This window comes from Streptomyces pseudovenezuelae (assembly GCF_001513955.1).
Lineage (GTDB): Bacteria > Actinomycetota > Actinomycetes > Streptomycetales > Streptomycetaceae > Streptomyces > Streptomyces pseudovenezuelae.
This window is the reverse complement of record NZ_KQ948145.1, coordinates 152,212-206,431: the sequence shown is the minus strand read 5'-3', so window position 1 is coordinate 206,431 and position 54,220 is coordinate 152,212. Positions and strand designations below refer to the sequence as shown.

Below are 54,220 nucleotides of genomic sequence, written 5' to 3'. Positions count from 1 at the left end.
GATCTGCATCGGGTGGTCGACGAGATCGTCGCCGAACGCCGGGCATCCGGTCAAAAGCCGGACGATTTGCTGACGGCATTGCTGGAGGCGAAGGATGCGAATGGCGACCCCATCGGGGAACAGGAGATCCACGACCAGGTGGTCGCGATACTCACCCCCGGCGGCGAAACCGTCGCGTCCACGATCATGTGGCTGCTTCAGGTGCTCGCGGAACACCCGGACCACGCGGACAAGGTGTGCGCGGAAGTCGAATCGGTCACCGGTGGCCGTCCTGTGGCATTCGAGGACGTACGGTCGCTCAGCTACACGAACTATGTAGTGGTCGAGACCATGCGTTTGTGGCCCGCGGTATGGATATTGACGCGTCGGGCGGTACGGGACACCGAACTCGGTGGCTATCGCATTCCGGCCGGAGCCGACATCGTCTACAGTCCGTACGCGATCCAGCGCGACGCGAAGTCCTTCGACGACAGCGCGGTGTTCGACCCGCTGCGCTGGAGTCCGGAGCGGGCCAAAGCGGTTCCGAAACACGCCATGAGCCCGTTCAGCACCGGCAACCGGAAGTGCCCGAGCGACCACTTCTCGATGGCCCAGCTGACGCTGCTCACGGCGGCGCTGGCCCGGAAGTACCGCTTCGAGCAGGTGACCGGTTCCGACGACACCCCCCGGCCGGGCATCACCCTGCGGCCGAACCGGCTGCTGGTCAGGCCCGTGCCCAGGTGACGGGTCAGGCGGCCGCCTCCGGGCCCTGGAAGGTGCGCCGGTAGGCGTTCGGAGTGGTACCCACCGCGCGCAGGAACTGGTGGCGCAGCGCGGCCGCGGTGCCGAACCCCGCCCGGCCCGCGATCGCGTCCACCGTCTCGTCCGTCGCCTCCAGCAGCCGCTGGGCCAGCAGCACGCGCTGGCGCAGGATCCAGCGATAGGGAGTCGTCCCCGTCTCCTGCTGGAAGCGGCGGGCGAAGGTGCGCGGGGACATGTGCGCGCGCTCGGCGAGCTGCTCGACGGTCACCTCCTCGTCGAGGTGCCGCTCCATCCACACGAGCACCTCGCCGACGGTGTCGCACTTCGACGCGGGCAGCGGCCGCTCGATGTACTGGGCCTGGCCGCCGTCCCGGTGCGGCGGTACGACCATGCGCCGGGCGATCTTGTTGGCGACCTCGGTGCCCTGCTCCTTGCGCACGATGTGCAGACAGGCGTCGATGCCGGCGGCGGTGCCCGCGGAGGTGATCACCGGGTCCTCGTCGACGTACAGCACGTCCGGTTCGACCGTCAGCCGCGGATACGCCCGCGCCAACTCCTCCGCGTGGTGCCAGTGCACGGTGCAGCGCCGGCCGTCGAGCAGTCCGGCGGCGGCGAGCACGAAGACGCCGGAACACACGCTGAGCACCCGGGCGCCGCGGCCGACCGCGCTGCGCAGGGCCTCCAGCAGCTCGGGCGGGAAGTCCCGCGTCTCGTAGCCGGCGCAGGCCGGCACGGTGATCAGGTCGGCCGACTCCAGCCGCTCCAGGCCGTGTTCGACGTGCAGGGCGAAGCCCGACCGTGAGGTCAGCCGGGGCCCCTCGGCCGAGGCGACCGCGAAGTCGTAGACGGGCAGTCCGTCGTCGCTGCGGTCGGTTCCGAAGACCTCGCAGACGACTCCGAGCTCGAAGGGGTTCACACCGTCCAGGACGACTGCGGCCACGTTCTTCAGCATGCTGCCAGTGTGCCTCAGGGATGGCAGTAAATCGAGGGTGTGCGGCAGTCCTGCCACTGTTGGTCAGGAGTCATCGGCGCGACAGTAGTGACATGACTTCAGCGCAGACACAAGGACTGATCGCCATGCTGACTGTTTTCGCCATCTTCGTCCTCCTGATCCTCCCGTCGGTGATCGGGATCGTGCACGACAAGCGGGTCGACCGTCAGATCAGGAAGGCGCGCGAGTACCGGACCGCACACGGGGTCACCCGGACGGTCTAATCTCTCCTGGATCAACAGGGGAGGAACATGAGACACAGACTGTGGGCCGTGGCAGGCGGGGCGGCAGCCCTGGCCCTGCTCACGGCCACCGGAGCCCATGCCGAGGGCGAGGGCGACGTCAGGGTCACCAAGACCGTGGTGAACAAGGGCGGCAACGTCATCGTCGGCACGGCGAAGACCATCAGGTACCCGATCGCGGTCACCGTCAAGGACGACTCGGGCGTCAAGAAGATCACGCATCTCAGCACGTTCAACAAGTCCAACGGCTACGGGTTCATCACCTGGGACGGCGACTCGTCCTGCGTGAGGAAGAGTGCGACGACCTCGGTGTGCACGGGCACGATGACGGTCGACCCCGGCTGGATCGCCGACAGCGACGACATCGACAGCAACAGGGTCGCCGGTGTCTGGCAGGTCAACGCCACCGTCAAGGCGAACGACGGCGACTACTGGATCTCGGACCACATCGCCGAGTACAAGGTCAAGCGCGCCGCACAGCTCACCACGGACGCGACCCCCGAACCCGTCGCCCGGGGTGCCCAGCTCACCGTCAAGGGCAAGCTCTCCCGGGCCAACTGGGAGGACCTGAAGTACCACGGCTATCCCGGTCAGTCGGTCAGGCTCCAGTTCCGCGCGACCGGCGCCGCCCACTACAGCACGGTCAAGACCGTGAAGACGGACAACCTGGGCCGGCTCAGCACCAAGGTGACCGCCTCGGCGGCGGGCAGCTGGCGCTGGTACTTCCCCGGCACCACGACGACCTCGCTGAAGGTGTCGGCCGGGGACACGGTCGCGCTCAGGTGACCACCACGGTGATCCGCCACTCCTGAATGCCCTTGCAGGAGACCTTGCCGGTCTCGGTGGCGCACAGCGGTCGTGAGGAACTCAGCCGCACCGTGCCCGCCGAGACCGCCTTGTACGCGGCGCTCGCGTCACCGGGCAGCAGCACTACGCCGCTGTTGGCGGCCTCCAGCCCCCTGCCCTTGACGTCGACGGGCTGCCACGGGCGGTCCTTGTTCCCGTCCAGGGAGACCCGGACCGTCGCTCCGACGGCCAGGCACACGGTGTCGCCGCTGTCGGTGGCGTCGAGGTCGCCCGTGAGCGTCGTACAACCGGACGACGCGGACGGGGGCGGCGACGGCGACGCGGAGTCGCTGCCGCCGCCCCCCTCGTCTCCGGCCTCGGTCCCGCACCCCGCGAGCAGCAGGGTCAGTGCCGCGAGGGCGAGGGCGGTGCGGTGGATCGTAGGGCGCATGGGGTGGCCTCCTCGTCGGTGAGACGTTCCGCACGCCTACCCGGATCCACCGACTTTTGACGGAGGTCCGTCAGAATGGGGGGCTCGGTCAGAAGTCCTCGTCCAGGTCGACCGTGCCCTCCACCGCCACCTGGTACGCGGACGGACGCCGCTCGAAGAAGTTGGTCAGCTCCTGGACCCCCTGCAGCTCCATGAAGGAGAACGGGTTCTCCGAGCCGTACACCGGCGCGAAGCCGAGGCGGGTCAGGCGCTGGTCGGCGACACACTCCAGGTACTGGCGCATCGACTCGGTGTTCATCCCGGGCAGCCCGTCCCCGCACAGGTCGCGCGCGAACTGCAGCTCCGCCTCCACGGCCTCCGCCAGCATGTCGGTGACCTGCTGCTGGAGCTGCTCGTCGAAGAGCTCCGGCTCCTCCTTGCGGACGGTGTCGACCACGTCGAAGGCGAAGGACATGTGCATGGTCTCGTCGCGGAACACCCAGTTGGTGCCGGTGGCGAGGCCGTGCAGCAGACCCCGGCTGCGGAACCAGTAGACGTACGCGAAGGCGCCGTAGAAGAACAGGCCCTCGATGCATGCGGCGAAGCAGATCAGGTTGAGCAGGAAGCGGCGGCGGTCGGCCTGGGACTCCAGGCGGTCCAGCTTCTCCACCTCGTTGATCCACCGGAAGCAGAACTCGGCCTTCTCGCGGATGGAGGGGATGCTCTCGACGGCGTCGAAGGCCGCCGCCCGGTCCTCCGGGTCGGGGAGGTAGGTGTCCAGGAGCGTCAGATAGAACTGGACGTGGACGGCCTCCTCGAAGAGCTGCCTGCTCAGGTACAGGCGCGCCTCGGGGGAGTTGATGTGCTTGTAGAGGGTCAGCACCAGGTTGTTCGCCACGATCGAGTCGCCCGTCGCGAAGAACGCGACCAGCCGGCCGATCAGGTGCTGCTCGGCGGGGCTGAGCTTCGCGAGGTCGGCGACGTCCGAGTGGAGGTCGACCTCCTCGACGGTCCAGGTGTTCTTGATGGCGTCCCGGTAGCGCTCGTAGAAGTCCGGGTAGCGCATCGGGCGGAGCGTCAGCTCGAAGCCGGGGTCGAGCAGGTTCTGGTTGCTGGGCATTACTGGCAGGCCTCGCAGGACTCGGGGTTTTCCAGGGAGCAGGCGACCGCGTCTTCGGGGGCCGGCTGCTGGACGGGGACCGTCGCCTGCGCGGCGCGGGCGATACGGGTCGCCGGGCGCGAGCGCAGGTAGTACGTCGTCTTCAGCCCGGACTTCCAGGCGTACGCGTACATCGAGGAGAGCTTGCCGATCGTCGGCGTCTCCAGGAAGAGGTTCAGGGACTGGGACTGGTCGAGGAACGGGGTCCGGGCCGCGGCCATGTCGATCAGGCCGCGCTGCGGGATCTCCCACGCCGTCCGGTACAGCGCCCGTACGTCCTCGGGGATCCACGCGAAGTCCTGCACCGAGCCGTTCGCGTCCCGCAGCGCCTCACGGGTGCGGGCGTCCCAGACGCCGAGCTTCTTCAACTCGGCCACCAGGTAGGAGTTGACCTGGAGGAACTCGCCCGACAGCGTCTCGCGCTTGAACAGGTTGGAGACCTGCGGCTCGATGCACTCGTACACACCGGCGATCGAGGCGATCGTGGCCGTCGGCGCGATGGCCAGCAGCAGGGAGTTGCGCAGTCCGGTGGTGGCGATACGGCCGCGCAGGGCCGCCCACCGCTCGGGCCAGGTGAGTTCGACACCCGGGAAGTGGTCGGGGTGCAGCACGCCCTGTGCCGTACGGGTCTTCTCCCAGGCCGGCAGCGGGCCGCTGCGCTCGGCGAGGTCGGCGGAGGCCTCGTAGGCGGCGAGCATGATGCGCTCGGCGATCCGGGTGGACAGTGCCGTGGCCTCGGGGGAGTCGAAGGGCAGGCGCAGCTTGAAGAAGACGTCCTGCAGGCCCATCGCGCCGAGGCCGACGGGACGCCACTTGGCGTTGGACCGTCCGGCCTGCTCGGTCGGATAGAAGTTGATGTCGACGACCCGGTCGAGGAAGGTCACGGCGGTGCGGACGGTGGCGTCCAGCCGCTCCCAGTCGAGGTCGCCGGTCGTGGTGTCGACGAACGCGCCGAGGTTCACGGAACCCAGATTGCAGACCGCGGTCTCCCCGTCGTCCGTGACCTCCAGGATCTCCGTGCAGAGGTTGGAGGAGTGGACGGTGTGGCCGGGCAGCGCCGTCTGGTTGGCCGTGCGGTTGGCGGCGTCCTTGAAGGTCATCCAGCCGTTGCCGGTCTGCGCGAGGGTGCGCATCATGCGGCCGTAGAGGTCACGGGCCGGGATGGTCCTGCGCGCGAGCCCCTCGGCCTCCGCCTTGCGGTACGCCGCGTCGAACTCCGCGCCCCACAGGTCGACCAGCTCGGGCACGTCGGCGGGCGAGAAGAGCGACCACTGGGCGTCCGCGTTCACCCGGCGCATGAACTCGTCCGGCACCCAGTGCGCGAGGTTCAGGTTGTGCGTACGGCGGGCGTCCTCACCGGTGTTGTCCCTGAGCTCCAGGAACTCCTCGATGTCGGAGTGCCAGGTCTCCAGGTAGACCGCGGCCGCGCCCTTGCGCCGGCCGCCCTGGTTCACGGCGGCGACGGAGGCGTCGAGGGTCTTCAGGAACGGGACGATGCCGTTGGAGTGCCCGTTGGTGCCGCGGATCAGCGAACCGCGGGAGCGGATACGGGAGTACGAGATGCCGATGCCGCCGGCGTGCTTGGAGAGGTTGGCGACCTGGTGGTAGCGGTCGTAGATGGAGTCCAGCTCGTCCTTCGGGGAGTCGAGGAGGTAGCAGGACGACATCTGGGGGTGCCGGGTGCCGGAGTTGAAGAGGGTGGGGGAGGACGGGAGGTAGTCGAGGCGGCTCATCAGGCGGTAGAGCGCGGCGACTTCGTCCAGGGCGTGGACCGTGTCGTCCTCGGCGAGGCCGGACGCCACCCGGAGCATGAAGTGCTGGGGCGTCTCGATGACCTTGCGGGTGATCGGGTGCCGCAGCAGGTAGCGGCTGTACAGGGTGCGCAGGCCGAAGTAGCCGAAGCGGTCGTCGGCCCCGGTGTCGACCAGCGCGTCGAGCCGCTCGGCGTGCACCCGCACGAACTCGGCGGTCCGGTCGGCGATGAGGCCCTCGCGGTGGCCGACGGCGACCGACCCGGTGAAGGAGGTGACGCCCTGTGAGGCGGCCTCGGCGGCGATGGAGACGGTCAGCAGCCGGGCGGCCAGCCTGCTGTAGGCGGGGTCCTCGGAGATGAGGCCGGCCGCCGCCTCGGTGGCCAGCTCGCGCAACTCCGCGATCATCTCCGCGGAGGCCCCCCGCGCGGACCGGCCGCGCAGCGCGGCGGCGGCGACCCGGCCGGGGTCGGCGTCGGGGAGGTCGGCGGTCAGCGCGGTCAGGGTCCGCAGCAACGCGGTCCCGGGACCGTCCTCGTCCACCGGGGTGGTCGCTGAAGCCGGGTCGGCTGGCGCGATGGTCACTGGGGGCTCTCCCTCGCTGGGCACGGGGGCCTTGCGGAGGGCAGGGGGCAGCACACGAGCGCGCACGGCGTCGCGTCCACCGGCCCATTCCACGAGGCCCGGACGTCATGACACCCGGGCCGGTATGGCACGGGCGTGCTGTCGACAGGTCCTCGGACTGACTCTCATGTGTGCTTATGCACGCATGAGTACACCGTTGCGGGACAGTTCCGGATTCCCACCGGATTCCCCTGCGGCGACAGCGAGCACGAGCATACATCTTGTGTCGGGTTGCGGTGACGCCCCCAGATGTTGTGTCGCGCTGGTTTCAGAGCGTCAACTGATAGGTGAGGAGAGTGAAGTCGGGGGAGTCCGGAACGGGGTGCCAGTCGCGTTCCGGGGCGCGGGTGAAGCCGAGGCGTTCGTAGATGCGGTGGGCCGTGTGCATGGTGGGCTGGGTGCACAGCACGAGGTCGGTGCCCGCGGCTGCCGCGCGGTCGATGCAGGCCTTTACGAGGGCCTGTCCGACGCCCTTGCCGCGGGCCTCGTGGGACACCGCGAGCATCCGGATCTCCGCCTCTCCGGGGCGGGCGAGCTCGGCCAACGGGCCGCCGGAGGGGACGTAGGTGACTCCGCCGAGGAGGTGGTCGTTCTCCGTGGCCACGAGGACCTCCGCCGTTTTCGCCCGCTTGGCCACGTCCTTGAGTTCGGTGAGATACCAGTCGTCCTCGTCGCCGAAGGCGAGGAGGCCGTCCTCCAGGTAGGCCCGTGCCGTGATGTCACCGAGGCGTTCGTAGTCGGCGGGTTCGGCGGGGCGGATCAGTATGTTCATGGCGGTGAGTGTGCACGAAAGGAGCGGGCCGCCGAGGGTCTTGCTCCCGGCGGCCCGCTGCGGGTTCGTCGTGGCTGGTCGCGCCCAGGCGGCGGAGCCGCATGTCGATGCAGCCCCACGCCCCCGAAAGCGCTCAGTGCGAGGTGCCTGCTGTCGCCGGCGGGAGTTCCACCTCCACCCCCGGGTCGCCCGCGTCCGCCGTGTAGTCCTCCGGGCTGGTCTCGTCCACGCCGTCGGGGGCCTTCAGCGCCTTCAGCAGGAAGGTCAGGACCACCGTGAACACGACGTTGAGCACGAACGCGGTGAGGCCGATGTAGCCGATCTCGCCGATGCCCGGGATCTCCTTCGCCGAGCCGCCGAAGTGCTTCTGGGTCGGGGAGGCCACGCCGTACGCGGCGACCGTGCCGTAGATCATGCCGACCGCCCAGCCGGCGAGCAGGGCCCAGCGGTGGAACCAGCGGGTGAAGAGGCCGCCGACCAGGGCCGGGAAGGTCTGCAGGATCCAGATGCCGCCCAGCAGCTGGAAGTTGATGGCGACCGTCTTGTCCATGGTGAGGACGAAGACCAGGGCGCCGACCTTCACCAGCAGCGAGACCAGCTTGGAGACCTTGGTCTCCTGTGCCGGTGTGGCGTCCGGCTTGATGAAGTCCTTGTAGATGTTGCGGGTGAACAGGTTCGCGGCCGCGATGGACATGATGGCCGCCGGCACGAGCGCGCCGATGCCGATCGCCGCGAAGGCCACGCCCGCGAACCAGTCCGGGAACATGTCCTCGAAGAGCTGCGGGATCGCCAACTGCGGGTTGGTGACCTTCACTCCGGCCGCGATCGCCATGAAGCCGAGCAGCGCGAGCAGGCCCAGCATCAGGGAGTACAGCGGCAGGATCGTGGTGTTGCGGCGGATCACCTCACGGCTGCGGGAGGAGAGCGTCGCGGTGATCGAGTGCGGGTACATGAACAGCGCGAGCGCGGAGCCCAGCGCCAGCGTGGCGTACGTCCACTGGCCCGCCTCCGGGGGGACCAGCCCGCCCGCCTTGGCCGCCGTGTACTTCTCGCTCGCCGCGCCGAAGACGTCGTCGAAGCCGCCCAGTTTGATCGGGATGTAGATGATCGCCACCGCGATGACGATGTAGATCAGCGTGTCCTTCACGAACGCGATCAGGGCGGGGGCCCGCAGGCCGGAGGAGTACGTGTACGCCGCGAGGACACCGAACGCGATCAGCAGCGGCAGGTCCTTCACGAACCAGTTGGTGTTCTCGCCGCCGCCGACGCCCATGACGTCCAGGACCGCCTGGATGCCGACCAGTTGGAGCGCGATGTACGGCATGGTCGCGAGGATGCCGGTGACCGCCACCGCCAGCGACAGCCCCTTCGAGCCGAAGCGGCCGCGCACGAAGTCCGAGGTCGTCACGTACCCGTGCTTGTGGGAGACCGACCACAGGCGGGGCAGGAACGTGAAGATCAGCGGGTAGACCAGGATGGTGTACGGCACCGCGAAGAAGCCGGCCGCGCCCGCCGCGTAGATCGCCGCGGGCACCGCGACGAAGGTGTACGCCGTGTACAGGTCGCCGCCCAGCAGGAACCAGGTGACCCAGGTGCCGAACGACCGGCCGCCCAGGCCCCATTCGTCGAGGCTGTGCTCGTTCTCGGCCTTGCGCCAGCGTGCGGCCAGGAAGCCCATGACCGTGACGGCCAGGAAGAAGAGGATGAAGACGGTGAGAGCCACACCGTTGACGCCGCCGTTCACTTGGTACCTCCACGACGGGCGCGCTGGTCACGCTGCCAGAGCTGGTACGCGGTCATCGTCAGCGCGGTGGAGATCAGCACCCACAGCATCTGGTACCAGTAGAAGAACGGGATGCCGATGAACGTGGGGTCGGTCTTGGCGTACGAGCCCACCCACAGCATCGCCACGAACGGGGCGAGCAGGCAGATGGCGATCACCACCCGCACCGGTGTCACCACCGGTCTCACTTCAGGTGCATCCGACATGTCGCGTCTCCTACCCCTCACTGATCAGCGTTGATCACCTGTAACGCGCAGGCAATCTAGGCGCTGGTGTCGCGACAGCGGAAGACCTCGTCCGCATATCGGTATGTCGATTCTGTGAAGCCGCCACCGGAACAGCCTTCGGCAGCAGCGGAATCCCTGCACCGGAGCCCTCGGGTGACTCGCCCCGGGCGAGCGCGAGCACGGACCGGCCGGCGGCGCCGACCAGGACGACGAGGTCCTCCCGTCCAGACGGAGTCGGGAGGACCGTAGAGCAGGATGCGGCAGTGCGCTACACCGTGTGCGTGTCCGGGGTGCGTGGTGCGTGGTGCGTCTGCGGCGCCGTCGTGGCTTGTCGCGCCCACGCGTTGGAGCCGCAGATCGATACAGCCCCGCGCCCTGGGCGGGTTCTAGTCCACCGGCCTCTTCAGCCGGGCCACGAACTTGTACCGGTCGCCCCGGTACACCGAGCGCACCCACTCCACCGGCTCGCCCTTCTTGTCGAAGGAGTGGCGGGACAGCATCAGCATCGGCAGGCCCACGTCGGTGCCGAGCAGGCCGGCCTCGCGCGGGGTGGCCAGGGAGGTCTCGATGGTCTCCTCGGCCTCGGCGAGATGGACGTCGTAGACCTCGGCGAGCGCGGTGTAGAGGGACGTGTACTTGACCAGTGACCTGCGCAGGGCCGGGAAGCGCTTGGCGGAGAGGTGGGTCGTCTCGATGGCCATCGGCTCGGCGTTCGCCATGCGCAGGCGCTCGATGCGCAGCACCCGGCCGCCGGCGGTGATGTCGAGGAGCTCGGCGAGACGGTCGTCGGCGGTGATGTAGCCGATGTCGAGCAGCTGCGAGGTGGGTTCGAGGCCCTGGGCTCGCATGTCCTCCGTGTAGGAGGTGAGTTGCAGCGCCTGGGAGACCTTCGGCTTGGCCACGAAGGTGCCCTTGCCCTGGATGCGCTCCAGACGCCCCTCGACCACCAGCTCCTGCAGGGCCTGGCGCACGGTGGTGCGGGAGGTGTCGAACTCGGCGGCGAGCGTGCGCTCGGGCGGTACCGGCGTACCGGGCGACTGCGTCTCCGTCATGTCGAGCAGGTGCTTCTTCAGGCGGTAGTACTTGGGCACGCGCGCGGTACGGACGCCTGCCCCGCCCTCGGTCTCCGCACTGCTGACGTCGCTGCTCATGGTCTGCCTTCCCGGCTCCGGATGCGGGTCACATCGTGATCCCTTCTGTATACCGTCGCCACCTCTTTTGGTCTAGTCCACAGAGATGAGTGGTCTAGCGGACGACAGTACTCCGGCGCGGCTGTTTTCGCTGGCTTCTTTACTAATGGTTCCTGCATATGTAGGTCGCATAACGGCTGGTCAGGGCGTTTTCGAACACCCTTGACAGGGTTCCTGGTCTGGTCCAAGCTCCCCCTACTGGTCTACACCATTGGTCCAGGTCCCGGCCTGTGGGCGGGAGGTGTGGGCATCCCTGAGGAGGGTGGCGTGAAGCGCAAGCTGATAGCCGCGATCGGTATCGCGGGCATGGTGGTCACCGTCGCGGCGTGTGGGGGCAGCGACAGCGGAAGTTCGGACAACAGCGGCGCGGACGCCAAGGAGCTGACCGTCTGGCTCACCGTCGACGCCCAGAACAACTGGCCCGAGCTGGTGAAGGCCGCGGACGCGGCGGTCCAGAAGAAGCACCCCGGCATCAAGATCAACCACGAGTACTACGGCTGGCCCGACAAGAACACCAAGCTCGACGCGGTCCTCGCCACCGACAAGGCCCCCGACGTGGTCGAGATGGGCAACACCGAGATGCTGGGCTACATGGTCAAGGGCGCCTTCGCGCCCCTGGACACCTCGAAGTTCACCAACTCGTCCGCCTGGCTCGACGGCCTCAAGGCCTCGGTGACCTACGACGGCAAGACCTACGGCGTCCCGTACTACGCGGGCGGCCGGGTCGGCAACTGGCGCAAGGACGTCTTCGCCTCCGTCGGCGTCAAGTCCACCCCGAAGACCTACGCGGAGCTCACCGCCGCCCTGGACAAGGTCCAGAAGAAGGAGGGCGACAAGTTCTCCGCCTGGTACCAGCCCACCCGTGACTGGTACGCGGCCATGTCCTTCGTCTACGACGCCGGCGGCTCCATCGCGGTCGAGTCCGGCGGTCAGTGGAAGGCCAACCTCTCCTCGCCCGAGTCGGTCAAGGGCCTCACCGAGTTCAAGAACGTCGTCGACAAGTACATGCACGGCGACAAGACCAAGGACGAGTCCGACCGCTACATCGTCTACGGCCAGGGCAAGTCCGGCATGATCTTCGGCGCGGCCTGGGAGGGCGCGACCTCCGCCGACCCGAAGAACGACAAGACCGGCAAGCTCAAGGACAACCTCCAGAACTTCGTGATGCCCGGCCCGTCCGGCAAGAACATGCCGGTGTTCCTGGGCGGTTCGGACCTCGCCGTGCCGGTGAAGTCGAAGGCGCAGGCCGTCGCCGCCGAGTGGATCAACGCGTTCACCGGTCCCTCCGGCCAGAAGGGCCTGATGGCCAAGGGCAACCTGCCCAACAACAAGACCGACCTCGCCACCCTGAAGAACGACCCGGCGACCGCGGTCCCGGCCACCGCGGCCGAGTCCAACTGGTTCGTGCCGATGGCTCCCGGCTGGGGCCAGGTCGAGAAGGCGCAGGTCCTGCAGACCATGCTCCAGAACATCGGCACCGGCAAGAAGTCGGTCGAGGCCGCCGCGAAGGACGCGGACACCGCGATCGACAAGGTCATCAACACCAAGTGACCGCAGGCAGGGCCCCGTTGAGACCGGCGGGGCCCTGCTTCCCGTACCGCCGTACGGGTTTCTGCTTCCCGTGCCGCCGTGCGGGCTTCGCTTTCGTACGGCGTACGGGCTTCGCTTTCGTACGACCAGAGGGACCGCTGAGGAGCGCGCCATGAGTGCCGCAGACACGACCACCCCCACCGAGGTGCCACCGCCGATGTCGGTACCGCCGCCGTCCAGGCCGGCCCCGTCGAGCAGAAAGCGGACCTTCAGCGCCACCCCGTGGCTGCTGCTCGCCCCCTGCCTGCTGATCCTGGTGCTGGTCCTCGGCTATCCGCTGGTCCGTCTGGTCGGCCTGTCCTTCCAGAAGTTCGGGCAGTCCCAGCTGTGGGGCTTCCAGCCGGCCGAGTGGGTCGGCTTCGACAATTTCACGGGCGTGCTGGGCGACAGCGAGTTCTGGGCGGTCGTCGTCCGGACCGTCGTCTTCGCGGCCGGCTGCGTCATCTTCACCATGGTCGCGGGCATGCTGATCGCCCTGCTGCTCCAACGGGTCTCCGGCTGGGTGAAGACCCTCGTCAACATCGCCCTGGTGGCCAGCTGGGGCATGCCGATCATCGTCGCCACCACGGTCTTCAAGTGGCTGTTCGACGCGGACTACGGCATCCTCAACGCGCTGCTCAGCAAGCTGCCCGGCGTCGAGATGATCGGCCACAACTGGTTCGCCAGCGGCCCCCAGGGCCTGGCCGTGATCATGCTGCTCGTGGTGTGGGGCGCGGTGCCCTTCGTCGTCATCACGCTCAGCGCCGGCCTCACCCAGGTCCCGGCGGAACTGGAAGAGGCGGCCCGGCTGGACGGAGCGAGCGCCTGGGGAGTCTTCCGGTACGTCACCGTGCCCGTCCTCAAGCCGATCATCGTGATGCTCACGACCCTGTCGGTGATCTGGGACATGGGCGTCTTCCCGCAGGTGTTCGTGATGCGCAACGGCCACCCCGAGGAGGAGTTCCAGCTCCTGACCACCTACTCCTACGACCGTGCCTTCGTGGTCAACGACTACGCGCAGGGCTCGGCGATCGCCCTGCTCACCGTGCTCCTGCTGCTCGGGGTCGTCGCCGTCTACATGCGTCAGATGCTGAAGATCGGAGAGGTCGAATGAGCGCGCTCGCCCAGGCCGGCGGCCGTCGCCGCGGGAAGTCCAAGGCCGGCTGGAACCTTCTCGGCCTCCTCGTCTTCGTGACGGCCGGCTTCCCCGTCTACTGGATGCTCAACACGGCGTTCAAACCGGCGAAGGACGCGATCGACCCGGACCCGAGCCTGCTGCCCACCGGCATCACCTTCTCCAACTTCAGCCGCGCGCTGGACATCGCCGACTTCTGGGGCCCGGTCGGCCGCAGCCTGATCGTCTCCCTGGCGGTCGTCGCGATCGGCATCGTCGTCGGCACGCTCGGCGCCCTCGCCATCTCCCGCTTCTCCTTCCGCGGCCGGAAGATCGTGATCGTGGGCATCCTCGCGGTCCAGATGATCCCGCTGGTCGCGATGATCATCCCGGTCTTCCTGCTCCTGAACGACCTCGACCAGTACGACAAGCTGTCGGGGCTGATCATCACCTACCTGACCTTCATCCTCCCCTTCACGGTGTGGACGCTGCGCGGCTTCATCGTCAACATCCCGAAGGAACTGGAGGAGGCGGCGATGGTCGACGGCTGTTCCCCCACCGGCGCCTTCCTGCGGGTGGTCTTCCCGCTGCTGGCCCCCGGCATGGTCGCCACCTCGGTCTACGGCTTCATCCAGGCCTGGAACGAATACCTCTACGCCCTCATGCTGCTCAGCCAGAAGAACCAGACCGCGACCGTCTGGCTCGGCAACTTCACCACCAAACACGGCACCGAATACGCCCCGATGATGGCCGGTTCCACCATGATGGCCGTGCCGATCGTGGTCCTCTTCCTCCTCGTCCAGCGCAAGATGGCCGCGGGTCTCACCGCGGGCGCCGTGAAGGGATAACGCCCCCGATGACGACATTCGCCAGCGGCACAGACACACTGACGCGGGACGCCCTCACCGTCCTCCAGCCCGGCTTCACCGGCACCACCGCCCCCGACTGGCTGCTGCGCCGCCTCGGCGAGGGCCTCGCCTCGGTCGGCCTGTTCGGCCGCAACATCGCCTCCCCGGAACAACTGGCTTCCCTGACCGCCCAGTTGCGCGCCGAACGCGACGACGTCCTGGTCGCCATCGACGAGGAGGGCGGTGACGTCACCCGCCTGGAGGTGCGCACCGGCTCGTCCTTCCCCGGCAACCACGCCCTCGGCGCGGTGGACGACCTGGAACTGACGAGGAAGGTGGCCGCCGAGCTCGGCCGCCGCCTCGCCGCCTGCGGGGTCAACCTCAACTGGGCCCCGTCGGCCGACGTGAACTCCAACCCCTCCAACCCGGTGATCGGCGTCCGCTCCTTCGGCGCCTCCTCCGAACTGGCCGCCCGGCACACGGCGGCCTATGTCACCGGCCTGCAGTCGGCGGGCGTCGCGGCCTGCACCAAGCACTTCCCGGGCCACGGCGACACCGCGACCGACTCCCACCACGCCCTGCCGCGCATCGACGCGGACGAGTCGGTACTGCTGGAACGGGAACTGCGGCCCTTCCGCGCGGCCATCGCCGCCGGAACCCGCGCGGTGATGACCGCCCACATCCTGGTCCCCGCCCTGGACCCGGACCTCCCGGCCACCCTGTCCCACAGGGTGCTGACCGACCTGCTGCGCGGCGAACTCGGCTACACCGGCCTCATCGTCACCGACGGCATGGAGATGCAGGCCATCGCCGGCACCTACGGCATCGAGCGCGGCAGCGTCCTGGCGGTCGCCGCCGGCGCCGACGCGATCTGCGTGGGCGGCGGCCTGGCCGACGACGAGACGGTACGGCGCCTGCGCGACGCCCTGGTCTCGGCGGTCCGCTCGGGCGAACTCCCCGAGGAGCGGCTCGCGCAAGCGGCGGAACGCGTCCGCACCCTGGCCCACTGGACGGCCGCCGGCGCCGCCGACGCCCAGTTGCCGGCCGACGAGGAGGTGGGACTGCGCGCGGCCCGAAGGGCGCTGCGCATCACCGGCGCGGACGGCTTCACCCCCCTCACCGAGGCGCCCTACGTCGCCGCCTTCACCCCGGTCGCCAATGTGGCCGTGGGCGACGAGACGCCCTGGGGCGTGGCCGCCGAACTCGCCCGTCTGCTCCCCGGCACGGAAACGGGCAGCTTCGCCGGCGAGGACGCGGGCCTCGCCACCCTGGCCGCGGCCGGCCCCCGCCGCATCGTGGCCGTGGTCCGCGACGAACACCGCCACCCCTGGATGGGGGCCGCCCTGGGCACCGTCCTCCGCACCCGCCCCGACACCGTCGTGATCGAAATGGGCCTGCCCCAGGCCCCGGCCCGAGGAGCCCTGCACATCGCGACCCACGGCGCGGCAAGGGTGTGCGGCAGGGCTGCGGCGGAGGTCATCGCGGGGGAGTAGGCCCCACGACAGGACAGGTGCCGGTTCCCTTCGAGGGGACCGGCACCTGTCTTCGCCCGGGGAGCGGGAGCCCGCCCTAGATCCCCTGCCAGTCAGGCTTGTTGACGAACGTGTGCCGGAAGTAGTCCGCCAGCTTCAACTTCGAGGCGGCCCCCTCGTCCACGACCACCGTCGCATGCGGATGCAGCTGCAGCGCCGACGCGGGACACACCGCGGCGACCGGTCCCTCCACCGTCGCCGCCACCGCGTCCGCCTTGCCCTCACCCGTCGCGAGCAGCACCAGATGCCGCGCCTCGAGAATCGTCCCGATCCCCTGAGTGATCACATGGTGCGGCACCTGCGAGATGTCCCCCTCGAAGAACCGCGCGTTGTCCACCCGTGTCTGCTCGGTCAGCGTCTTGATCCGGGTCCGCGAGGCCAGCGAGGAACACGGCTCGTTGAAGCCGATGTGCCCGTCCGTCCCGATCCCGAGCAGCTGCAGATCCACGCCCCCGGCATCGGCCAGCGCCGCGTCGTAGGCCTGGCAGGCACCGGTGATGTCCTGGGCCGTCCCGTCCGGCCCCATGAAGGAGGCCATCGGAATCCCCAGCGGCTCCAGCACCTCGCGCCGCAGCACCGAACGGTAGGACTCCGGATGCTCGGCCGGCAGCCCCACGTACTCGTCGAGCTGGGCTATCCGGCCCCGCGAGGTGTCCACGGCACCGGACCGCACCTTGGCCGCCAGGGCCTCGTAGATGGGCAGCGGGGTGGAGCCGGTGGCCACGCCGAGCAGGGCGTCGGGCTTGCGCCGGAGCAACTGGGCCATGGCCTCGGCGATGAGCTCGCCACCCGCCTTGGCGTCCGGAACGATGACAACTTCCACGCTGGGCCTGCCGATCTGAGGAAAGGGTCTGATCTGTAGCAACGGTCTGAACAGAGCGGGCTCGACCGGACCCCGGTACGGCCCATGTGGTTTAGACCAATCTAACAGAATCGGGTTCCGCGGCCCAGGTCCCCGAAGGCCGTCCCCACGCCATCTCAAGGACGGCCGCCGTTGCGCGCGAGGCAGCCCGACGAGGAGTGCAATAGGGCCATGACCCCTCTCACGACACCCGCCCCCCAGAGCGAACTCCCCGGCCGGATCATGGCCCGCGAGATGGCCGAACAGCCCGCCGTCCTGCGCCGCATCCTGGACGAGGGCGCCCCGGCGATCCGCAAGGTCGCCCAGGAGATCGCCGCCCGCGCGCCCCGCTTCGTCCTGCTCACCGCCCGCGGCACCTCCGACCATGCGGCCCTCTACGCCAAGTACCTCCTCGAAGTCCGCCTCGGCCTGCCCTGCGGTCTGACCTCCATGTCCACCACCACCGCCTACGGCGCCCGCCCCGACCTCACCGATGTCCTCGTCGTCACCGTCAGCCAGTCCGGCGGCTCCCCGGACCTGGTGGCCTCGACCCGGGCCGCCCGCGAGGCCGGCGCCCTCACCCTCGCGGTGACCAACAACCCGGACTCCCCGCTGGCCGGCGTCTCCGAGTACCACGTCGACATCATGGCCGGACCGGAGAAGGCCCTCCCCGCGACCAAGACCTATACCGCCTCCCTCCTCGCGCTCTATCTCCTCGTCGAAGGCCTGCGCGGCGGCGACGGGGCACCCGCCCAGGTGCTGCCGGACCTGGCCGCCGGACTGCTCGCCCGGCAGGACGAGGTCCGCGCCCTCGCCGCCCGCTACCGCTTCGCCGAGCGCATGGTGATCACCTCCCGCGGCTACGGCTATCCCACCGCCAAGGAAGCCGCCCTCAAGCTCATGGAGACCAGCTACATCCCCGCCCTCGCCTACTCCGGTGCCGATCTGCTCCACGGTCCCCTCGCCATGGTCGACAACGTCTCGCCGGTCATCGCGGTCGTCACCGACGGCAAGGGCGGCGAGGCCCTGCAGCCCGTCCTCGACCGACTGCGCGGCCGGGGTGCGGACCTGGTGGTGGTCGGCCCCCGGAGCCAGGTCGAGCAGGCGTCGGCCGGCTTCGTCCTGCCCACCGACGGGGTGGCCGAGGAGGTCCAGCCCGTCCTGGAGATCATTCCCCTCCAGCTGCTGGCCTACGAGGTGACCATCGCCCGCGGCCAGGACCCGGACGCGCCGCGCGCCCTGGCGAAGGTGACGCAGACGCACTGAGCCCTGCCGGACGGCTCACGGCATCGAGCCCCCCGTGGCGTCCACCCAGCTCCCGGTCACCCACCGCCCCTGGTCCGAGGCGAGGAACGCCACCACGTCCGCGACCTCGGCCGGGGTCCCCACCCGGCCGAGCGCCGAGTAGGCCTCCGCCCGCGCCCAGCCGTCCTCGCTGCCGTGCAGGAACGCGGCGGTGTTGTCGGTGTCGACCAGGCCGGGTGCCACCGAGTTCACCCTGATGCCCCGGGCGCCCAGGATCTTGGACAGATCCCGGGAGAACACGTCCAGTGCGCCCTTGGTCATGGCGTAGGCCATGTTGTGCGGCATGGCGGCCGTGCGGGCGAGTCCCGAGGAGATGTTGATGACGCGGCCGCCGTCCCGCAGGCGTATCGCCCCCTGCTTGACCAGGAAGAACGGCGCTTTCACGTTGACCGTGAAGAGCCGGTCGTACTCCCTCTCGTCGATCTCCTCGATCGGGCGTGAGGATCCGATTCCCGCGTTGTTCACCAGGATGTCCAGCCCGTCCGCGTGCCGGTCGAACTCTTCCCAGAGAGCGTCGACGGCTCCGGGTGCCCCCAGGTCGGCCCCGATGGTGAAGGCGGAGCCGCCGGTCGCCTCGATCGCGGCGACCGTCTCCTTCGCCGCCGCCTCACTCCTGCCGTAGTGCACCGCCACCCGCGCACCGTCCCGCCCGAGGCGCTCGGCGATGCCCCGCCCGATGCCCCTGCTCGCCCCCGTCACCAGAGCCGTCCTGCCCGTGAGCACGCTCATGCCGTCGCCCCTCTTTTCTCTAGCGGTCGCTACAAAAAAACCGTACAGCGCCTCCATGTCCTTTCTCTAGTACCCGCTATACAATTCACTCCATGGTGGGCGGCGAACAGACGAAAGAGCAGGTCGAGGCCGGGGTCAGGAAGGCGAAGCCCCGCGGGCGCCCGCGGTCCTTCGATCGCGCGACCGCCCTGGAGAAGGCGATCCTGGCCTTCTGGGAGCACGGATACGAGGCCACCTCCGTCTCCGACCTCACCCGCGTCATGGACATCGGGGCCCCCAGCCTCTACGCGGCCTTCGGCGACAAGCGCTCGCTGTTCGAGGAGGTCGTCAAGGAGTACGGCGTCCGGTACGGCTCCTTCAGTGACCGCGCGCTCGTCGAGGAGCCCACCGCCCGGGCCGCCATGGAGCGAATGCTGCGGGAGGCGGCCGTCGCGTACACGGCCCCCGGTCATCCGCACGGCTGCCTCGTCGTCCACGCCGCCACCAACTGCTCCACCCCGGAGGTCGAGGAGTCGCTGCGCGGGCGGCGCAACGCCAACATCGCCGCCCTCGAGAGCCGTATCAGGGCGGACATCGCGGCGGGGGAGCTGCCGGCCGGTACCGACGCCGCCACACTGGCCCGGTACACCGGGGCGGTGATCCAGGGCATGTCCCAGCAGGCGCGCGACGGCGCGAGCCGGGAGGAGCTGGAGGCCGTCGCGGAAATTGCCATGGCCATCTGGCCCCGCACATGAACCCACACGCGTTAGGCTGCGTGGTGGTTGTTAGGGCGTCCGACTAGTTGACTCCCGTGAGGGAAAGCTCCAACAACAAACACGCTCCACCGCATGGACACACCTAGTGGTCTAGTCCACAATGGAAAATGCGACTTCCGTCTTCCCCGCACAGGAAGGCGGACCGAGGAACCGGAGCTCTCTGCCCTGACTGCCCCGGGTCCTCATCCTCGGCCGACCGGGACCGCACACCCCACGGCCGATATTGCTCCGGGCTGCGGTGCCGGGAAGGTTGAGGGTCCTTCCCAGGCGCCGCGGCCCGCGGGTGTTTCCGGGCACGGTTGTTCCCGGCCCGGTGTTTTTAGGTCACTCACATACCCCCAGGTACGCTCGCACCCGTGCCCTCCATGAACGAACTGGTCCGCCAGCACACCGCGCTCGACGACTCCGACCTCGAGTGGCTGCATCTGCTGGTCTCGGAGTGGCAGCTGCTCTCCGACCTCTCCTTCGCCGACCTCGTCCTGTGGGTCCCCACTCTCGACGGCACCAGATACGTCTCCGTCGCCCAGATGCGGCCCAACACCGGTCCCACCTCCTACCAGGACGACATGGTCGGCCACCTCGTCCCCCGCGGCCGCCGCCCGCTGCTGGACGTGGCGCACGACGAGGGCCGGATCGTGCGCGAGGGCGACCCGGAGTGGCGCGAGGAGGTCCCGGTCCGCGTCGAGTCGATCCCGGTACGACGGGAGGGGCGCGTCCTCGGTGTCATCGCCCGCAACACCAACCTGCTGACGGTCCGCACCCCGAGCCGGCTCGAACTGACCTATCTGCAGAGCGCGTCCGACCTGGCCCAGATGATCGCGGCCGGCTCCTTCCCGTTCCCCAACCAGCAGATGGACATGGACGCGGCCCCGCGCGTCGGCGACGGCCTGATCCGCCTCGACGCGGACGGCATCGTCCAGTACGCCTCCCCGAACGCCCTGTCCGCCTACCACCGCATGGGCCTCGCCTCCGACCTCGTCGGCCAGCACCTCGGCCGGACCACCGCCGAACTCGCCCCGACCCGGGGCCCCGTGGACGAGGCGCTCGCCAAGGTGGCCAGCGGCTGGGCACCGCGCGAGTTCGAGATCGAGGCGCACGACGGGGTCATCCAGTTCCGGGCGATTCCCCTCAAGCCCAAGGGCACCCGCATCGGTTCACTGGTCCTGCTACGGGACGTGACCGAACTGCGCCGCCGCGAGCGCGAGTTGATCACCAAGGACGCGACCATCCGGGAGATCCACCACCGGGTGAAGAACAACCTCCAGACGGTGGCGGCCCTGCTCCGCCTCCAGGCCCGGCGCATCGAGTCCGACCGCGGCCGGGAGGCCCTCGAAGAGGCGGTACGGCGGGTCGGCTCGATCGCGATCGTGCACGAGACGCTGTCTCAGAACCTGGACGAGCGCGTGGAGTTCGACGAGATCGCCGACCGGGTGCTCGCCATGGTCGCCGAGATCTCCCCGGGCAAGGTCACCGGCCGGCGCAGCGGACGCTTCGGCATCCTGGATGCCGAGGTCGCCACCCCCCTGTCGATGGTCCTCACGGAAATCCTCCAGAACGCCCTGGAGCACGGCTTCCGCGAGGGCGAGACCGGCACGGTCGAGGTGTCGGCCGTCCGCGGCGGCACCACCAAGGAGGCCCGCCTTCTCGTGACCGTCCAGGACGACGGCGTCGGTCTGCCCGAGGGCTTCGACCCGCACACCGGGGGCAACCTGGGCCTGCAGATCGTACGGACGCTGGTGGAAGGCGAGTTGGGCGGCACGTTCGACATGGTCCCGGTGCCGGAGGGCGGCACCCGGGTGATCCTGGATGTGCCGGTGCAGGCGCACAAGTAGGGCCGCACACGGTCCGGGCGCAGCAAAAAGCCCCGGACCGTTCAGGGGTCCGGGGCTCAAATGCTCGTTGCCAGCGTGTGCTGCGCATCGGGGGTACTGCGCGCTGCGGCTCGGGGGCGGGAGAAGCGTACGCGGTGTACGCGCCGCCAAGCTCAGGCTGTTTTGTGGGGCGGGTGTGTCAGGCGGAGGCCTGACGGGCCCGGTTGCGGGCGGCACGGCGCTTCATGGCGCGACGCTCGTCCTCGCTGAGACCACCCCAGACGCCGGAGTCCTGACCGGACTCGAGCGCCCACTGCAGACACTGATCCATAACGGGGCAGCGACGGCAGACGGCCTTGGCTTCCTCGATCTGCAGCAGCGCAGGACCGGTGTTGCCGATGGGGAAGAAGAGCTCGGGGTCTTCCTCGCGGCAAACGGCGTTGTGACGCCAGTCCATGGCTGCTACCTCTCCTTGGTATTACGTGCAAGTTGCTTGTGAATGTGAACGCTTTCACGAATCCCTCAACAAGTGAAGGGCCGATCGCCGAGTCTTCCCCGGCGTGGTCCTGTGGATTGAAGAGGGGTTCCGGTGGCCTGTGGACGCTGGTGTTGCGGGCTGTCCCGACCGCCACGTAGAGACTCGCAAACCTCAGCGGCGGATACAACCCCTTCCGGAAAGTTTTTTTTGATTCCTCGGTGTCGACTAGGTCACAGCCGTACTTCCATGGGGTGGACCCTGGCCTAAACGTTCGAGTGAAAGGACTTTAGCCCCTTCTGCTCACACAATCACACGCAGTGCACGGCGTACGCCTGTGAACGTCACGCTCGTACGCAGCCCGAGGTGGTCGCCGTCCATCTGGAGGGGCAGGGGCACCTTCGAATGCAAGGTGAAGCGGTCCAGGTCGTGCAGGGACACGGCGTGCTTGCCATGGGGGCCGCGTTCGGGGGACGAAGTGAGCAACTGGGTGCCATATCGGGCCATCGCGGGCGTCGTCATACGGCTGAGACCGAGCACGTCGAGCCCTTTATCGAACGAGGCCTTAGGCGACGCGTACATAGGGTGATTGCCCAGGAAGGTCCACGGAGAGGTGTTCGAGACTATGGAAAGGACCAGATCGGTCACCGGCTCCGCATCCGGACGCTCCACGGTGATCGTGCCGTGCCGGCGGTGCGCCTCGCCGAAGAACTGGCGCAGGGCCTGGCGGACGTAGAGAGCGTGTGTGGATTTCCTGCCGCGCTCCCGCTGCTGCTCGACCCGGCCGACCACACCCGCGTCGAATCCGAGCCCCGCGTTGAACGTGAACCAGCGTCCCGGTACGGCTTCGTCCTCGGTGCCGGGTGTGCCGGAGGCCAGACCCAGGCCGACCGTCCGCTCGCTGCCCTCGCGCAGGGCGTCCAGGAGGGCGCCGGTGGACTCGACCGCGTCGTTGGGCAGGCCGAGGGCGCGGGCGAAGACGTTGGTGGAGCCGCCGGGGACCACGGCGAGGCCGGGAAGGTGCTCGGGGGCGGGGCCGGCGTGCAGGAGGCCGTTGACCACCTCGTTGACCGTGCCGTCGCCACCCAGGGCCACGACCAGGTCGATGTCCTTGCTCTCCGCCGCCTGCCGGCCCAGGTCGCGTGCGTGGCCGCGGTACTCGGTGGTGACCGCTTCCAGCTTCATCTCGCTCGCGAGCGCGTGGATGAGGACATCGCGCGTACGTGCGCTTGTGGTGGTTGCCGCCGGATTGACCACGAGAAGTGCACGCATGGGTTGCAGCGTACCTACTGGGTGGTACCGGGCACAGGTCGAGGTAGGGATCACGTAAGACTTCGGCACGTGAACCTTGCCACGGGGGCCGGGGGCAACCCGAGTGCGGCGGTGTGCGTTGTCCGCGCCTCACCCGCGGGCACTTCGGGGGCGAGGGCTACCCTTCAGGGGTGAGTAGTGAGCAGACCCCCGTCATCCCCGAGACCGCCGGTCCGCGCCCGCGGCGCCTGACGTACGCCGCCGCCCTGGCCGCCCTGGAAGGGCTCGCGCTCGTCGTGGGAGGCGTCGGGATGCTCGTGGAGGGCCTGGCCGGGGACCCGGACGACCGGCAGTCGGCCGTCACCGGGGGCGTCACGCTGATCGTCCTCGCGCTGCTGCCGCTGCTCGCCGCCCGCGGGCTGCTCGGCCGGCGCAGCTGGAGCCGGGGTCCTGCGGTGATCACCCAGATCATGGCCCTGCCCGTCGCCTACAACCTCCTCCAGGCCGACAGCGTGGCGATCCCGGCGGGCATCGTCCTCGCGGTCGTCGCGGTGGTCGCGCTGATCCTCCTGATCAACCCGGCGACGACCCAGGCGCTCGGAATCCGGGGCCCGGGACGGGCACAGGACGGCAAGCAGTAGCGGTACCCCGACGTGCGGGGCCGGTGAGCGAGCGGTGGCTGCCGGGCCGCGCGGCCTGCCGTCGCCGTAGGACCTGAGCGGCCGGTCGGTGCCGAAGCGGGGAGTGCCAAGCAGGCTGTGCCGACGGCCGGCCTGGGCCCGAGTCCGGCGGTGCGCCGGACGCTCGGACCTCGCTGGGGGTGGGCCGGGTCGGCCTACTCCTCCACCAGCAGCTTCTCCCGGAGCTGGGCCAGGGTGCGGGCCAGCAGGCGGGAGACGTGCATCTGGGAGATGCCGACCTCCTGCGCGATCTGCGACTGGGTCATGTTGCCGAAGAAGCGGAGGAGAAGGATTCGCTTCTCGCGCGGCGGCAGGTCCTCAAGCAGCGGCTTGAGCGACTCCCGGTACTCGACGCCCTCCAGCGCCTCGTCCTCCGCGCCGAGGGTGTCCGCCACCGCCGGGGACTCGTCGTCCGTGTCGGGGACGTCCAGGGACAGCGTGGAGTACGCGTTGGCGGACTCCAGGCCCTCCAGGACCTCCTCCTCCGAGATGGCCAGTTTCTCGGCCAGTTCGTGGACCGTGGGGGAGCGGCCGTGCTGCTGGGAGAGCTCCGCCGTGGCCGTCGTCAGGGACAGGCGCAGTTCCTGAAGGCGCCGGGGCACCCGGACCGCCCAGCCCTTGTCGCGGAAGTGGCGCTTGATCTCACCGACGACCGTGGGGGTCGCGTAGGTCGAGAACTCCACCCCGCGGTCCGGGTCGAAGCGGTCGACCGACTTGATCAGGCCGATCGTGGCGACCTGGGTCAGGTCGTCCAGCGGCTCGCCGCGGTTGCGGAAGCGGCGGGCGAGGTGCTCGACGAGCGGCAGGTGCATCCGGACCAGCCGGTTGCGCAGCTCCGCGTACTCCGGGCTGCCGTCCTTCAGGGCGCGCAGCTCGATGAAAAGGGCACGTGCCCCGCTGCGGTCCTGTGGATCGTGCCGTGGGACCGGCGTGTTGTTCGCGCCCGCCGCGCCGTCCTCTGCGTTTCGCTCGTGCTCGCTCATCGTCCCGCCCGTCGCCCTTCCACGAGCCCTCGCCTCCGTCGGCACCGGGAGGACCCCGGCCCGCCCTGCCGGAGGCGCACCCTGCACGGCACTTTTCCGATCACGCTGCCCGTCGTCCAGCAGGCCGGTCGCCGTCGTGTCGACGACGTCCTCCTCCGGATGCGGCCGGGCCTGCTCGGGGATGCCGTCGATGCCGTCCGCCATGCGGCGGGAACCGCCGGGGCCTTCGTCGCCCAGGCTGTCGGCGCCGCTCGGGCAGGGAGGACGGTGTCCGCCCTCGGCCGGCAGCTCCCGTGTGCCGCGCTCTTCGTCCCGCACCGGCCCGTCCCCGTCCCTCACGCCGGCCCGGGTCCCGCGCCGCGCTGTTTGTAGAGGCTGATCGAAACGGTCTTGTCCTCGTCCACGGCCGACGAGACCTTGCCCGCGAGGGCCGAGAGGACGGTCCAGGCGAAGGTGTCCCGTGACGGTGCGTGACCGTCCGTGGTGGGGGCCGAGACGGTGACCTCCAGCGAGTCGTCGACGAGGCGGAAGACACAGCTGAGCACCGAGCCGGGCACGGCCTGCTGGAGCAGGATCGCGCAGGCCTCGTCCACCGCGATGCGCAGGTCCTCGATCTCGTCGAGGGTGAAGTCCAAACGGGCCGCGAGGCCGGCCGTGGCCGTCCGCAGCACCGACAGGTAGGCACCCGCGGCCGGCAGCCGGACTTCCACGAAGTCCTGGGTCGCGGGCTCGCCTGCGATCTGGGACACCCTCACCTCCAAGGTGGTACAAGCTTTACGGGGGCCGAGGGTCGCCCCCCGGAGTAACGCGACGTGTGTTCAGCGGTGACGCTACCGCGCTCTCGACTTTCCTGTCCCCGGGACCCCAACCCCTTGCCGTCACTCACAGTAAAACTGTGGACACGCTCCGTGTCTAGGGGTTTGCGGCTCCAATTGGGAAGAACGCGCGCCGGGTTGACGTACCCAGACGTCAGACGGTCGAACCGTCCTGGAACCCTGGGGTCCAGGGTCACACAAGGACATGGTCCACGAAGCACCAACGCCAGTTCTCACCCGGTTCGTGAGTCCGCATGACCGGGTGGTCGGAGTCCTTGTGGTGCTTCGTCGCATGTTGTCCCGGTGAGGAGTCGCAGCAGCCGACGTGACCGCAGGACAGGCACAGGCGCAGTTGTACGGGGTGGGTACCGTCCCTCAGACACTCCGGGCACGTCTCGCTGAGCGGCTCGGGCTCCGGGTGCGGCAGCGCGTCGGCGTGCGTGCACTGTTTCATGATTGCCAGGTTACGACGGCCGCGCGGGCGGCCGCGCGGAAAATGAGGGCGGGCGCACGACGATGAGCGAGGGCGGGCGAGGGTCATGGACGTGATGCCACTGCTGCTGCTGGTGGCGGGCAGTGCGGCGATCGCCGCGGCTGCCCGGCGCACCCCGGTGCCGGCGCCGCTGCTGCTGGTCGCGGTCGGACTGCTGGTCTCGTACCTTCCCGGCGTCCCCGAGTACACGCTCGACCCGGACGTGGTCCTGCCGATCATCCTGCCGCCGCTGCTGCACTCCGCGGCCACCGACAGCTCCTATCTCGACCTCAGGGCACAAATGCGGCCCGTGGCGCTGCTGTCGGTGGGGTACGTGCTCTTCGCGACCCTCGTGGTCGGCTGGGCGGCGTACCGGATCGTGCCGGGACTCTCGCTGACCGGGGCGCTCGTGCTGGGCGCGGTGGTGGCGCCGCCGGACGCGGTCGCGGCGACGGCGGTGGCACGCCGGGTGGGGCTGCCCTCCAGGATCACGACCATCCTCCAGGGCGAGTCCCTGGTGAACGACGCGACCGCGATCACCGCCTACCGGGTCGCGCTCGCGGCCGCGATCGGCGAGGGCGCCACCTGGGCGGGCGGTATCGGCGAGTTCCTGCTCGCGGCGGTCGGCGGGGTCGCGGTCGGTCTGGTGCTGATGGTGCCGATCCACTGGCTGCGGACCCACCTCAAGGAGCCGCTGCTCCAGAACACCCTCTCCCTGCTGATCCCGTTCGTCGCCTACGCGGCGGCCGAGCAGTTCCACGCGTCCGGGGTGCTCGCGGTGGTCGTGGTGGCCCTCTTCCTCGGGCACCGCGCGTGGGAGGTCGACTTCGCGACGCGCCTCCAGGAGGACGCCGTCTGGAAGATGGTCGCCTTCGTCCTGGAGTCGTCGGTGTTCGCCCTCATCGGGCTGCAACTGCCCGTCGTGCTGAAGGGCCTCGGGGAGTACGAGGGCGGCCGCGCCGCCTGGTATGCGATCGCCGTCTTCCTCGTGGTCGTCGTGTCGAGGTTCGTCTGGGTCTATCCGGCGACCTTCCTGCCGCGCCTCCTGTCCGCCAGGATCCGCGAGCGCGAGGACAACCCGACCTGGAAGGCGCCCTTCGTCATCGCCTGGGCCGGGATGCGGGGCGTGGTCTCGCTGGCGATCGCCTTCTCCATCCCGGAGCACCTGCACGACGGCGAGCCGTTCGCGGGCCGCAACCTGATCCTCTTCCTGACCTTCACCACGGTCATCGGCACCCTCGTCGTCCAGGGCGTCACCCTGCCCCCGCTGATCCGTCTGCTGAAGCTCCCCGGCCGTGACCAGCAGGCCGAGACCCTCGCCGAGGCCAATGCCCAGGCGCAGGCCTCGCGAGCCGCCGAACGGCGTCTGGACGAACTCCTCTCCGACGAGCGCAACGCCCTGCCGCCACCCCTCGCCGACCGCCTGCGCACGGTCCTGGACCGCCGCCGCAACGCCGTGTGGGAACGCCTCGGAGCGGTGAACCCGGTGACCGGCGAAACCGTCGACGACACGTATCGGCGGCTGTCCGGGGAGATGATCGGCGCCGAGCGCGCGGTCTTCGTGAAGCTGCGGGACCTGCGGTACATCGACGACGAGATGCTGCGGACGCTGCTGCGCAGGCTCGACCTGGAGGAGGCGGCGGCCTACCGGGAGGCGGCCCAGTGAGGCTGGAGCCGGGGTGAGGCTGGCAGGACTCAGGGGAAGGGGCGGCCCGTGACGACCGCCGCGAGGGTCGTCCCGCGCGCGAAGGCGCCCTCTTCGGCGAGGGCGACAAGTCCGTACAGCAACTTGGCGACATAAAGACGTTCCACGGGCAGGCCGTGGCGGTGCCCGAAGTCCTCGGCGAAGGCGTCGAGTTCCGGCGTGGTGCGGGCGTAGCCGCCGAAGTGGAAACGGTCGTCGATCGTCCAGTCACCGCACCGGGCACCGAAGGCACGGCGTTGCAGGGACTCCGTGTCGACGGTCAGGAAGCCGCCCTTGAGGACCGAAAAGCCCAGGCAGCGCTGATCCGGGGCCAGGCCCGCCGCGAGGCCAGCGAGGGTGCCGCCGGTGCCGCAGGCGATCGCGACCACGTCGGCCCGCCCCGCCAGCTCCTCGCCCAGCGCGCGGCATCCTCGTACCGCGAGCGGGTTGCTGCCACCCTCCGGGACGACGTACGCGTCCTCGGCGTCCGTCGCCCGCAGCACGCGCGCGAGAGTGTCCGGTTCGGTCTTGCGCCGGTACGTCGACCGGTCGACGAAGTGCAGTCGCATGCCGTCGGCCGCGCACCGGGCCAGCGAGGGGTTCAGGGGGCGGCCGGCGAGTTCCGCACCGCGGACCACACCGACCGTGGACAGGCCGAGGAGCCGTCCGGCGGCCGCTGTGGCGCGCAGGTGGTTGGAGTACGCGCCGCCGAAGGTGAGGACCGTACGGCCGGCGGCCGCGGTGAGGTTCGGCGCGAGTTTGCGCCACTTGTTGCCGATGAGCTCGGGGTGGATCAGGTCGTCACGCTTGAGGAGAAGGCGCAGGCCGTGCCGGGCGAAGCGGGGGTCCGACAGCTCCTGCAGGGGCGAGGGGAGGCGGGGGCGCAGGGTGTCGAGGCCGGTCACGCCCCCATTGTGACCTGCGCGCTCACGTCAGGCGCTCCCGGATCCGGCCCCGCAGCCAGGCCATAGTGAAGCCCCGCGGATCCACCTTGCCCGGCTGCCACTCCAGGTGGCCGATGACCGACCGCTCCGTCCAGCCGTGGTAGCGGCACACCGCCGCGGAGACCCGCTCGATCGCGGTCAGCTGGGCGGCCGGCCAGGGGTCCTCGCCGTCGCCGAGGTTCTCGCACTCGAAGCCGTAGAAGTGGCGGTTGCCGTCGGTGTTGGCCTCGTTGTCGGGGGGCAGCGCCGTTTCCGCGATCACCGCGCGCAGGACGTCGTCGTCGCCGAGACCGGCGTGGTTGGCGCGGCCGTAGCCGACGAGATGGACGGTGCCGTCCTTGGTGATGACGCCGTGGCACAGGGGGCCCGGCAGGCCGGTGTAGCCCTTGCGGCACAGCTCGACCGTCGCCGCGCTGCCGCTGGTCACCGTGTGGTGGATCATCACGCCGTGCACCGGTCCCCAGGCGCCGACATGGTTGCGGTTGTGGTGCTCCCAGTCGCCGACCTCGACGACGGTGGCGCCCTCCGCCCGCAGGACGGCCAGGAATCTGCCCGCGGACATGGGTGAGGCCATGGCTCCCTCCTTCGTGCTGCGCGCCGGCCGCCGACCGCGGCCGGCCCCTACTGGTCCTTGTACCGAAAGCGGCGGACTCCGACTCCTCGTTCGCACAGCGTGCGAGCTGATTCGGACAGTCAAATTCCGTTCATGACGGTGGAATTGAGGGGGCGTCAGCGGATAGGAAGCGCGCATATGCCCAACCTCGCAATGATCCATTCCCCCTCTTTCGTGTAATAGCACTGGCACGCTCCGTGAGGAAGGCTGGCTCCTGCACATCGATGCCCGGGCGTAGAGCGCGTCCGGGCATGTACCGGGAGGGCAATTCCTTATGTCGGTAGGCGAAGAGGTCCGCACCGAGCAGGGCCGGCCGCAGCAGAGTCTCGGCACGGCGGCCGCGCGGAACCTGGCCACCACCACCAAGTCGGCACCCCAGATGCAGGAGATCAGCTCCCGCTGGCTGCTGCGCACGCTGCCCTGGGTGAACGTGCAGGGTGGTACGTACCGGGTGAACCGACGCCTGAGCTACGCCGTCGGTGACGGCCGGGTGACCTTCGTGAAGACCGGGGACCGGGTCGAGGTGATCCCCGCCGAGCTGCGCGAGCTGCCGGCGCTCAGGTCGTACGAGGACGACGCCGTGCTCTCCGAGCTCGCCCAGCGCTGCCAGCAGCGGGAGTTCACCCAGGGTTCTGTGATCGCCTCGTTCGGCGCCCAGGCCGACGAGGTGTACCTGCTGGCGCACGGCAGGGTGGAGAAGGTCGGCACCGGCCCCTACGGCGACGACGCGGTCCTCGGAGTCCTCGCGGACGGCGCCTACTTCGGCGACCAGGCGCTCCTGGACCCGGACGCCATCTGGGAGTACACCGCCCGCGCGGCCACCGCCTGCACGGTCCTCGTGCTGCCCCGCCAGGACGTCGACCAGGTGGCGGAGCGTGCCGAAGCCCTGCGCGAGCACCTGCGGGAACAGCGCGCGATCCCCTCGCAGCGCACCAACAAGTACGGCGAGAAGGAGATCGACCTCGCGGCGGGCCATGACGGCGAGCCCGACATCCCGCACACCTTCGTGGACTACGACGCCAGTCCGCGTGAGTACGAGCTGAGCATCGCCCAGACCGTCCTGCGCATCCACACCCGGGTGGCCGACCTCTACAACCAGCCGATGAACCAGACGGAACAGCAGATCCGGCTGACCGTCGAGGCACTCAAGGAGCGCCAGGAGCACGAGCTCGTCAACAACCGCGAGTTCGGGCTGCTGAACAACTGCGAGTACGACCAGCGGCTCCAGCCGCACGACGGCGTGCCCAGCCCCGACGACCTCGACGAGCTGCTCAGCCGCCGCCGGGGCACCAAGCTGCTGCTGGCCCACCCGCGCGCGATCTCCGCGATCGGCCGTGAGCTCAACAAGCGCGGACTGGTCCCCGAGACCATCGACATGGGCGGCAACCGCATTCCCACCTGGCGCGGGGTGCCGATCTATCCGTGCAACAAGATCCCGGTCACCCCGGAGCGGACCACCTCGATCATCGCCATGCGTACCGGTGAGGCCGAGCAGGGCGTGATCGGTCTCCAGCAGGCCGGCATCCCGGACGAGATCGAGCCGAGCCTGTCGGTGCGGTTCATGGGCATCAACGAACAGTCGATCATCAAGTACCTGGTGACGGCCTACTACTCGGCGGCCGTGCTGGTGCCGGACGCGCTCGGAGTCCTGGAGAACGTCGAGATCGGCCGCTGGAGGTGACGTCCCCGCGCCGGGGAGCCGTGCCCCCGCCCACCGGGGTGGGGGGACCCCCGGCGGGCACCGGGGCGGGGGCGCCCCGGCCGGCCTCCGGAGTCGAGACACCTCGCAGCACCGTTGGCGGACTGACCGAGGGGGGTTCCATGGCCGAGTTCACGACGGGCACGCAAGCACGCACGAAGGGCACCCGGGCACTGGCGACAGAAGGGACGGAGGTGCGGGCGCCGGCCACCGGGGGGAGGCAGGTGCCGTCCACCGAGCGTTCGGGGGTCGGGTCACCGGTCGGGGAGAGGGGGCGACCCGAGGGGGCCGAGGCGAGCCCGCCTCACGGGGCTGACGTGCGGTCCGGGGCACAGCTGTTGCATGGTTCCGGCCTGCCCTCTGGGGAGCAGCTGCTGCATGGGTCCGACCCGCCTTCCGAGGCGCGGCTGGTCCATCGTTCCGGCCTGGCGTCCGAGGAGCGTCCGCTTCAAGGGTCCGTCGCGCGCCCCGAAGCCCAGCCGTTTCACAGGCCTGGGGTGCGGCCACTTCCCGTGACCGACGTGCGCTGCGGGGCGCAGCCGCTTCCCGGGGCCGAGCAGCCTTCCGAGGCATGGCCGGTCCATGGTTCCGGTCTGCCGGCCGAGGAGCGTCCGCTTCGCGGAGTCGACGTGCCACCCCAAGCCCGTCAGCTCCCCGGGGCCGACGTGCCGCCCCAAGCCAGCCCGCCGCCCGGGGTCGACGTGCCACCCCAAGCCCGTCCGTGTCACGAGTCCGGCGCCCCGTCGGAGACGCTCGCTGTCGATGGGCAGGAGGCCGTGGTGATCCTGGAGCGGGTCCGGGCGTCGGTCGATCCCGAGTTGCGGGCCGCGCTGGAGTCGCTGCCCGGTTCCCTGCGCAGGGTCGCGCTGTACCACTTCGGCTGGGAGCACGCCGACGGCACCCCGGCGGCGGGCAACGCGGGCAAGGCGATCCGCCCCGCGCTCGTCCTCACCGCGGCCGCCGCTCTCGGCGGGGAGCGGGCACGGGCGGCAGCCGTCCGGGCAGCCGTGGCGGTGGAGCTGGTCCACAACTTCACGCTGCTGCACGACGACGTGATGGACCGCGACACCACCCGCCGGCACCGCCCCACCGCGTGGACCGTGTTCGGCGACGCCGACGCGATCCTCGCCGGGGACGCCCTCCAGGCCCTCGCGCTCCGGCTGCTGGCCGAGGACCCTCACCCCGCCGCGGCACCGGCGGCGGCCCGGCTCGCGGCCTGTGTCGTCGAGCTCTGCGAGGGCCAGCACGAGGACACCGCCATGCAGGGACTCGGCCCCGACGAGGTCACCCTCGACCAGGTGCTCGTGATGGCCGAGGCCAAGACGGGCGCGCTGCTCGGGTGCGCCTGTGCGCTCGGCGCGCTGTACGCGGGCGCGTCCGCCGAGGACGTCGGGGCGCTGGACGCCTTCGGCCGGGAGGCGGGCCTCGCGTTCCAGCTCATCGACGACGTGATCGGCATATGGGGCGACCCGAGCCGCACCGGCAAACCGGCCGGCGCGGACCTCGCGGCCCGCAAGAAGTCCCTCCCGGTGGTCGCCGCGCTCACCTCGGGCACGGCGGCGGCCGCGGACCTGGCCGAGCTGTACGCGGCGCCGTACACCGAGGCGGACCTGGCGCGTACGGCCCTCGCCGTCGAGGAGGCCGGCGGCCGCGACTGGGCGCAGGCGCAGGCGGCCGACCGGATGGCCCGGGCGATGGGGCAGCTGGCCCGTGCGGTGCCGGATCCGGAGGCGGCGGGTGGACTGCTCTCGCTCGCGGAGTTCGTGACGCGGCGCAGCGCCTGAGGACCCCGGAGCACTCGGAACCACGCGGTCCTGACCCCGCGCGGGCCCCGGGGGTTCCGGCCGACGGGTCCCGCACATCCCCACGGTGTGCGGGGCCCGCTTCCGCGTGCTAGCTCCACATGACCGCTCCACATGACCGTTCCGCATGCCCGTTCCGCCTGCTCACCGGTTAGTCTCAACATCCTTGTGGCCAAGGGTGGTTGAGTTGAAGGGGTGGGGCATGGGCGTGGCGATACGGACGGCCGGCGCAAGCGATCGCGAACTGGTGACGCGGCTGCTGGACGACGCCTTCCAGGACGATCCGGTCAGTGGCTGGATCTTCCCGGAGGAGGAGTACCGCCGTACGACGCATCCCCGGTTGATGGCCGCGTTCGTGGACATCGTGATGGCCGAGGGGCGGGTGGATGTCACGGAGGACGGGACCGCCTGCGCGTTGTGGCTGCCGATGCCCGCGGACGGGGGCGACGAGCACGAGGGTGGGCACGACGGCGAGGACGAGTTCGCCGCCCTGCGTGAGGCTCTCGATCCGGACAACGAGCGCATCGAGCTGATCGGGCGCCTCACGGCCGAGGTGCATCCGGCCGGACGGGCCCATGAGTATCTGTGGATGATCGGCGTGGCCCCTGGGCGGCAGGGGGAGGGGCTCGGGACCGCGCTCATCGGGTCGGTTCTGGAGCGGTGCGACCGGGACGGGGTGCCGACGTACCTGGAGGCGAGCAGCTCGCGGAGCCGGGGGCTGTACGAGCGGCTCGGGTTCGAGCTGGTGGAGCAGCCGCTGGAGCTGCCCGGCGGGCCCCTGATGTGGCCGATGTGGCGCGAACCGCGCGCCTCGCGACACGGCGCCGAGCAGGCCGCCGCCGCGGCACCGCAGTGACAGTCGCGGCCGTGGCCGAGCGGTGGGTGGATGGCTGATCGCGGGACTCTCCGCGCGCTCCCGACTAGCTCACCGGGACGACCGCCTCCACGATCCGTTCCACCAGCCCCTCCGGGACCTGCACCTCCGGCAGCACTCCCTCCAGCGTCCCGGGGAGTGTCAGGTGTTCCAACAGCAGCCCCAGCATGGCCAGATAGAGCACCGTGACCGTCTCGTCGCCGCCCGGCAGGCCCGCCTCGCGGTGGAACCGGAGGCCCTCGTCGAGGTCCGCCCGGACCGACCGGGTGTAGGAGGCGCGGAGTTCGGGGCGGCGGGTGGCCTCCAGGCGCATTTCCAGCAGGGCCAGATAGCCCGTGCGGTCATGGGTCGCGCGGGCCATCAGGTCGTGCATGAACGCCGCGACCAGGGACCGGTCCTTCGGCCGGGTCAGCAGTTCGGCGAGCTTGTCCGGGTCCGGGGCCAGCCGTACGTGCAGGCGGGTGTCGATCTGCTTCAGCAGGTCGACGCGGTCCGTGAAGTAGTTCGAGGCGGTCCCCACGGGGACTCCCGCCTCGGTGTCGACCGCGCGGAACGTCAGTCCGCGCGCTCCCTCGCGAGCGAGCACCTCGACCCCCGCGTCCACGAGCGCGGCCCGGCGCTCCGGATTGCTGACCATCGCGGAATCTCTCCTTCCAGCCGGCGGTCCCGACCCTCCGACCGGGTCGGCGAAAAAAATACCCTTGCAACCACTACAAGTGAAGCACTACAAATGAAGTGGTTACTTCCTCCGGGCGCAGCCTACGAAAAGAGACCCGCTTGCGAAAGCTCACGTACTTCATCGCCTGCACGATCGACGGCTTCATCGGGGACGAGAGCGGCGACGCGTCGTTCATGTACCCGTTCGTCGACGAGGAGTTCCTCTCCTACCTCAAGGCCGAGTTCCCGGAGACCATCTCCGCCCAGGGCCGCCGGGCCCTCGGCATCCACGACCTGGAGCCCAGAAGGTTCGACACGGTCGTCCAGGGCCGCGGCAGCTACGAGGTGGCCCTGAAGGAGGGCATCACCAGCCCGTACGACCACCTGCGCGAGTACGTCGCCTCGCGCACCCTCGCCGAGTCGCCGGACCCGCACGTCGAGATCATCGGCGACGACCTGGTCACCAGGGTGCGCGAACTGAAGGCGGAGGACAGCCGGTTCGGCATCTACCTGTGCGGCGGCTCGCGGCTCGCGGGCGAACTCCATGAGGAGATCGACGAACTGGTCATCAAGACGTACCCCGTCACGCTCGGTACCGGCATGCCGATGTTCGGTTCCGGGTTCGCCGTCACCGAGTTCGCGCTCGACGAGGTGCGCGTGTTCGACAACGGCGTGGTGGTGCGGACGTACGGCAGGAAAAGGAAAAGCTGAGGGAAGCGCCCGCGGCCCCTTCGCCCTACCCTGAGGACATGGACAGCGACGAACGCGTCTGTCCCGTCTGCGGACAGCCGGTCGAGACAGTCGTACGGCGTCACAAGACGCTCGGTGCATGGGTGCCCGTGTGGACGGGCGGCCCGTGCCACAACCCCGGGTGCGAGGCGTCCGACCGGGCCGTCGGGTCCGGCGAGGACCACGGCGGCGCACCCGCCGGAAAAAGTTCCTGAACCCCTGCGGAGAATCCGTCCCCGGCTCCGGCAGCCCTCAAGGAGCGGAATCATGAAGTACCTGGTCATGGTGCGGGGATCGCAGGCCGACTACGACGCCACTGCGCGGCATGGGCTCCGCGTACTCGCCGGCCTGGAGCGAGCAGGAGATCCAGGCGATGTACGCCTTCATGGGCGCCGTCAACGCCGACCTGTCCGAGACCGGCGAGCTGCTCGACGGCCAGGGCCTCGCCGAGCCCGCCAGGACCCGGCACGTCAGCCGGGACATCGACGGCAAGGCCGTGATCACCGACGGGCCGTACGGCGAGACCGAGGAGCTGCTGTGCGGCTACTGGGTCCTGGAGTGCGAGAGCCTGGAGCGCGTCACGGAGATCGCCGAGCGCAACGGCTGCCCGCCGCGACCCCCCGCACCGGCGGGACGGGCCGTCGCCGCCGTGCGCGACGATGTGCCCTCGCCCGAGGCTCTAACGTGACGGCATGCCCACAACGAACCTCATCGTGCACCTGACCGAACGCTCCCTCTGGGAGGAGGCCCGCGCCCGCGGCACGTACGAGATCTCGACGCGCGGCCGCACCCTTCAGGAGGAAGGGTTCATCCACTGCTCGACGCGCGAGCAGCTGCCGCCCGTCGCGGCCTTCCTCTACGGCTCCTACGACGGCCCGGACGAACTGGTGCTCCTCGTCATCGACCCCGCCCGCCTGGACGTACCGCTGAAGTACGAGGCGCCCGAGCCCGGCGCCGAGGAGTTCCCGCACGTCTACGGGCCGATCCCGGTGGCCGCGGTCGTCGACGTGGAGCCGTGGGGGTGAGCGGTCGCCGTCGGGTGTGGACATGGGCCGTGGCGGTCTGGGCGGCTCTCGCGGTCGCCGCGGGCGGGCTCACGCTCTGGCTCCAGGACTCGGCGGAGCCGGCGGGGCCGTACACCTGGCAGGAGAGCAGTCCGACCCGCACGCCCCCGGAGGGGTGGCGCTCCCAGTGCCCCAGCCCCACCGCCGACCTCGGCGCGGGGCAGCCGGCCGTGGCCTGTGCGTTCAGTTCCTCGGGTTAGGCAGTCCGCCCGTCTGCGGGTCCCGCCCGGTCAGGCAGTACAGGCCGCCCGCCGGGTCCCGCAGCACCGTCCAGTTCCTGCCGTCGGCGACGAACTCGGCGCCCAGGCGCTCGTGTTCGGCCCGGGTCGCCTCGATGTCCGCGCAGGCCACGTCCAGATGGGCGGAGGCGGGGCGTTCCTCGTCGAGGCGCTGGAGGAGGATGCGGACCGGCAGGCCGGCCGGCGGCTTGAGCACATGGAACTCGGGCAGCGAGCCGGACAGCGACTCCCAGTCGGGCAACAGGGCCGCCCAGAAGGCGACTTCGACGTCGTAGAGGGAGGGCGGGATGTCCAGGCAGACCTGGTCGAGACGGCTGCCGCGGATCACCGGTGGCCGGGTCGACTGCCCGCGCCAGGGATCGGCGCAGAACAACTGCCCGGCGGGGGAGCGGAGCACGACCAACGTGCCCTGATCGGCGACCACGTGCGCGCCGAGCGCCTGGGCCGCCTTCGCGAACTTCCGTACGTCGTCCACGCAGAAGTCCAGATGGGCACCGCCGGGCCCGGAGGCGACCGCCTGCAGTTTGACGCAGGCGTCGGCGCCGTCGGAGGGCAACAGGGTCACGAACTCCTTCCGCTCGCCCCGGAACCCCGACAGGTGCGTGCCCGTGACACTGGTCCAGAAGTCACAGGCCTGGGCGAATCGGGGAACGGGCCGGTCGGCGAAGGCGTACGTCCAGCGGGTAGTCATGCGGTGATCGTAGGCGCCGCTACTTCGGCGTCTCCATGAAGCGCAGCATGTTCCCCGCCGGATCCCGGAAAGCGCAGTCCCGCACCCCGTACGGCATGTCCGTCGGTTCCTGGATCACCTCGGCCCCCGACTCCCGCACCCGGGCGAACAACGCGTCGCAGTCGGTGGTGGTGAAGTTGACCCCGCGCAGCAGCCCCTTGGCCAGCAGCCGGGCCATCGCCTCCTTGTCCGCGGGGGACGCGTCCGGGTCGGCGGCGGGCGGCTCCAGCACGATGTCCAGGTCCGGCTGGAGCGGCGAGCCGACCGTCACCCAGCGCATGCCCTCGTACCCGACGTCGCCGCGCACCTCCATGCCCAGGACGTCCCGGTAGAACGCGATCGCCTTGTCGTGGTCGTCCACGGCGATGAAGCAGTTCTTGAGTTTGATGTCCATGGCTTCACGTTAGGCCCGTCGGGGCCTGGTGTGCCTGCGGACCACGCAGGGCGGGATCCCGGCGATCTCCTCATGGGGGCGGGCGCGGTAGGCGCTCGGAGTCTCACCCACCAGTTCGGTGAACCGTGAGCTGAAGGAGCCGAGGGAGGTGCACCCCACGGCCATGCAGACCTCGGTGACGGACAGATCCCCGCGCCGCAGCAGTGCCTTCGCGCGCTCGATGCGCCGGGTCATGAGATAGCCGTACGGCGTCTCCCCGAACTCGGCGCGGAAACTGCGCTGGAAGTGGCCCGGGGACATCAGCGCGGTCCGGGCGAGCGCGGGCACGTCGAGGGGCTCGGTGTACTCGCGGTCCATCCGGTCCCGCGCCTGCCGCAGCCGCACCAGGTCCTCGACGCTCACCATCACGCCAGCATCGCACGATGCTCACCAGGTGGGTGCGGGGATCTGGAACGGGCTTTGCCTCACGTTCTCCTGCCGTACGGAAGCGCTTGCTCCCATGGGAGGCATGGACCACATCACGTTCCTCGTGGCGGTCGTCATCGTCACGGCCCTGGCCTTCGACTTCACCAACGGATTCCACGACACCGCGAACGCGATGGCGACGTCCATCGCGACCGGCGCACTGAAACCCAGGACGGCGGTCCTGGTGAGCGGTGCCCTGAACATCGTCGGCGCCTTCCTGTCCACCGAGGTCGCCAAGACGATCTCCGGCGGCATCGTGGACGACACCCTGGTCTCGCCCGGGATGATCTTCGCGGGCCTGGTCGGAGCGATTCTGTGGAACCTGCTGACCTGGCTGGTCGGCCTCCCGTCGAGCTCGTCGCACGCCCTGTTCGGCGGCCTGATCGGCGCGGTGTGGGTCGGTGCCGGCTCGCACGGCGTGCACTTCGACAAGGTGGTCGAGAAGGTCCTGATCCCCGCGGTGGCCTCCCCGGTGGTCGCGGGCGTGGCGGCGCTGATCGCCACCTACCTCGCCTACAAGCTCACCGCCCGCGCCCGCAAGGACTCGGTGACCAAGGGCTTCCGGCTCGGCCAGATCGCCTCCGCGTCCCTCGTCTCGCTCGCGCACGGCACCAACGACGCGCAGAAGACCATGGGCGTCATCACGCTGACCCTGATCTCGGCGGGCGCGCTCGGCCATGACGCCGGTCCGCCGGTCTGGGTCATCGCCTCCGCCGGTCTCGCGATCGGCCTCGGCACCTACCTCGGCGGCTGGCGGATCATCCGCACCATGGGCAAGGGCCTCACCGAGATCCAGTCCCCGCAGGGCTTCGCCGCCGAGACCGCGTCCACCACGGTCATCCTGACCTCCGCCCACCTCGGCTTCGCCCTGTCGACGACCCAGGTCGCCTCGGGCAGCATCCTCGGCGCGGGCCTCGGCCGGAAGCTGGCGGAGGTCCGCTGGGGCATCGCCGGGCGCATGGTCGCGGCCTGGCTGATCACCCTGCCGGCGGCCGCGCTGGTCGGCGGTGTCTCGGCGAGCGCCGTGAAGCACGGCGGCAACTTCGGCACGGTCGTCGTCGCGCTCGCCGGTGCCGCCGTCGCCGCCGGCATCGTGCTGCTCTCCCGCCGCAACCCGGTGAGCGCGCACAACGTCAACGACCACCACGAGGTCGCCCTCCGCGCCGAGCCGCCGGCCCGCGTCGGCGCGGCCGCCTGAGCCCCCTTAGGAGTTCCTGTCATGAGCATCGACTGGACCGCACTCGGCCAGGTCACCGCGGTGAGCGTCGGCGTCACGATCGCCGTGGTCGTCGTTTTCGCCCTCGGGGTACTCGGTCTCGCCCGCTTCGAGGGGGCACAGGAGGACGACGGCGCTGGGACGTCCACGCTCGGCATCGCCCAGGCCGGCCTGTGCTTTCTCGCCTGCGCGGCGGTGGTGGCGTACGGCATCTACCTGATCGTGCCGCAGTTCCACTGACCCACCGAGATGAGAGGGGAGCGAGGGTGACACCTCTGCTGACCGACCTGAAGGTCGACTACACCGACCCCGACGACCCCGTGCTCATCCGCCCGGACGGCAGCCCGATCGACACCTGGCGGGAGAACTACCCCTACGCGCACCGCATGGAGCGCAAGGAGTACGACTGGCACAAACGGCTCCAGCAGATCGAACTGCTGAAGCTCCAGAGCTGGATCAAGGAGACCGGGCGCCGGCTCGTCATCGTCTTCGAGGGACGGGACGCGGCCGGCAAGGGCGGCACCATCAAGCGCTTCACGGAGCACCTGAACCCCCGTGGCGCCAGGGTGGTGGCGCTGGAGAAGCCGAACGAGCGCGAGCGCGGACAGTGGTACTTCCAGCGGTACGTCGAACATCTGCCGACCGCGGGCGAGATCGTGCTGTTCGACCGGTCCTGGTACAACCGGGCCGGTGTGGAGCGGGTCATGGACTTCTGCACGGACGACGAGTACCGGCGCTTCATGCGGCAGGCCCCGCTGTTCGAGCGGATGCTCGTCGACGACGGGGTGGACCTGCTGAAGTTCTGGTTCTCGGTCTCCCAGGGCGAGCAGCGCACCCGTTTCACCATCCGTCAGATCGACCCCGTACGGCAGTGGAAGCTCAGCCCCATGGACCTCGCCTCCCTGGACCGCTGGGACGACTACACCGCCGCCAAGGTCGCCATGTTCCGCGAGACGGACACCCAGTTCGCGCCCTGGACGGTGGTCAAGAGCAACGACAAGAAGCGGGCCCGGGTCGAGGCCATGCGCAGTGTGCTGGCCCGCTTCGACTACTCCGACAAGGACGACGAGGTCGTCGGCACACCGGATCCGCGGATCGTGGGCGCGGCGGCGGGACTGCTGGAGGCGGGCGAGGCTTAGGGCCTGTCGTTTGGATCAGGCCGGCCCTGAGATGCGGTGCTTTTCTGCCGACGTGAGCGCGTCGCCGCCGGACGCGAGCCGCCGCGCTCACGTCGGCCGGTCCGGCATCGGGGTCAAGTGGTGCCAGGACAGGGGCTGTTCCCCAGGCCGGTCTGAGTAGCGGTACTCATGCCGGAACGCGGCGGGCGGGACATCGTGGGGACAGCCCACCGGACCGTCCCGAAGGAAGCCGCGATGTCGAAAGCCTCCCGCCCACGCCGACTGCTCACCCTCGCCACCGGCAACCGGCACGCCCAGGGCTACCTCGCGGTCGTCGCCGCGTCCGTGCCTGCCTCGTTCCTCTTCCCGGACGGCGTCCTTGCCATGGCACCCATGCTGCTCACGGCCCCCCTCTCCTTCCTGGGTATGGTCCTGCCGTTCGGTCCCGGCACCCAGGGCTCCCCGGCGGCCGAGGCGCTCGCGATCGGCCTGTGGACGCTGTGGTTCCTGGCCTGCGCCCTGGTGAACGCGGCCGTGCTGGGGGCGCTCGCCACGGGCGCGGCGGGGGACGGGACCAGCACCGGGCGGCCCGCCGCGAGGGCCGCGGGGGACACCGGCTCAGCGGCAGCACGGCGGCCCGGTGCGAGGTTCGGGCGGTTGATACCGGGGGCTGCGCGCGCCGGTGCGCGGGAAGGCGTCGCCCACCGGCTCAGGGCCCTGCTGGCGCCCGCCGTCGACAACTGGCCCGCCCGCGTGTACCTCGCCGTGGTCGCCGCGGCGCTCGGGTTCTTCCTGGTCGCCGTGCACGCGCTGCCGGACCCCGGGTTCGCCGGGATCTGGCCGATCATGGCGACGGCACCGCTGAGCTTCCTGGTCCTGCTGGCGGTGCCCGGGACGGACGCGGGGCCCGAGTGGCTGAGCCCGCTGCTCTTCGCCGTGGGCACGGTCCTGGCCGGACTGGTCAACGCCGCTCTGCTGGGCCGGCTCACCCACCGGCTCCGGTCGCCGCAGATCCGCCCGGTCGTCTGAGGACCGGACAGCCGAAGGGGCCCGGTCGTGACGACCGGGCCCCTTCAGGGTTCCCGTCGACCTGCGATGGTGCACCGATCGCGGGTCGGCGGAGACCGACGACGTCAGGCCTTCTTGGTCTCCCAGAAGATCTTGTCGATCTGGGCGATGTAGTCCAGAGCCTTCTGACCGGTGGCCGGGTCGGTCGACGCCTTGGCGGCCGAGAGGGCCTTGAGGGCGTCGTTGACCAGCTGGTGCAGCTCCGGGTACTTCTCGAAGTGCGGGGGCTTGAAGTAGTCGCTCCAGAGCACGGAAACGTGGTGCTTCGCGAGCTCGGCGCGCTGCTCCTTGATGACCGTGGCACGCGCCTGGAAGTGCGGGTCGTCGTTGGCGGCCATCTTCTCCTGCACGGCCTTCACCGACTCCGCCTCGATGCGGGCCTGGGCCGGGTCGTACACACCGCAGGGCAGGTCGCAGTGTGCGCTGACCTTGACCTTGGGGGCAAACAGGCGGGAAAGCATGGAGCATTCCTTCCTCGTGATCGTCTTCTCAGGTGCGACATTACTCCCTGGGGGAGCCGAAATCGCGGGTGCCCCCATGGGCTTAGGACAAAAGTCCGGGGTCAGACTGAGACTGGTGGATGAACGTACCGGGGAGGTGCCGGGGATGCCGGAGCTGTCGCAGGAGACCGAGCGGGCGAGGTCGTTGCTGCCCTTCGTGGGGGTGGCCGAGGTGACCGGGCCGTCGATGGTGCCAACGCTCCGCCACGGGGACCAACTGGTCGTGCACTGGGGGGCCAGGGTCGTCCCCGGCGACATCGTGATCCTGCGGCATCCCTTCCAGCAGGACCTTCTCGTCGTCAAGCGGGCCGTGGAGCGGCGCGAGGGCGGCTGGTGGGTGCTCGGGGACAACGCGTTCGCGGGCGGCGACAGCACGGACTACGGCGTCGTGCCGCAGGAGCTCGTGCTGGGCAAGGCCCGGCTCAGGTACCGGCCGTTCGGGCCCGCTCAGCGCTCGCCGCTGGCCGCCGTGCGCTGGGCGCTGTCCGCCGTGCGGCCGGTCTTCCCGGACCGGTCGGCCTCCAGGCGTTTGCGGGCGCGGTAGGCGGCCACGTTGGCGCGGGTGGCGCAGCGGTCGGAGCAGTAGCGCCGGGAGCGGTTCGTCGAGGTGTCGAGGTAGGCGTTGCGGCAGGGCGCGGCCTCGCACAGGCCCAGCCGGTCCACGCCGTACTCGGTGAGGTGGAAGGCCAGGCCCATCGCCGCGATCGCCGCGTAGCCGGCGGTGGCGTTGGAGGGGTGGTCCGCCAGGTGCATGTGCCACAGCGGGCGGCCGTCGTCGTCGCGGAAGTCGTGCCCGGAGATCTGCGGGCTCACCGGGAACTCCAGCAGGAGCGAGTTCAGCAGGTCCACCGCCAGCGTCTCGTCGCCGTGGTCCGCCGCCTCGAAGACCGACCGCAGCCGGGCCCGGACCGAGCGGAACCGGGTGACGTCGGCGTCGGTGGCGCGGCGGGCGCCGGTGCCGTTGCCGCCGAACAGGTCGCGGACGGCCTCCACCGAGGTCAGCGTGTCCTTGCCCCGGGCCGGGTCCTCGCTGTTGACCAGACGTACGGCGTAGTCCGAGTAATAGGCCAGTTCCACTTGTAGTCCTTACGGAGGCGTTCTATCGTCGTGGTGCGGTCGGGTAACAGCTGATCGTGCTTCCAGGGTATTACGGCAGCGACTGGACAGGGGGCTTCATGACGACCGGTGTCGGAACCGACTGGCAGGCCTGGCAGGAGAGCTGGGACCGGCAGCAGGAGTGGTACATGCCGGACCGCGAGGAGCGGTTCCGGGTCATGCTGGACATGGTCGAGGCCCTTGTCGGGCCCCGGCCGCGCGTGCTCGACCTCGCGTGCGGCACAGGAAGTATCACGGCCAGGCTGCTCGCCCGGTTCCCCGAGGCCACCAGCACCGGCGTGGACCTCGACCCGGCGCTCCTCGCCATCGCCGAGGGCACCTTCGCGGACGACGAGCGGGTCACCCTCGTGACGGCCGACCTCAAGGACCCGGACTGGCCGTCGAAACTGCCGTACGACTCCTACGACGCCGTCCTGACCGCCACGGCCCTGCACTGGCTGCACAGCGAACCCCTCGCGGCCCTCTACGGCCAGGTCGGGGCCCTCGTCCGCGACGGCGGTGTCTTCATGAACGCCGACCACATGATCGACGAGACCACCCCCCGGATCAACGCGGCCGAACGTGCGCAACGCCACGCGCACATGGACCGGGCCCGGCGGGACGGCGCCCTCGACTGGGCCGCGTGGTGGCAGGTCGCCGCCGAGGACCCCGTCCTCGCCGGACCGACGGCGCGCCGCTTCGAGATCTACGGCGAGCACGCCGACGGGGACACTCCGTCCGCCGCGTGGCACGCCCGCGTGCTGCGCGAGAAGGGCTTCGGGGAGGCCCGGCCGGTGTGGTGCTCGCCCTCGGACACGCTGCTCCTCGCGCTCAAGTAGCCCAAGCGAAAGGGGCGGTACGGGAATCCCGTACCGCCCCTTCGTCGTCGTACCGCTAGAGGACCTTCGACAGGAACGCCTGGGTGCGCTCGTGCTGAGGGTTCGTCAGGACCTCGCGGGGGTCGCCGGACTCGACGACCACGCCGCCGTCCATGAAGACCAGGCTGTCGCCGACCTCGCGGGCGAAGCCCATCTCGTGGGTGACGACGACCATCGTCATGCCGGACTCGGCGAGGTCGCGCATGACGTCGAGGACGTCACCGACCAGCTCCGGGTCCAGGGCCGAGGTCGGCTCGTCGAAGAGCATCAGCTTCGGGTCCATCGCCAGCGCCCGGGCGATGGCCACGCGCTGCTGCTGGCCGCCGGAGAGCTGGGCGGGGTAGCTGCCCGCCTTGTCGGCCAGGCCGACCTTCTCCAGCAGCTCCCGGGCGCGCTCCCGGGCCTGGGCCCGGCTGGTGCCCTTGACCTGGACCGGCGCCTCCATGACGTTCTCGACGGCCGTCATGTGCGGGAACAGGTTGAACCGCTGGAACACCATGCCGATGTCCCGGCGCTGGAGCGCGACCTCGCTGTCCTTGAGCTCGTACAGCTTGTCGCCCTTCTGGCGGTAGCCGACCAGCTCGCCGTCGACGTAGAGCCGGCCGGCGTTGATCTTCTCCAGGTGGTTGATGCACCGCAGGAAGGTCGACTTGCCGGAGCCCGAGGGGCCGATGAGGCAGAACACCTCGCCCTGCTTCACTTCCAGGTCGATGCCCTTGAGGACCTCGACCAGACCGAAGGACTTGTGGACGCTCTCGGCCCTCACCATGGCGGTCATGCCCCGCCCCTTTCACGGCTGAACGCCATCAGGTTGACCTTGACCCGCTGCCACGGCGTCGGCGGCAGGCTGCGCGACGAACCGCGGGCGAAACGGCGCTCCAGGTAGTACTGGAAGACGCTGAACACGCTGGTCATGACCAGGTACCAGATGGACGCCACGAACAGCATCTCCATCACGGCGTACGAGGTGGAGCCGATCGTCGAGGTGGCGCGCAGCAGCTCGTTGTACGTCACCGCGTACACCAGCGACGAGGTCTTCAGCATGTTGATGAACTCGTTGCCGGTCGGCGGCACGATCACGCGCATCGCCTGCGGGATCACGATCCGGCGCAGGGTCTTGCCGTGGCTCATGCCGAGCGCGTGCGAGGCCTCCGTCTGGCCCTCGTCGACCGCCATCAGACCGGCGCGGCAGATCTCCGCCATGTACGCGGCCTCGTTGAGGCCGAGGCCCAGCAGGGCGCACATGAACGGGGTCATCACGTCCGTCATCTCGTCCTTGTAGATCGGACCGAGATTCAGCATCGGGAAGATCAGCGCCAGGTTGAACCAGAGGAGGAGCTGGACATAGACCGGGGTCCCGCGGAAGAACCAGATGTAGGCCCAGGCCACCCAGCTCGTCACCGGGTTCTTGGAGAGCCGCATCACGGCCAGGACGACGCCGAGGACCACGCCGACGATCATCGCGAGCACGCTGATCAGCAGGGTGCGGCCGGCGCCGGCGAGGACCGTGGAGTCGAACAGCTTGTCGCCGACCGCGCTCCACTGGATCTTCTCAGCGGTGGCGAACGCGTTGACCAGCAGGGCCACCAGGGCCAGTACGACGACCGCGCTGACGTAGCGGCCGTAGTGGCGGACCGGGATGGCCTTGATGGTCTCGGGCGCGTGGGAGTCCCGCGGGGGCGTGTCCGCCGGCTCCTTGTCGATCTTGTCAGTCACAGTGACTGCCCTTCAGTGGTACGGGGTCCGTCACTTGCCGCCGTTGACCGCGGCCTGGTCGACGGCACCGGTCTGGGCGCCCCACTTGTCCAGGACCTTCTTGTACGTGCCGTCCTTGATGATGGCGTTCACGGCCGCCTCCAGGACGCTCGTGAGCTCCTTGTTCTCCTTGTTCACGGCGATGCCGAACGGACCGGCGTCGACCTGCTCGCCCACGACCTCGAAGGCGTTGCCGCCATCGGCCTTGCGGGCGATGTCCACGGCGACCGGGTAGTCGTTGACACCCGCCACGGCGCCGCCCGACTTCTCGCGGGTCTGGGCCTCGGTGTCGTTGTCGAACGCCTCGATGTCGAGCTTCTTCTTGCCCGCCGTCGTGCACGCCTTGGACTGCTTCTGCAGGGCCTGCTCGTAGGTCGTGCCGTGCTGCACGGCGACCTTCTGGCCGCAGAGGTCCTCGATCGAGCCGATCTTCTTCGGGTTGCCCTTCTGGACGTAGATGGCGGTGCCGGCCGTGAAGTAGTCGACGAAGTCGACACCCGGGCCCAGCTTCTTGCCCTTGTCGTCCAGGCCCTCCTGGCGCGCCTTGGTGTCCGTGATGGAGGACATGGCGACGTCGTAGCGGCCCGAGTTCAGGGAGCTGATCAGGCCGTCGAAGGAGCCCGAGGTGAACTGGAACTCCACGCCCAGCTGCTTGCCCAGCGCGGCGGCGATGTCGGGGTCGACACCGACGATCTTGCCGCCCTCCTGGTACTCCATGGGGGCGTACTCGGCGTTGGTGCCGACCTTGATGACGCCGGCCTTCTGGATCTTCGCGGGCAGCTTGTCGAACAGCGGTGCGCTGCTGGACGACGAGGATTCCTTGCTGCTGCCGCCGCCGCTGTCCGTCTGGTCACCGCAACCGGTGAGAATCAGGGCGCCGGCGACCGCGATCGCACCTACCGCGGCTGTCCTGGTGCGCGCGGCGGTCGTACGACGGGTGGAGCTTGCGGTCATGGTGGGTTCCTCCGGCGGATGGGTGGAGTTGCCGATGGGCGGGGCGGCTGCCGATCGGTCCGGCAGCGCTGCCTTCATTCCATAGGTCGACGAGAGCACACGCCTTCGAGTGTCGCGACCTCGTGTGATGACGGCATCTTGCCATTCGGACTGGACCATTCAGGGGGCCGGTCATGTCAAAATCGGATAACGGGTGACCCCCGAACCGCACCATGTCCGTACATCACGACCGGACCATCTGCGGGAATCTGGCATTCCGGCCGGAAGATCTGCGGTGCGGGACGCGCGGCGGATGACCAGGACAGGGCGGGCCGCGGCCGGTTGATCGCCCGTCCGGTGATCGTCAAGGGCCTGCCGAGGGTTTGTCCGGATGGCCCTCCATGATTCATGTCACCGGCCTCCGATGATCGATGATCGATTTACGTTCCGGCATGTGACCTTGGACGTATTGGACTCGTCCTCGACGCCGGTCGTCCGGTAAGAAGGTTCTTTACACCCCTCATCCGGGGCTCAGGGCGCGTGTGCGGCGCGCCCGTCGCGTACCGGCCCGTACGCATCAGTGAACAGGGCTGTACGCGGTGCCCGCCCACTTCTCAACCAGGAGTGGCCACCCTCAAACCATGAAGACCTAAGGGGTAAGACAAAGTGGCAGCGGAGATCGTCAATCCTCGCAGCGACAGCGATACGGGACAGGACGGAGGGGCGGAGCCCCTCGATTCCTTCGACCCCGCGTTCGCGCTGCACCGCGGCGGCAAGATGGCTGTGCAGGCCACCGTGCCGGTCCGTGACAAGGACGACCTGTCCCTCGCGTACACGCCCGGCGTGGCGAAGGTGTGCAGCGCCATCGCCGAGCAGCCGGATCTCGTCCACGACTACACGTGGAAGTCCTCGGTCGTCGCCGTCGTGACGGACGGTACGGCCGTGCTGGGGCTCGGTGACATCGGCCCCGAGGCCTCCCTCCCGGTGATGGAGGGCAAGGCGATCCTGTTCAAGCAGTTCGGCGGAGTGGACGCGGTGCCGCTCGCGCTGGCCTGCACCGACGTCGACGAGATCATCGAGACCGTGGTCCGTCTCGCGCCGTCCTTCGGCGGCGTGAACCTTGAGGACATCTCGGCTCCCCGGTGCTTCGAGATCGAGAAGCGGCTCCAGGAGCGGCTCGACATTCCGGTGTTCCACGACGACCAGCACGGAACCGCGGTCGTGACGCTAGCCGCCCTGCGCAACGCCGCCCGGCTGAGCGGGCGCACGATCGGAGATCTTCGTGCGGTGATCTCCGGTGCGGGCGCGGCGGGCGTGGCCATCGCCAAGATGCTCGTCGAGGCGGGCATCGGGGACGTCGCCGTCGCCGACCGGCGCGGGATCGTGTCCGGTGACCGGGACGACCTCACGTCCGTGAAGCGGGAGCTCGCCGGGTTCACGAACAAGGCGGGGCTGTCCGGGTCGCTGGAGGACGCGCTGGCGGGCGCGGACGTCTTCATCGGCGTGTCCGGCGGTACGGTCGCGGAGTCCGCGGTCGCCTCCATGGCGAAGGGGGCCTTCGTGTTCGCGATGGCCAACCCGAATCCGGAGGTGCACCCGGATGTCGCGCACAAGTACGCGGCCGTGGTCGCCACCGGGCGGTCGGACTTCCCGAACCAGATCAACAACGTGCTGGCGTTTCCGGGGATCTTCGCGGGGGCGCTGCAGGTGCGGGCCTCGCGGATCACGGAGGGCATGAAGATCGCGGCGGCCGAGGCGCTGGCCTCGGTTGTCGGTGACGATCTCGCGGCGGACTACGTCATTCCGTCCCCGTTCGACGAGCGGGTGGCGCCTGCGGTCACGGCGGCGGTTGCCGCGGCGGCTCGGGCGGAGGGGGTTGCTCGCCGCTGAGTGCGGTGTGGCCCTTTGTTGTGGTGGTCCCGTCCGGGGTGGGTTCCGGACGGGGCCATTTTTTGCCATGGGGTGCGGCTGATCGGGTGTCGTCTGGGTGCGGGTGTGTGGGGGCGGGCGTTTTTGCGCAGTTCCCCGCGCCCCTGGAGGGGTGGGTGGGTTTGTGGGTCGGGGCCGGGGTGGGGGGTGTCCGTCCTCGGTCCGGCGGCTCGGTCCCTTGAGTGGTGCCCTGTAACGGACGCCGGCCGCTGCGGGCGGACACCCCCCACCCGGGCCCCTGCGCGCCGCACCCGGCTGCAGGAGCGTCCACATGGCCCACCCAGGGGCGCGGGGAACTGCGCGACCAGCCCCCACCGGCCGGCAGCCGCAACACGACCGAACCCGCCCAAGCCCCGTGCGCTTCGCAAGGGGGTATGTGTCACAACGCCCCCCGGTTCCCCCGTACCGTCGGCGGACCTATCGTCAAGGTCATGTTCGCTGTCTACGCCGCCCGAATCGACCGCGACAACCCGCTCTCGGGACTGGAGTCGGGGGAGCGCCCGGCCCCCGAAGCCCGCCCGGGTTGGAGCGTCGTCGATGTCAGGGCCGCTTCACTGAATCACCATGACCTCTGGTCCCTGCGCGGCGTAGGCCTCGCAGAGGACAAGCTTCCGATGATCCTCGGCTGTGACGCCGCCGGTGTCGACGCGGACGGCAACGAGGTCGTCCTGCACTCCGTCATCGGGCAGAGCGGGCACGGGGTCGGCCCCAAGGAGCCGCGCTCCATCCTCACCGAGCGCTACCAGGGGACGTTCGCCGAGCAGGTGGCCGTACCGACCTGGAACGTGCTGCCCAAGCCGAAGGAACTCTCCTTCGCGGAGGCCGCCTGTCTGCCCACGGCCTGGCTGACCGCGTACCGGATGCTGTTCACCAACGCCGGCGTCCGGCCCGGTGACTCCGTGCTGGTGCAGGGGGCGGGCGGTGGTGTCGCCACGGCCGCGATCGTGCTCGGGAAGGCCGCGGGGCTGCGGGTCTTCGCCACGAGCCGGGACGAGGCCAAGCGGAAGCGTGCTCTGGAGCTCGGGGCCGTGGAGGCGCTGGAGTCGGGTGCGCGGCTGCCGCAGCGGGTGGACGCGGTCATCGAGACGGTGGGCGCGGCCACGTGGTCGCACTCCGTGAAGTCGCTCAAGCCCGGTGGCACGCTGGTCATCTCCGGTGCCACGAGCGGTGACCGCCCCTCGCACGCCGAGCTGACCCGGATCTTCTTCCTGGAGCTCAAGGTCGTGGGCTCGACCATGGGTACCAAGGACGAGCTGGAGGACCTGCTCGCGTTCTGCGCGGCCACGGGTGTGCGGCCCGTCATCGACGAGGTGCTGCCCCTGGACCGCGCCCGTGAGGGCTTCGAGCGGGTCGCGTCCGGTGAGATGTTCGGGAAGGTCGTGCTCACGAACGGCTGATCCCCTCCTTCTTGTTCTTTTCGGCGGCCGATCCGGTGCGGATCGGCCGCCGACGTTTGTCAACTGTGGTTGACGGATGGGTTCTGTCAACGTAAGTTGACAACATGACCGAAGCAACGGATCTCGCCGAGCGCGCCGGTGATCGCGATCCCCGGGTCGGGCTACGCGCCGTCGCCGCGCTGCGCAGGCTGCTGGAGCAGCTGGAGTCGGTGCAGGTGCGCAGTGCGCGCAATCAGGGCTGGTCGTGGCAGGAGATCGCCGCGGAACTCGGAGTGAGCAGGCAGGCCGTGCACAAGAAGTACGGGAGGCATTGATGTTCGAGCGGTTCACGAAGGACGCCCGGGCCGTGGTCCAGGGCGCGGTCGAACACGCCGAGCGGGCAGGGGCGGGGTCGGTGGACGCCGAGCACCTGTTCCTCGCCCTGTTGGACCGGGAGGCCGGTCGTGCCTCCTTCGCCCTGGCCGCTCTCGGGCTCGCCGAGCGCGGGGACGCCGTACGGCAGGCGTTGGGCGAGGCGCGGCGGCGGGCCGGGCTGTCCCAGGCGGACGCCGAGGCGCTGGCCGGGCTCGGTATCGACGTCTCGGAGATCGTCGCCCGGGTGGAGGAGGCGCACGGCGTCGGCGCGATGTCCGGCGACCGGAAGGTCAAGGGGTGGTCCGGGCGGCGCTCCTTCGGGCGGGGCGCCAAGGAGATCCTGGAGAGGGCTCTCCGGATCGCCGTGGCCCGACGGGACCGCCACATCGGCGATGAGCACATCCTGCTGGCACTGACCGTCAGGCCAGGGGTGTCCGGGGAGGTTCTTGCCGATCACGGGGTGACCTACGAGTCGGTCGTGCGGGTGCTCTATGGCGGGGGAGAGGCGAAGGCCGGCTGATGGGAGCGAGGGCTTCGGCGGTACGACAGCCGGGCGGGGGCGCAGCTGTCGTACCGCCGGAGTCCGGTCGGTTCACGCCTTCGGGGCTCGCAGCAGCGCCCCTATGCGGGTCGCCGCCGTCGACAGGTGGCGGCGGGCGTCGTGGAACTGGTCGGCCGTGATGCCGTGGTCGCGGGCCGCGTCACGGATGTCGTCGCGGAAGCGGTCGAGCAGACGGTCCAGGTCGCGGGCCGGGTCCCCGGTGGGGTCCTCGTGGGCCCAGGAGGGCTCGTACTCGGCGGGGAAGTCCTCCGGCGGGTGCGAGTACTGGGGGCCGGACGGTGTCGCCTCGGTCTTCTCGGACCTCGCGCCGCCCCGGCCGAAGCCGAAGTCCCTCCCGAACTCCTTGCCGTAGTCCTTTCCGAACTCGCCGAACTCCTTGGCCAGTTCGGTCAGTCCCTCGCGCACCCCGGTCGGCCAGTCGCCGCGGGCGAAGTGGTCCTGCACCTGCTCCTGCACTCGCCTGGCGATGCGCTGCACCTCCTCCTGCGCCTGCTCCCGAGCCCGGTCCTGGGCCTCCTTGGCCTGGCGGCGGGCCCGCTGGGCCTCCTCACGGGCGCGGCGGCTCTCGTCCTTCGCGCGCCGGGCCTGCTCCTTCCACTCCTGCTTGACGCGGCGCATCTCCTCCTTGGCGGCACGCCACGCCTCCTTGTCGGCGTACTCCGTGAAGTCGCCGAAGGGGCCCTCGGGTTCGCCGCCGGTGCCCTTGGGGCCGCTGCCGGAGCCCCGGCGGGCCTCGGTGGCGGCCGCCCGCATCTCGCGCCGCAGATCACCCGCGGCGCCCCGGACATCGGCCCGGATCTCGGCGGCGAGTTCGGCGACCGACTCGCGGATCTCCAGCTCCAGGTCGGCCAGTTCACCGCTGCGGTCGGCCAGTTCGGCGCGGCCCGCGTCTGTGATGGCGTACACCTTGCGGCCGCCCTCGGTGGTGTGGGTGACCAGGCCCTCCGCCTCCAGCTTCGCCAGCCGGGGGTAGACGGTGCCCGCCGAGGGGGCGTACAGGCCCTGGAAGCGCTCCTCCAGGAGGCGGATCACCTCGTAGCCGTGACGCGGGGCCTCGTCCAGCAGCTTCAGCAGGTAGAGGCGGAGGCGGCCGTGGGCGAAGACGGGGGGCATGTCAGAGCACCTTCTTGTCGGTCGTGCCGTCGGCCGGGCCGCGGGTCGGGTCGTTCGCGCGGGCGTCCGTGGGGTCGTCCGCCGGGGTGGGGGCCCCGTCCTGGCCGGAGAGGGAATTGTCCCCCGAGGTGCCGTGCCCGCCGTCCACCGGGTCGGTGGCATGGGCCGGCCCCGCGCCCGTGTCGCCGTCCTTCGCGAAGGGATCCGTCTCCCATGTCTCCTCCTCGTCCTCCCGGGGTGGGCGGCGCAGCAGGGCGATGGAGCCGGAGACGGTGGTCGCGCGGAGCTTGCCGGTGCCGGCGCCGAGGCGGCCCGTGACCTTGTGGGCGCCCCACTGGCCGCGCACGCGCAGGCCGTCGAAGGCGTTGGAGATCGTCCCGCTCGCGGTGTTGGCCTCCACCTCCGCGTCGGCGGGCTGGGGGAGCCGGATGGCGATCTCGCCGGAGACGCTGGTCAGCCGGACGTCGGTGGGGCCCTCCGGGTCGAGGTCGACGATCATCGAGCCGCTGACCGAGTCGGCCCGCACGGAGGGGCCGGAGCCCTCCACGACGGTGAGATCTCCGGAGACCGAGTTGAAGCGCAGGTCGCCGGTGACGGCCTGGGCCTCCAGATTCCCCGAGACGGTGTCGGCGCGGACGGGGCCGGAGAGGCCGACGAGGGTCGTGTCGCCGTTGACCCCCTTCACCTCGGACGGGCCGCGCACCCCCGACACGACGGCGGCGGCGCTGACCACCCCCACCTCGACGCGGGTGTCGGCCGGTACGGCCAGCGAGACGACCGCGCTGCGCCGCCAGCCCTTGCGGTCGAGCCACTTGAGGAAGCCCTTCCAGGGCAGGTCCTCGTAGGCCACCGTGAGGGTCCCGCCCTCCTGGGTGACGACCAGCGGCGGTCCCTCTATCTCGGACACCTCCAGGCGCGCGGAACCTTCGTCCGTGCCCACCACGTTCACCGTTCCGTTGACGATGCGTACGTGGAGTTCGCGTACGGGCTCGTCGAAGGTGAGCTTCCTGGGCTCCGTGACGGACCACTCGGACATGGTGCAGACCTCCCCGTAGCAACGCGCCATATCGCGTCTCCTGCAATTCACGATATATCGTGGACCTCGAAAGTCAAGACACTCTTTCTGGGGATGCCGAGCTCGCAAATATGACCAACCGGGGCGAATCGCCCTAGCGTGTGAGCATGTCGACGGAAGCCACCTCCCGTACCGGTCGCCCCGGTCCCGCCCCCGGCGCCCTGCTGCTCTGCCGGGCCGACCCGGATTCCGTCGCCCCGGTCGCCCCGCTGCTGCGCGAACGGATGCTGCTCACGCGCGCGGGGCAGGGCTGGAGCGTCCTCGTGCCGGAGGGCAGGCCGTGGCTGCACGGTGAGGAGCCGGTCGACCGTGTCATGACCGGTTGGGCCACCGCCCTGGCCGTCGGGGCTCCCTGGCCCGTCCTCGCGCTGTGGTGGGACGCGGACCGGGGCGGATACACCCTCGCGTCCGGCTTCCGCCGCCCCGTCGGCTACATCTGGCTCGCCAACGGCACGCCTGCCGGTGAGGACGAGGCCATGCGCACCTTCGCGGCCCGGCTGGCGCTCGACCCGGTCCTGGACGTCCAGTCCCTCGACCACCTCACGAATCCGGACCCCGCCTCCGATGTCCGCTCCCGCCTGCGCGGCCTGCTCGCGGTCCTCACGCGCGTGGGCCTGGACCTCCCCGCAGGCCTCGCACCCGGCGAGCCGGCCGACCGCCTCCGCGAGGTGGCCCGGGACCGGTCCGACGCCCACCCCGTCGAGTGGGAAGGCCGGCCGGACACGGTCCGCGGCGAGCTCGAAGCGGCCGTGGGCCGCCGCCTCACGCCCTGGCTGCCCTGGTCCGGCGACCCGAAGGCCCGCGCCCTCTCCCTCGCCCAGATGGCGACAGGCCTCCCCCTGGCCGCCTGGGGCCTACGGCACCGCAGCAGCGGCTGGCTCACGGCGGGCGCGCTGCTGCTGACCCACGGCGCACTCGGACTGTCGTACGACCTGACACACCCCCGCGACTGACCTGCGCGTCCGGGATGGGGCGGCGCGCCTGCGACTGCCCCCGGAGGCATGCGTTGGGCACCCGCACGCCTGCGACTGCGCTCGGACGTCTGTGATGGGCCCGCGCGCCCGTGACCGACGCGGACGCCCGTGACGGGCCCGCACTCTCGCGACTGCGCTCGGACATCTGCGAGGGTCCGGCGCGCGGTGCGACTGACCGGGACGTCTGCGGTGGTGGTCCGGTGCGCCTGTGACTGACCGGGACGTCTGCGATGGGCCCGCGCTAGCGGCTCCCGCACGCCTGCGGCTGCCCCGGACTCCCGTTACGGGCCTGCGCGCCCGCGGCTGCCCTGCACTCCCGCGATGGGCTCGCGCGCCCGCGGTTGCCCCGCACTCCCGCGATGGGCCCGCACGCCTGCGACTGCGCTCGGACGTCTGCGATGGTCCGGCGCGGCTGCGACTGACCGGGACGTCTGCGATGGGCCCGCGCTAGCGGCTCCCGCACGCCTGCGGCTGCCCCGGACT

Annotated in this window: 58 protein-coding genes, 1 pseudogene and 1 riboswitch (1 of these 60 cut by a window edge); of the genes and pseudogenes, 31 read left to right on the top strand and 28 right to left on the bottom strand. The window is 70.2% G+C overall.

From position 1 onward, the window contains the following. Positions 1–723, top strand: the 3' portion of a protein-coding gene (locus AQI94_RS08310; protein WP_031038909.1) for a bifunctional albaflavenone monooxygenase/terpene synthase. Its footprint begins 648 nt before the window's first position; the window shows 723 of its 1,371 coding nt (coding positions 649–1,371); its start codon lies off the left edge, out of view; it ends in the stop codon at positions 721–723. Positions 724–727: 4 nt separating this feature from the next. Here the strand turns inward: AQI94_RS08310 and AQI94_RS08305 are convergent, their stop codons facing one another. Next, positions 728–1,693, bottom strand: coding sequence for a GlxA family transcriptional regulator (locus AQI94_RS08305; RefSeq protein WP_031038912.1), 966 nt, complete (start codon positions 1,691–1,693; stop codon positions 728–730). Positions 1,694–1,785: 92 nt separating this feature from the next. Between AQI94_RS08305 and AQI94_RS44550 the strand changes: the two genes are divergently transcribed. Together AQI94_RS44550 and AQI94_RS08300 are read left to right on the top strand one after the other, a co-directional pair. Beyond that, on the top strand, positions 1,786–1,956 hold the full coding sequence (locus AQI94_RS44550) for a hypothetical protein (protein ID WP_158806165.1): 171 nt from the start codon (positions 1,786–1,788) through the stop codon (positions 1,954–1,956). 27 nt (positions 1,957–1,983) lie between these two features. Then, entirely contained in the window at positions 1,984–2,760 is a 777-nt protein-coding gene (locus tag AQI94_RS08300; RefSeq protein WP_031038915.1) for a hypothetical protein, read from the top strand. Here the strand turns inward: AQI94_RS08300 and AQI94_RS08295 are convergent. The 7 genes from AQI94_RS08295 to AQI94_RS08265 form a co-directional block, all read right to left on the bottom strand. Next, on the bottom strand, positions 2,753–3,211 hold the full coding sequence (locus AQI94_RS08295) for a hypothetical protein (RefSeq protein ID WP_031038917.1): 459 nt from the start codon (positions 3,209–3,211) through the stop codon (positions 2,753–2,755). The two genes, AQI94_RS08300 and AQI94_RS08295, sit on opposite strands and share 8 nt — an antisense overlap. A gap of 88 nt (positions 3,212–3,299) precedes the next feature. Continuing rightward, the gene (locus AQI94_RS08290) at positions 3,300–4,310 is read right to left on the bottom strand and encodes a ribonucleotide-diphosphate reductase subunit beta (protein ID WP_031038920.1); all 1,011 of its coding nucleotides are present in this window, start codon (positions 4,308–4,310) and stop codon (positions 3,300–3,302) included. Next, complete coding sequence (locus tag AQI94_RS08285) at positions 4,310–6,685, bottom strand: ribonucleoside-diphosphate reductase subunit alpha (protein WP_031038922.1); 2,376 nt, start codon at positions 6,683–6,685, stop codon at positions 4,310–4,312. The genes AQI94_RS08290 and AQI94_RS08285 overlap by 1 nt, the downstream gene beginning before the upstream one ends. 126 nt (positions 6,686–6,811) lie before the next feature. After that, positions 6,812–6,940: riboswitch (cobalamin riboswitch) on the bottom strand. 52 nt (positions 6,941–6,992) lie between these two features. Beyond that, the gene (locus AQI94_RS08280) at positions 6,993–7,496 is read right to left on the bottom strand and encodes a GNAT family N-acetyltransferase (RefSeq protein ID WP_031038925.1); all 504 of its coding nucleotides are present in this window, start codon (positions 7,494–7,496) and stop codon (positions 6,993–6,995) included. Between the two features lie 133 nt (positions 7,497–7,629). Next, positions 7,630–9,240 (bottom strand): monocarboxylate uptake permease MctP, encoded by a 1,611-nt coding sequence (gene mctP / locus AQI94_RS08275; RefSeq protein ID WP_031038929.1) that lies wholly within the window; start codon positions 9,238–9,240, stop codon positions 7,630–7,632. Next, positions 9,237–9,485, bottom strand: coding sequence for a DUF3311 domain-containing protein (locus tag AQI94_RS08270; protein ID WP_031038932.1), 249 nt, complete (start codon positions 9,483–9,485; stop codon positions 9,237–9,239). The genes mctP and AQI94_RS08270 overlap by 4 nt, the downstream gene beginning before the upstream one ends. Positions 9,486–9,892: 407 nt before the next feature. Beyond that, positions 9,893–10,657, bottom strand: a complete 765-nt coding sequence (locus tag AQI94_RS08265; RefSeq protein ID WP_031038935.1) for a GntR family transcriptional regulator — start codon at positions 10,655–10,657, stop codon at positions 9,893–9,895. A gap of 306 nt (positions 10,658–10,963) precedes the next feature. Here AQI94_RS08265 and AQI94_RS08260 point away from each other — a divergent pair, with 306 nt between their 5' ends. The 4 genes from AQI94_RS08260 (at position 10,964) to AQI94_RS08245 (ending at position 15,720) form a co-directional block, all read left to right on the top strand. Further along, positions 10,964–12,247: an extracellular solute-binding protein gene (locus AQI94_RS08260; protein WP_031038938.1), complete on the top strand. Its 1,284-nt coding sequence runs from the start codon at positions 10,964–10,966 to the stop codon at positions 12,245–12,247. A gap of 151 nt (positions 12,248–12,398) precedes the next feature. Beyond that, a complete protein-coding gene (locus AQI94_RS08255) occupies positions 12,399–13,379 on the top strand; it encodes a carbohydrate ABC transporter permease (protein ID WP_031038941.1) in 981 nt (326 codons plus the stop codon). Beyond that, positions 13,376–14,227 carry a carbohydrate ABC transporter permease gene (locus AQI94_RS08250; RefSeq protein WP_031038943.1) on the top strand — a complete coding sequence of 284 codons (852 nt, stop codon included), beginning with the start codon at positions 13,376–13,378 and terminating at the stop codon, positions 14,225–14,227. The genes AQI94_RS08255 and AQI94_RS08250 overlap by 4 nt, the downstream gene beginning before the upstream one ends. 8 nt (positions 14,228–14,235) lie before the next feature. Then, positions 14,236–15,720 (top strand): glycoside hydrolase family 3 protein, encoded by a 1,485-nt coding sequence (locus AQI94_RS08245; protein WP_062229657.1) that lies wholly within the window; start codon positions 14,236–14,238, stop codon positions 15,718–15,720. 76 nt (positions 15,721–15,796) lie between these two features. On the opposite strand, the gene nagB is transcribed toward AQI94_RS08245, so the two are convergent. After that, on the bottom strand, positions 15,797–16,582 hold the full coding sequence (nagB, locus tag AQI94_RS08240) for a glucosamine-6-phosphate deaminase (protein ID WP_031042413.1): 786 nt from the start codon (positions 16,580–16,582) through the stop codon (positions 15,797–15,799). A gap of 210 nt (positions 16,583–16,792) precedes the next feature. On the opposite strand from nagB, the gene AQI94_RS08235 reads away from it, so the two are divergent. After that, entirely contained in the window at positions 16,793–17,866 is a 1,074-nt protein-coding gene (locus AQI94_RS08235; RefSeq protein WP_031042415.1) for an SIS domain-containing protein, read from the top strand. Between the two features lie 15 nt (positions 17,867–17,881). Here the strand turns inward: AQI94_RS08235 and AQI94_RS08230 are convergent, their stop codons facing one another. Continuing rightward, the gene (locus tag AQI94_RS08230) at positions 17,882–18,634 is read right to left on the bottom strand and encodes an SDR family oxidoreductase (RefSeq protein ID WP_031042418.1); all 753 of its coding nucleotides are present in this window, start codon (positions 18,632–18,634) and stop codon (positions 17,882–17,884) included. A gap of 92 nt (positions 18,635–18,726) precedes the next feature. Between AQI94_RS08230 and AQI94_RS08225 the strand changes: the two genes are divergently transcribed. Both AQI94_RS08225 and AQI94_RS08220 read left to right on the top strand, forming a co-directional pair. Continuing rightward, the gene (locus AQI94_RS08225) at positions 18,727–19,368 is read left to right on the top strand and encodes a TetR/AcrR family transcriptional regulator (protein ID WP_031042420.1); all 642 of its coding nucleotides are present in this window, start codon (positions 18,727–18,729) and stop codon (positions 19,366–19,368) included. 386 nt (positions 19,369–19,754) lie between these two features. Continuing rightward, complete coding sequence (locus AQI94_RS08220) at positions 19,755–21,221, top strand: sensor histidine kinase (RefSeq protein WP_031042422.1); 1,467 nt, start codon at positions 19,755–19,757, stop codon at positions 21,219–21,221. A gap of 178 nt (positions 21,222–21,399) precedes the next feature. Here the strand turns inward: AQI94_RS08220 and AQI94_RS08215 are convergent, their stop codons facing one another. Both AQI94_RS08215 and AQI94_RS08210 read right to left on the bottom strand, forming a co-directional pair. After that, entirely contained in the window at positions 21,400–21,657 is a 258-nt protein-coding gene (locus AQI94_RS08215; protein ID WP_006142322.1) for a WhiB family transcriptional regulator, read from the bottom strand. 321 nt (positions 21,658–21,978) lie between these two features. Further along, positions 21,979–22,947 (bottom strand): diacylglycerol/lipid kinase family protein, encoded by a 969-nt coding sequence (locus AQI94_RS08210; RefSeq protein WP_031042426.1) that lies wholly within the window; start codon positions 22,945–22,947, stop codon positions 21,979–21,981. A 170-nt stretch (positions 22,948–23,117) separates the two neighbouring features. On the opposite strand from AQI94_RS08210, the gene AQI94_RS08205 reads away from it, so the two are divergent. Next, positions 23,118–23,567 (top strand): hypothetical protein, encoded by a 450-nt coding sequence (locus tag AQI94_RS08205; RefSeq protein ID WP_031042428.1) that lies wholly within the window; start codon positions 23,118–23,120, stop codon positions 23,565–23,567. Between the two features lie 194 nt (positions 23,568–23,761). On the opposite strand, the gene AQI94_RS08200 is transcribed toward AQI94_RS08205, so the two are convergent. The 3 genes from AQI94_RS08200 to AQI94_RS42605 form a co-directional block, all read right to left on the bottom strand. Continuing rightward, positions 23,762–24,907 carry an RNA polymerase sigma factor SigF gene (locus AQI94_RS08200; protein WP_078902684.1) on the bottom strand — a complete coding sequence of 382 codons (1,146 nt, stop codon included), beginning with the start codon at positions 24,905–24,907 and terminating at the stop codon, positions 23,762–23,764. Between the two features lie 17 nt (positions 24,908–24,924). Beyond that, on the bottom strand, positions 24,925–25,338 hold the full coding sequence (locus tag AQI94_RS08195) for an ATP-binding protein (protein WP_004925829.1): 414 nt from the start codon (positions 25,336–25,338) through the stop codon (positions 24,925–24,927). 259 nt (positions 25,339–25,597) lie between these two features. Further along, entirely contained in the window at positions 25,598–25,858 is a 261-nt protein-coding gene (locus AQI94_RS42605; protein WP_007384626.1) for a UBP-type zinc finger domain-containing protein, read from the bottom strand. An 85-nt stretch (positions 25,859–25,943) separates the two neighbouring features. Between AQI94_RS42605 and AQI94_RS08190 the strand changes: the two genes are divergently transcribed. After that, positions 25,944–27,542, top strand: coding sequence for a Na+/H+ antiporter (locus AQI94_RS08190; protein WP_031042434.1), 1,599 nt, complete (start codon positions 25,944–25,946; stop codon positions 27,540–27,542). Between the two features lie 29 nt (positions 27,543–27,571). Here the strand turns inward: AQI94_RS08190 and AQI94_RS08185 are convergent, their stop codons facing one another. Beyond that, positions 27,572–28,465, bottom strand: coding sequence for a 1-aminocyclopropane-1-carboxylate deaminase/D-cysteine desulfhydrase (locus AQI94_RS08185; RefSeq protein ID WP_031042436.1), 894 nt, complete (start codon positions 28,463–28,465; stop codon positions 27,572–27,574). A 22-nt stretch (positions 28,466–28,487) separates the two neighbouring features. After that, entirely contained in the window at positions 28,488–29,078 is a 591-nt protein-coding gene (locus AQI94_RS08180; RefSeq protein WP_031042438.1) for an N-acetylmuramoyl-L-alanine amidase, read from the bottom strand. Positions 29,079–29,391: 313 nt separating this feature from the next. Between AQI94_RS08180 and AQI94_RS08175 the strand changes: the two genes are divergently transcribed. The 3 genes from AQI94_RS08175 to AQI94_RS08160 all read left to right on the top strand — a co-directional run bounded on the left by AQI94_RS08175 (position 29,392) and on the right by AQI94_RS08160 (position 33,474). Further along, positions 29,392–30,798, top strand: a complete 1,407-nt coding sequence (locus AQI94_RS08175; RefSeq protein WP_031042441.1) for a family 2B encapsulin nanocompartment shell protein — start codon at positions 29,392–29,394, stop codon at positions 30,796–30,798. A 719-nt stretch (positions 30,799–31,517) separates the two neighbouring features. Then, positions 31,518–32,600, top strand: a complete 1,083-nt coding sequence (locus AQI94_RS08165) for a family 2 encapsulin nanocompartment cargo protein polyprenyl transferase (RefSeq protein WP_051832043.1) — start codon at positions 31,518–31,520, stop codon at positions 32,598–32,600. Positions 32,601–32,820: 220 nt separating this feature from the next. Continuing rightward, a complete protein-coding gene (locus AQI94_RS08160) occupies positions 32,821–33,474 on the top strand; it encodes a GNAT family N-acetyltransferase (RefSeq protein WP_031042445.1) in 654 nt (217 codons plus the stop codon). Positions 33,475–33,538: 64 nt separating this feature from the next. On the opposite strand, the gene AQI94_RS08155 is transcribed toward AQI94_RS08160, so the two are convergent. Beyond that, a complete protein-coding gene (locus AQI94_RS08155; protein ID WP_031042447.1) occupies positions 33,539–34,129 on the bottom strand; it encodes a TetR/AcrR family transcriptional regulator in 591 nt (196 codons plus the stop codon). 140 nt (positions 34,130–34,269) lie between these two features. On the opposite strand from AQI94_RS08155, the gene AQI94_RS08150 reads away from it, so the two are divergent. The 5 genes and pseudogenes from AQI94_RS08150 to AQI94_RS08135 all read left to right on the top strand — a co-directional run bounded on the left by AQI94_RS08150 (position 34,270) and on the right by AQI94_RS08135 (position 36,142). Then, entirely contained in the window at positions 34,270–34,860 is a 591-nt protein-coding gene (locus AQI94_RS08150) for a dihydrofolate reductase family protein (RefSeq protein WP_031042450.1), read from the top strand. Positions 34,861–34,898: 38 nt separating this feature from the next. Continuing rightward, positions 34,899–35,093 (top strand): hypothetical protein, encoded by a 195-nt coding sequence (locus AQI94_RS42600; RefSeq protein ID WP_078902685.1) that lies wholly within the window; start codon positions 34,899–34,901, stop codon positions 35,091–35,093. A 52-nt stretch (positions 35,094–35,145) separates the two neighbouring features. Next, a pseudogene (locus tag AQI94_RS08145) lies at positions 35,146–35,566 on the top strand (YciI family protein). Between the two features lie 4 nt (positions 35,567–35,570). Next, positions 35,571–35,903: a DUF952 domain-containing protein gene (locus AQI94_RS08140; RefSeq protein WP_031042453.1), complete on the top strand. Its 333-nt coding sequence runs from the start codon at positions 35,571–35,573 to the stop codon at positions 35,901–35,903. Further along, entirely contained in the window at positions 35,900–36,142 is a 243-nt protein-coding gene (locus AQI94_RS08135; protein WP_225890164.1) for a hypothetical protein, read from the top strand. Before AQI94_RS08140 ends, AQI94_RS08135 begins: the two co-directional genes overlap by 4 nt. Here AQI94_RS08135 and AQI94_RS08130 read toward each other — a convergent pair. The 3 genes from AQI94_RS08130 to AQI94_RS08120 are packed head-to-tail and all read right to left on the bottom strand — an operon-like array spanning position 36,126 to position 37,710. Further along, positions 36,126–36,872, bottom strand: coding sequence for a VOC family protein (locus tag AQI94_RS08130; protein WP_031042458.1), 747 nt, complete (start codon positions 36,870–36,872; stop codon positions 36,126–36,128). The genes AQI94_RS08135 and AQI94_RS08130 overlap by 17 nt on opposite strands. 19 nt (positions 36,873–36,891) lie before the next feature. Continuing rightward, positions 36,892–37,305 (bottom strand): VOC family protein, encoded by a 414-nt coding sequence (locus AQI94_RS08125; protein WP_031042460.1) that lies wholly within the window; start codon positions 37,303–37,305, stop codon positions 36,892–36,894. A gap of 9 nt (positions 37,306–37,314) precedes the next feature. Further along, on the bottom strand, positions 37,315–37,710 hold the full coding sequence (locus AQI94_RS08120; RefSeq protein ID WP_031042463.1) for a helix-turn-helix transcriptional regulator: 396 nt from the start codon (positions 37,708–37,710) through the stop codon (positions 37,315–37,317). Between the two features lie 103 nt (positions 37,711–37,813). Between AQI94_RS08120 and AQI94_RS08115 the strand changes: the two genes are divergently transcribed. The 4 genes from AQI94_RS08115 (at position 37,814) to AQI94_RS08100 (ending at position 41,133) form a co-directional block, all read left to right on the top strand. After that, positions 37,814–38,968: an inorganic phosphate transporter gene (locus AQI94_RS08115; protein ID WP_031042467.1), complete on the top strand. Its 1,155-nt coding sequence runs from the start codon at positions 37,814–37,816 to the stop codon at positions 38,966–38,968. A 21-nt stretch (positions 38,969–38,989) separates the two neighbouring features. After that, a complete protein-coding gene (locus tag AQI94_RS08110) occupies positions 38,990–39,226 on the top strand; it encodes a hypothetical protein (RefSeq protein ID WP_031042469.1) in 237 nt (78 codons plus the stop codon). A 26-nt stretch (positions 39,227–39,252) separates the two neighbouring features. After that, positions 39,253–40,125 (top strand): polyphosphate kinase 2, encoded by an 873-nt coding sequence (ppk2, locus tag AQI94_RS08105; RefSeq protein ID WP_031042471.1) that lies wholly within the window; start codon positions 39,253–39,255, stop codon positions 40,123–40,125. Between the two features lie 234 nt (positions 40,126–40,359). Beyond that, positions 40,360–41,133: an SCO4225 family membrane protein gene (locus tag AQI94_RS08100; protein WP_062229655.1), complete on the top strand. Its 774-nt coding sequence runs from the start codon at positions 40,360–40,362 to the stop codon at positions 41,131–41,133. A 104-nt stretch (positions 41,134–41,237) separates the two neighbouring features. Here the strand turns inward: AQI94_RS08100 and sodN are convergent, their stop codons facing one another. Further along, on the bottom strand, positions 41,238–41,633 hold the full coding sequence (sodN, locus tag AQI94_RS08095; RefSeq protein ID WP_020123534.1) for a superoxide dismutase, Ni: 396 nt from the start codon (positions 41,631–41,633) through the stop codon (positions 41,238–41,240). 145 nt (positions 41,634–41,778) lie between these two features. Here sodN and sodX point away from each other — a divergent pair, with 145 nt between their 5' ends. Continuing rightward, complete coding sequence (gene sodX, locus AQI94_RS08090; protein ID WP_031050856.1) at positions 41,779–42,216, top strand: nickel-type superoxide dismutase maturation protease; 438 nt, start codon at positions 41,779–41,781, stop codon at positions 42,214–42,216. On the opposite strand, the gene AQI94_RS08085 is transcribed toward sodX, so the two are convergent. Then, complete coding sequence (locus AQI94_RS08085; RefSeq protein WP_031050855.1) at positions 42,120–42,749, bottom strand: CGNR zinc finger domain-containing protein; 630 nt, start codon at positions 42,747–42,749, stop codon at positions 42,120–42,122. The genes sodX and AQI94_RS08085 overlap by 97 nt on opposite strands. A gap of 98 nt (positions 42,750–42,847) precedes the next feature. Here AQI94_RS08085 and AQI94_RS08080 point away from each other — a divergent pair, with 98 nt between their 5' ends. Next, a complete protein-coding gene (locus tag AQI94_RS08080; protein ID WP_031050852.1) occupies positions 42,848–43,606 on the top strand; it encodes a class I SAM-dependent methyltransferase in 759 nt (252 codons plus the stop codon). Positions 43,607–43,661: 55 nt separating this feature from the next. On the opposite strand, the gene AQI94_RS08075 is transcribed toward AQI94_RS08080, so the two are convergent. The 3 genes from AQI94_RS08075 to AQI94_RS08065 are packed head-to-tail and all read right to left on the bottom strand — an operon-like array spanning position 43,662 to position 46,354. Continuing rightward, complete coding sequence (locus AQI94_RS08075; protein ID WP_031050849.1) at positions 43,662–44,423, bottom strand: amino acid ABC transporter ATP-binding protein; 762 nt, start codon at positions 44,421–44,423, stop codon at positions 43,662–43,664. Continuing rightward, on the bottom strand, positions 44,420–45,361 hold the full coding sequence (locus tag AQI94_RS08070) for an amino acid ABC transporter permease (RefSeq protein ID WP_031050846.1): 942 nt from the start codon (positions 45,359–45,361) through the stop codon (positions 44,420–44,422). Before AQI94_RS08070 ends, AQI94_RS08075 begins: the two co-directional genes overlap by 4 nt. A gap of 30 nt (positions 45,362–45,391) precedes the next feature. Beyond that, entirely contained in the window at positions 45,392–46,354 is a 963-nt protein-coding gene (locus AQI94_RS08065) for an ABC transporter substrate-binding protein (RefSeq protein ID WP_062229715.1), read from the bottom strand. Positions 46,355–46,999: 645 nt separating this feature from the next. On the opposite strand from AQI94_RS08065, the gene AQI94_RS08060 reads away from it, so the two are divergent. From AQI94_RS08060 to AQI94_RS08045, 4 genes are all read left to right on the top strand, one after another. Then, positions 47,000–48,223 (top strand): NAD(P)-dependent malic enzyme, encoded by a 1,224-nt coding sequence (locus AQI94_RS08060; RefSeq protein ID WP_031050841.1) that lies wholly within the window; start codon positions 47,000–47,002, stop codon positions 48,221–48,223. A gap of 470 nt (positions 48,224–48,693) precedes the next feature. Beyond that, positions 48,694–49,659 (top strand): zinc-binding dehydrogenase, encoded by a 966-nt coding sequence (locus AQI94_RS08055; protein WP_031052346.1) that lies wholly within the window; start codon positions 48,694–48,696, stop codon positions 49,657–49,659. A gap of 104 nt (positions 49,660–49,763) precedes the next feature. Beyond that, a complete protein-coding gene (locus AQI94_RS08050; RefSeq protein WP_007384656.1) occupies positions 49,764–49,973 on the top strand; it encodes a helix-turn-helix domain-containing protein in 210 nt (69 codons plus the stop codon). Further along, positions 49,973–50,533, top strand: coding sequence for a Clp protease N-terminal domain-containing protein (locus tag AQI94_RS08045; RefSeq protein ID WP_031052343.1), 561 nt, complete (start codon positions 49,973–49,975; stop codon positions 50,531–50,533). The genes AQI94_RS08050 and AQI94_RS08045 overlap by 1 nt, the downstream gene beginning before the upstream one ends. A 72-nt stretch (positions 50,534–50,605) precedes the next feature. Here the strand turns inward: AQI94_RS08045 and AQI94_RS08040 are convergent, their stop codons facing one another. Both AQI94_RS08040 and AQI94_RS08035 read right to left on the bottom strand, forming a co-directional pair. Next, on the bottom strand, positions 50,606–51,688 hold the full coding sequence (locus AQI94_RS08040; protein ID WP_031052342.1) for a PadR family transcriptional regulator: 1,083 nt from the start codon (positions 51,686–51,688) through the stop codon (positions 50,606–50,608). 1 nt (position 51,689) lies between these two features. Then, positions 51,690–52,724, bottom strand: coding sequence for a DUF4097 family beta strand repeat-containing protein (locus AQI94_RS08035; RefSeq protein ID WP_031052339.1), 1,035 nt, complete (start codon positions 52,722–52,724; stop codon positions 51,690–51,692). Between the two features lie 146 nt (positions 52,725–52,870). Between AQI94_RS08035 and AQI94_RS08030 the strand changes: the two genes are divergently transcribed. Beyond that, positions 52,871–53,716 carry a hypothetical protein gene (locus tag AQI94_RS08030; RefSeq protein WP_062229654.1) on the top strand — a complete coding sequence of 282 codons (846 nt, stop codon included), beginning with the start codon at positions 52,871–52,873 and terminating at the stop codon, positions 53,714–53,716. Positions 53,717–54,220 lie beyond the last annotated feature (504 nt).

Excerpts from the sequence above, each read along its gene's own strand:
- AQI94_RS08130 (WP_031042458.1), bottom strand. The coding sequence starts at position 36,872 with ATGACTACCCGCTGGACGTACGCCTTCGCCGACCGGCCCGTTCCCCGA.
- AQI94_RS08040 (WP_031052342.1), bottom strand. The coding sequence starts at position 51,688 with ATGCCCCCCGTCTTCGCCCACGGCCGCCTCCGCCTCTACCTGCTGAAG.
- AQI94_RS08160 (WP_031042445.1), top strand. The coding sequence starts at position 32,821 with ATGGGCGTGGCGATACGGACGGCCGGCGCAAGCGATCGCGAACTGGTG.
- AQI94_RS08230 (WP_031042418.1), bottom strand. The coding sequence starts at position 18,634 with ATGAGCGTGCTCACGGGCAGGACGGCTCTGGTGACGGGGGCGAGCAGG.
- AQI94_RS08030 (WP_062229654.1), top strand. The coding sequence starts at position 52,871 with ATGTCGACGGAAGCCACCTCCCGTACCGGTCGCCCCGGTCCCGCCCCC.
- AQI94_RS08065 (WP_062229715.1), bottom strand. The coding sequence starts at position 46,354 with ATGACCGCAAGCTCCACCCGTCGTACGACCGCCGCGCGCACCAGGACA.
- AQI94_RS08295 (WP_031038917.1), bottom strand. The coding sequence starts at position 3,211 with ATGCGCCCTACGATCCACCGCACCGCCCTCGCCCTCGCGGCACTGACC.
- AQI94_RS08215 (WP_006142322.1), bottom strand. The coding sequence starts at position 21,657 with ATGGACTGGCGTCACAACGCCGTTTGCCGCGAGGAAGACCCCGAGCTC.
- sodN (WP_020123534.1), bottom strand. The coding sequence starts at position 41,633 with ATGCTTTCCCGCCTGTTTGCCCCCAAGGTCAAGGTCAGCGCACACTGC.
- AQI94_RS08180 (WP_031042438.1), bottom strand. The coding sequence starts at position 29,078 with ATGGCCTCACCCATGTCCGCGGGCAGATTCCTGGCCGTCCTGCGGGCG.
- AQI94_RS08080 (WP_031050852.1), top strand. The coding sequence starts at position 42,848 with ATGACGACCGGTGTCGGAACCGACTGGCAGGCCTGGCAGGAGAGCTGG.
- AQI94_RS08155 (WP_031042447.1), bottom strand. The coding sequence starts at position 34,129 with ATGGTCAGCAATCCGGAGCGCCGGGCCGCGCTCGTGGACGCGGGGGTC.
- AQI94_RS08125 (WP_031042460.1), bottom strand. The coding sequence starts at position 37,305 with ATGGACATCAAACTCAAGAACTGCTTCATCGCCGTGGACGACCACGAC.
- AQI94_RS08110 (WP_031042469.1), top strand. The coding sequence starts at position 38,990 with ATGAGCATCGACTGGACCGCACTCGGCCAGGTCACCGCGGTGAGCGTC.
- AQI94_RS08055 (WP_031052346.1), top strand. The coding sequence starts at position 48,694 with ATGTTCGCTGTCTACGCCGCCCGAATCGACCGCGACAACCCGCTCTCG.
- AQI94_RS44550 (WP_158806165.1), top strand. The coding sequence starts at position 1,786 with ATGACTTCAGCGCAGACACAAGGACTGATCGCCATGCTGACTGTTTTC.
- AQI94_RS08300 (WP_031038915.1), top strand. The coding sequence starts at position 1,984 with ATGAGACACAGACTGTGGGCCGTGGCAGGCGGGGCGGCAGCCCTGGCC.
- AQI94_RS42600 (WP_078902685.1), top strand. The coding sequence starts at position 34,899 with ATGGACAGCGACGAACGCGTCTGTCCCGTCTGCGGACAGCCGGTCGAG.
- AQI94_RS08120 (WP_031042463.1), bottom strand. The coding sequence starts at position 37,710 with ATGGTGAGCGTCGAGGACCTGGTGCGGCTGCGGCAGGCGCGGGACCGG.
- AQI94_RS08140 (WP_031042453.1), top strand. The coding sequence starts at position 35,571 with ATGCCCACAACGAACCTCATCGTGCACCTGACCGAACGCTCCCTCTGG.
- sodX (WP_031050856.1), top strand. The coding sequence starts at position 41,779 with ATGCCGGAGCTGTCGCAGGAGACCGAGCGGGCGAGGTCGTTGCTGCCC.
- AQI94_RS08115 (WP_031042467.1), top strand. The coding sequence starts at position 37,814 with ATGGACCACATCACGTTCCTCGTGGCGGTCGTCATCGTCACGGCCCTG.
- AQI94_RS08100 (WP_062229655.1), top strand. The coding sequence starts at position 40,360 with ATGTCGAAAGCCTCCCGCCCACGCCGACTGCTCACCCTCGCCACCGGC.
- AQI94_RS08045 (WP_031052343.1), top strand. The coding sequence starts at position 49,973 with ATGTTCGAGCGGTTCACGAAGGACGCCCGGGCCGTGGTCCAGGGCGCG.
- AQI94_RS08175 (WP_031042441.1), top strand. The coding sequence starts at position 29,392 with ATGTCGGTAGGCGAAGAGGTCCGCACCGAGCAGGGCCGGCCGCAGCAG.
- AQI94_RS08250 (WP_031038943.1), top strand. The coding sequence starts at position 13,376 with ATGAGCGCGCTCGCCCAGGCCGGCGGCCGTCGCCGCGGGAAGTCCAAG.
- AQI94_RS08290 (WP_031038920.1), bottom strand. The coding sequence starts at position 4,310 with ATGCCCAGCAACCAGAACCTGCTCGACCCCGGCTTCGAGCTGACGCTC.
- AQI94_RS08255 (WP_031038941.1), top strand. The coding sequence starts at position 12,399 with ATGAGTGCCGCAGACACGACCACCCCCACCGAGGTGCCACCGCCGATG.
- AQI94_RS08190 (WP_031042434.1), top strand. The coding sequence starts at position 25,944 with ATGGACGTGATGCCACTGCTGCTGCTGGTGGCGGGCAGTGCGGCGATC.
- AQI94_RS08075 (WP_031050849.1), bottom strand. The coding sequence starts at position 44,423 with ATGACCGCCATGGTGAGGGCCGAGAGCGTCCACAAGTCCTTCGGTCTG.
- AQI94_RS08225 (WP_031042420.1), top strand. The coding sequence starts at position 18,727 with ATGGTGGGCGGCGAACAGACGAAAGAGCAGGTCGAGGCCGGGGTCAGG.
- AQI94_RS08270 (WP_031038932.1), bottom strand. The coding sequence starts at position 9,485 with ATGTCGGATGCACCTGAAGTGAGACCGGTGGTGACACCGGTGCGGGTG.
- AQI94_RS08245 (WP_062229657.1), top strand. The coding sequence starts at position 14,236 with ATGACGACATTCGCCAGCGGCACAGACACACTGACGCGGGACGCCCTC.
- AQI94_RS08050 (WP_007384656.1), top strand. The coding sequence starts at position 49,764 with ATGACCGAAGCAACGGATCTCGCCGAGCGCGCCGGTGATCGCGATCCC.
- AQI94_RS42605 (WP_007384626.1), bottom strand. The coding sequence starts at position 25,858 with ATGAAACAGTGCACGCACGCCGACGCGCTGCCGCACCCGGAGCCCGAG.
- AQI94_RS08035 (WP_031052339.1), bottom strand. The coding sequence starts at position 52,724 with ATGTCCGAGTGGTCCGTCACGGAGCCCAGGAAGCTCACCTTCGACGAG.
- AQI94_RS08210 (WP_031042426.1), bottom strand. The coding sequence starts at position 22,947 with ATGCGTGCACTTCTCGTGGTCAATCCGGCGGCAACCACCACAAGCGCA.
- AQI94_RS08235 (WP_031042415.1), top strand. The coding sequence starts at position 16,793 with ATGACCCCTCTCACGACACCCGCCCCCCAGAGCGAACTCCCCGGCCGG.
- AQI94_RS08280 (WP_031038925.1), bottom strand. The coding sequence starts at position 7,496 with ATGAACATACTGATCCGCCCCGCCGAACCCGCCGACTACGAACGCCTC.
- AQI94_RS08220 (WP_031042422.1), top strand. The coding sequence starts at position 19,755 with ATGAACGAACTGGTCCGCCAGCACACCGCGCTCGACGACTCCGACCTC.
- AQI94_RS08265 (WP_031038935.1), bottom strand. The coding sequence starts at position 10,657 with ATGAGCAGCGACGTCAGCAGTGCGGAGACCGAGGGCGGGGCAGGCGTC.
- AQI94_RS08305 (WP_031038912.1), bottom strand. The coding sequence starts at position 1,693 with ATGCTGAAGAACGTGGCCGCAGTCGTCCTGGACGGTGTGAACCCCTTC.